Source organism: Rhodococcoides kyotonense (genome assembly GCF_001645385.1).
GTDB lineage: Bacteria > Actinomycetota > Actinomycetes > Mycobacteriales > Mycobacteriaceae > Rhodococcoides > Rhodococcoides kyotonensis_B.
The window spans coordinates 57672-115342 of the sequence record NZ_LVHI01000005.1 but is presented as its reverse complement, the minus strand read 5'-3'; the positions used below and the strand labels follow the sequence as shown (position 1 = coordinate 115342).

The following is a 57671-nucleotide window of genomic DNA, read 5'->3' as shown; positions in this document are numbered from 1 at the left end:
TCGTTGTCTGATAGGCCAATCGGTCGAGCGCCCGCGCGGTGGGCAACCGCGCGGCGAATCGGCGCATCCTGCTGTCGGCAGGGCCACTGTCGGACAGTCGAATTCGGATCAAGAACAACACGCTCGCGGCACCGGAAATGAGAAACACCCCACTACCGAGCGAGATGATCGACACGTGCACCGGCAGCCAGTACGACTGTAACGCCGGCACCACCGGCGCCGCATTCGCGTACAGCACGGTTCCGGCGACGAACAACAGAATCAGAGTAGGAACGAGAACGAACAGCCACAGCGTGCGCAGGTGCTTCGAGCGCAAGACGACGAGTCCGACCAGAACTCCGGCCGCGCATGTGACGGAAACGAATTCGTACATGTTCCCCCAGGGCGGCCGACCCGTGGCGACGCCGCGAAGCACGATCGATCCCACATGCAGAATCAATGCGATTATCACCAGTCCCAGACCCATACGCTCGAGTCGTTCGGACGCTGCTCTGCGCGGGGCGGCGACCACCAACCCCGGTGTCGACGATGACGCGGCGGTGACCAACTCCCTCGTCGCGGGCTCGGTTTCGCGAGTCACCGCCGTCCGGGTGGTCGCGAGCTGCGCGATGAACAGGATGGCAGCGAGGAGGTAGACCACGAACGCGGTCTCGAAGGAGACATCGCTCCAGCGGGCGAGAGTGTCATCGATGGGCATCGAGCGGCTCCGTTTCTCTGTCGGTGGTCGTATGTCGGTTGTCGGCCATCAGAATTCGCGCATGCAACATGTCGAATTCGGATCCCCAGCCGGCGTGGTCGGTCCGCGCGAGACCGCCCATCTCGACGGCAGATGTCCGCTCGCCCGCAGATCGGACGCGGAAGAAGACTCGGCGGCGCTTGATCACCAACGAGATCAGCAAGCCGGTCATCATCGTGACGGCGAAGACGAGCACCCAAGGCTGTGCGGGGTCGTATCCGACCTGAAGGTTCGCGAATTCCTTGGCGCCGTCGAATCGAACATTGGTGCCATCGCTGAGCGTTGTCGATTCACCGGGCCGCAAGTTGACGCGGTCTTGCTTGACCAGCCGGCCCTGATTGATCATCTCCTTGTTCAACGAGAAGATCGATTGAGGGAACCCGGTGTCCAGGCCTGTGTCGCCCTTGTAGATGTCGATCGCGACTGCAGGGTCGAACAGTTCGGGGAACCGTGACGAGAGCAGGGTTCCGTTGAACTGGGCGGTGGGCGCGAAGAGCCCTTCGATGGCGATCTGTCCCCGACGTCGTTCATCGGCCGTGGCATACGTGCCACCGGGTGGGTCGATGCGCAAGGCCCCGCTGCTGAGGAAGGTGGTGGCGTCGTCGGGCCGAAATTGCAGGGCCTCCGTGCGACTCTGCCCGTCGGGGAACGTGACCGTGAATTCGGGCGCGTATCCATGCCCGGTGAGGTAGACGCGTTCGCTGCCCAGTCGCAGGGGCTCGTTGACCTTGAGTTGGAAGTCTCTCCAGGTGTCGGTGGCGATGTCGTCGGCAGACTGATAAGAGATGTTCGAGGTGAACATCGATGCTTGTCCGTTGTCGAGGTAGTCGGCTGTGAAGTCCTTGACCCGGATGCAGAACGGCTCGAGACCGGTCCCGTCGGTGCTGTTTCCAGTTCGGAAGGAGTCGTACACCGCAGGAGAGGTGTTGCAGAAGCCCGGGCCGTTGTCGGCGATGACGATGACCGAACCTTCGTAACCGACGAGCTTTCCGGTGGCGATGGCCGCGAGGAGTCCGATGAGCGAGAAGTGAAAGAGCAGATTCCCCGCCTCCCGGGCGTACCCCTTCTCCGCGGACAGCGTGACGATTCCGTCGGGTTCGGACCGAACGGCCGTTCTCCAGCCTTTCAAGTGGGTCCGGATACCGGCGACGACGTCCGGTGGGCCGCCGGCAAGGTCGCCGGCCTGATACAGCGGAAGCCTGGCCAGATTTCGCGGAGCTCGAACTGGCTGTGCACGAAGTGATTTCGCGTGTTCGAACATCCGCGGTGTGAGGCACCCCATGAGCGAGACGAACAGTAGAACGTAGATGGCGGTGAACCAGAAGCTGCCGAACACGTCGAACAGTTCCACGGTGTCCATCAGCGGTCCGAGGACCGGCCGTGCGGCGATATAGGAGTCGACGGCTTGGGTGTTGAGGTTGCGCTGCGGCAGTAGGGCCCCCGGGATCGCGGCGAGCGCAAGCAGAAACAGCAGAACCAAGGCTGTGTGCATCGAGGTCAGTTGTCGCCAACGATTGCGAAGCAGAGCAACGACTGCGCGAGAGCGTCGCTGTCGGGGAGGGCCCGAGCCTTCGTCCACTGTCACACCTTTCGATCCGCATCTCAACTACTACGCTGCATAGTAGTTGAGAGGTGGATCGGAGCTGGAGTTGGTGTCCTTCGTAGCGAATAGCCGAGCGCAAGAAGAGCACTCGCGGTCGCGATCCACTGCGGGAGGTCCCCGGCGACAGTGGCGGGGGTGAGCCCCGTACCGAGTGTGATCGATGTGACCACTGCCGCCGAGGTGAACAGCTCCGTCTCGCCCGAGATCGACCCACGCGCGTCGATGACGGCGCTGACGCCGCTGGTGGCCGCGACGACGACGGGGCGGCCGTGTTCGACTGCACGCACCCGCGACATCGCGAGCTGTTGATAGGTCATGTTGGTGCGGCCGAACGTGGCGTTGTTGGTGGGCACCGCGATCAGGCTTGCTCCGGCGCGAACGGACTCGGTGAGCAGTGGATCGAAGGCGACCTCGTAGCAGGTCGCGACGGCGAGCCGGACACCGGCGAGGTCTACGACACCGTTGCCGTCACCGGGGATGAAGTTTCCCGCCTGGGCGGCGAACGGAGCGAGAGCAGTGACAAGGGGGCGTAGCGGCAGATACTCCCCGAACGGTACGAGCTGGCGTTTGTCGTGCTCCTGCCCGGGCCCGGTCTCCGGGTCCCATACGATGGACGTGTTCCGGGACGTGCCGTCGTCCTGCTGCAGTACCGCCCCGACGAGGATCGGAACCCCGATCGCCTGTGCTGCCTCATCGATCCGTTGCGCTGCATCGAGATTACGTAGCGGATCGATATCGGAGGAATTTTCCGGCCAGATGACCAGATCCGGTTGGTCCACCCGGCCGGAGCGAACCTCGGCGGCGAGCTCGATCGTGCGTTGTACGTGATTGTCGAGCACAGCCCGCCGTTGGCTGTTGAAATCGAGACCCGATCGGGGCACGTTACCTTGGATCGAGGCGACTGTGATCCGTTCTTGCGCAGCTGGAGCGAAGTACGGTGCCGCTACGGTCACCGCCGCGACGGCGACGGTCGATCCCAGGCACGCCACGCGTCGACCACGACCGGAGACGACGAACAAGGCCATCGCGCTGCCCGTCATGACGACGACGAAGGACAGACCAGGAGCACCGGCCAGTGAGGCGAGGGGAAGAAGGGGGCCATCTGCTTGACCGAATGCGATTCTTCCCCAGGGAAATCCGCCGAAGGGAATGCGAGATCGAATGGCCTCCATGGCAACCCATGCACATGCGATCCAGACGAATCCGAAACGCAAGCGGGACAACCGATCCACTGTTGCCCCGAAGATCGCCACGAACAGCGCCTGGATGGTGGCCAGTGCCAACCACGGCGCTGCGCCGACGTACTCCCCCACCCACGGGAGCAGAGGTAGGAACAGCGCTAGGCCCATGATCATGCCGTAGCACGCGCCCGCGCGGGCGGATTGTCCACGCACGGTCGCCACGAACATCGCGATTGCCACTGGCGCGAGAATCCACACTCCGATCGGCGGGAAACTGGCGTACAAACCCAACCCCGCCGAGGCGGCTGCGGCAAGCCGGATCCCGATACCGAATCCGCGCCTGGAACGTCCGCGACGAGGCTGCTCCGGATCGTGGTCACCGCACGGTGATGGTCCGATCGGTCCCGCATCGGGTGTAACCGTCATCAACGCTTCCTGACATCATCGTTCGCCGCGGAAGCCCCACCGTACATGAACTACTATGACGAATAGTATTTGACGTGTGATAGTGCCAGCGGCAACGGCAATGTCGACAACAGTCGAATCTCTCTGATGCACAACCGAAGCGAGGGCCGATGAAACACCACTCCGCCGCGCGGCTGCGCCTGTCGACCTCGGCGCTCGTCGCCATCTTGGTGGTGCTCTCCCTCGGTGCAGGCTCGTGGGCCCGGCGGAGCCTTCCCGGGACTCCGGCCGAACTGGGACCACTGCAACTGCGGCTGACGTTCAACAGCGGGGTGGCCTTCGGCTTGGGCAACGCCTTGCCGCTCTGGGTCGTTACTGCCGTGACCGGCTCGATCACGGCAGGGCTGGCGCTGTACGCCTGGCGCGCCGCCCGGGAGGCCGGACCGGTGACTATGATTGCGCTCGGTTCGATCCTGGCCGGTGCCGTGTCCAATGTGATCGACCGTCTCGTCAACGGAGCGGTCACCGACTACTTTCATACCGGCTGGTGGCCGACGTTCAACCTGCCCGATGTCTACATCACCTGCGGCGTCGCGGCCTTGATCGTGACATCGCTGCTCACACACCCTCAGACCGAGCTCGAGCCCCGTTCCGGCGAGTCGGCAGCCCCCGGCGTCGGCGAATGAACCGGTAGTCGTCGCCGGGAGCTACGACTACCAGTTCATCTCCCGGCAGCGGCCTTCCCCATCGGCGGGCTCCACTTGCAAGGTCGCGTGCTCGAGCCCATAGTCCTCGCCCAGAATTCGCTGCGCCGTAGCGAGCACACTCGGCGATTGCGCACCAGGGGTGATGGTCAGATGCGCCGATGCGACCTCCATTCCGGACGTCAGTGTCCAGATGTGCAGATCGTGCACCTCGTCGACACCGTCGACGCCGCTCAGCGACTTCTCCACTGCAGTGACATCGATGCCGGCAGGGGCATGTTGCAGAAGTATGCGCACCGCGTGGCGGCCCAGACTGAATGCACGAGGCAGGACGAACAACCCGATCGCGACGGCGATCACGGGGTCCGCGTACCGCCAGCCGAGCACGACGGTCACCAGACCACTGATCAGCACTCCGATCGAGCCGAGCATGTCGGCCATGACCTCGAGATAGGCACCCCGAACGTTGAGGCTTTCCTGCGCCCCGCTGCGCAGCAGCACGAACGCGATGACATTCATCGCAAGACCGAGCACCGCGACGATCATCACCGGCACACCAGGCACCTGGGGCGGGTCCGAAATACGCTGTGCGGCTTCGAAGAGAATCCAACCCGCCACACCGAACAGAAGCAGGGCGTTGAACAGTGCTGCGAACACCTCGGCTCGGTACAGGCCAAATGTGCGATCGGAACGCGTCGTTCTCCGTTGTGCGAGCTTGATCGCCACGATTGCCATCAAAATTCCGAACACATCGGTGAACACATGCGCGGAGTCCGACAGCAACGCCAACGAGGACGTGTACAAGCCCACCACGACTTGCGTCACGAGAGTGACCGCCCCCAGGCCGACTGCAATCCACAGTCGTCCTAGATGTCTGCCGGAGGCGCTCGCCGCCGAGTTCGCGTCGATACCGTGGCCGTGTCCATGTCCGTGCCCCATGATCGCCCCTTTCGGATCTGTTCGACGCAACATATTGTGATATGCGCATATATGCAACTAACCGTTTGGTTCATGCTTGCCGGACCGGCCCGGTCGTGTCAACTATGCTGCGTAGTATTTCCCGGTCGGTGAAGCAGGCGCACCCGCCTGCTTCACCGACCGACCACGAAAGGTCCTCTACATGTCCACCGATGCCCAGGAGCGCCGCGGTGCTGTGAATCGACGCACCGGAGCCCAGGTGATCCTGTTGTGCGCTGCCATCGCCGGCATCGTCGCGGCACTACTCGCGGCACTGTCGACCTCGCAGGCCCTGATTCTGTTGGGAATCCCCGATCCCGGGGCACTGACGACGTTCGGGATTCCGGCGCTCACGGCGCTCGGGGAAACATCGGCCGTCGTGGCAGTGGGATCCTTGCTGCTGGCGGCGTTTCTCGTTCCGCCGCAGAGATCGGGAGTGCTCGACATCGACGGCTACGTCGCCGTGCGCGCTGCAGCGAAAGCCTCCGCGGTGTGGGCGGTCTGCGCGGCGCTTCTCGTTCCGTTGACACTCTCGGATGCCTCCGGTCAGCCGGTCGGGGCGATCGCCGGCCAGCCGCTGCAGTTTCTGCGTGCCATCGGCGACGTCGATGTCGCGACCGCTTGGATGTTCACCTCCTTGATCGGGGCAGCAACCGCTGTCGGATGCGCGATAGCATTGCGGCACAACTGGACTCCAGCTCTGCTCACCATGGCGTTGTTCGCGCTGATGCCCCGAGCGGTGAGCGGCCATTCTTCGACCGGCGGTAATCACGACATCGCCACCAACTCGTTGATCCTGCACATTCTCGCGGCAGCTCTATGGGCGGGTGGACTACTCGCGCTACTGGTTCACGCTTTGCGCGGCGGAGGGCACCTCGCACTCGCCACTCGCCGCTACTCCACGATCGCACTGATCGCGTTCGTGACCATGGCCGCATCCGGAGTGATCAACGCCGCCGTCCGGGTGCCGCTGGACTCGCTGTGGGAGTCCACCTACGGAATCCTGGTACTCGCCAAGGTCGCCGCCCTGACCGTCGTCGGCGTCCTGGGGTGGCGTCAACGACGAAACACGGTCGGCGCACTCGCCCTCGACCCAGCCAACCGAAAGCCCCTCATCACCCTGTCCCTGATCGAGGCGCTCGTGTTGGTCACCACGATCGGCCTCGCTGTCGCTCTGGGGCGCACTCCCCCGCCCGCCCCTGAATCGACCGAACTACCCCAAGCCCATGAGGAAGCACTCGGCTTCGTGCTCGACGGCCCGCCCACCGCAGCACGCCTGGCTTTCGAATGGCGATTCGATCTACTGTTCGGCTCGGCAGCAATCCTGCTGGCAACGCTGTACCTGATCGCACTCCGTCGCCGCCGCGCAGCAGGGCTGACATGGCGACGACGATGGACCGCCAGTTGGCTCGCGGGGACCGCGGTGCTGTTGATCGCCACATCGTCCGGCGTCGGTCTCTACAGTCCGGCGATGTTCAGCGTGCACATGGCCGGATTGACCGCAGTGGCGATCGCGACACCGCTGCTACTGGTGATCGGGCGCCCGATCACGCTGGTGGCATCGATCCTGCCGACAGCATCACCCGGCGCTGCTCCCGGACTTCGACGATGGCTGTCAGCAGCGTTCCACAGTCGAACGACCGCGTTCTTGCTCAATCCATGGATCGGTGCAGCGATGCTACTGGGGAGCTTCTATCTGCTGTATTCGGGCGGAGTGTTCGATTTCGTCGCCGATTCGCATGTGGCACACGCGGCGATGAAAGCGTGGTTCCTGATCGTGGGCCTGTTGTTCTTCTGGGGCACCGTCGGGCTCGATCCCACGCCCCGGCCGATCTCCGGGCTGTCCAAGCTGTTGTCCAGCATCCTCGCCTTGGCAGGCTTCGCGTTCTTCCTGGTCTCGCTCATCGACATCGAGACAGCGCTGGGCGGCACCTTCTACAGCGGTCTACGACTGGACTGGAACTCCGATCTACTCGCCGATCAACGACTCGCGGGCAACCTTGCTTGGGGCATCGGCGAACTCCCTCTGTTGGCTGCCGCCGTCCTCGCGGCGGTGCGCTGGTCCGCAGCTGACGAGAACGCAGCACGGCGGCGAGACCAAGCCATCGACGACACCGGTGATGAGGAACTCGACGCCTACAACTCCATGCTGGACGACCTTTCGTCTCGACCGGGTAACGGCTGACTCGCGCACACCCTCCTCGGACGTCTCTCCACGACCGGGGAACATGGCGTCTGACCAGCGCCGATTCCCCATCGCGAGATCCTCGGCGAAAAACTATGCGGAATAGTAGTAGCCTGTCCGTTGACCGTCACCAATTCGTTATCTCCCGCAGGCTTTCAAGTCGCGTGAGCAACCGAGGACTCACCTTTTGGCCCGACACCGCAAACCCGACACCATCGACGACGAGCACTCGTTCGCCGTCCACCGGTCGACCGAACGAGCTGTGCCGGATAGGGGCAAGCTACCCAGTGCCCAGTTCCTCCCGTCGCGCTTCGTGGTCCCGGCATCCACTTCACTGTCGGTCCCAACGGTTCCAGCGCTCGACATCTCGCTCGAACGACGCACACCATGGCTCGACGAGCAGGATGGGGATCCGCCCGCTGCCGCGGAAGGCGTTCCGGAGCTGCACAAGGCGGCGTCAGTCGGACACCACCGCACCGAGGGGCACGGCCGAGTGCGCCGACTCGGTGCACATCGGCGCCGAGTCCCCAAGCCGGGAGGACGCGCCGTCGCGGCCTCTGTGGCAGTCGGTGCGTTTTTGTCCGCAGCTGCCAGTTCACAGGACGCACCGGCCGAGCATGTGGCGCTGAGTGCATCGAGCAGCGACCAGCCGTCCGCCGGCCTGGCCCAGGGCAGTGCCGCTGGGGTGGAACCGGCCCAGATCTTGCAGGTGCCCGATCTCGACGTCGGCAAGCTTGCCCGACGATTTACCGAGCAACTGGCCGAGGGCAGGGCGAGAGAGGTCGAGCGGGCCGCACGCGAGGCCGAGGCGCGCCGTCCCCTGACGTTGGTTCCGGTGTCGGGGACCCTGACCTCGAACTACGGCGCGCGGTGGGGCACGACGCATTACGGTCTCGACATCGCCAACACGATCGGAACTCCGATCGTGTCGGTGACCGACGGTGAGGTCATCGAATCGGGACCGGCGCAGGGGTTCGGGTTGTGGATCCGAGTCAAGCAAGACGACGGCACGATCGGCGTCTATGGCCACATCAACGAAACGCTGGTCACTGCCGGTCAACGAGTGAAAGCCGGCGACCTGATTGCTACGGTAGGAAACCGCGGTCAGTCGACCGGCCCACATCTGCACTACGAGGTGTGGCAACCCGACGGGGTCAAATCCGATCCGATGGCATGGCTATCCGCTCGCGGTGTGGATGTCACCTGATGACGACAAGGGAAAATGTGCGATGAAGAGGCTCGGCGACCTCGAAGCAGAAGTGATGAACGTGCTGTGGGAGTGCACGGAGCCGCAGTCGGTCCACGATCTGCTCGCGCACATGGCAGATCGACAGTTCGCGTACACAACCATCTTGACCGTGGTGACCCATCTCCACGAGAAGGGATGGGTCGAGCGCACCAAGGTCTCGCGCGCCTATATGTACTCACCCGCGCAGACACGTGCGGAAGCGACGTCACAGGCGCTGCGAGAAATTCTGGACACCAGCCACGACTCCGCCGCAGTGCTAATGCATTTCGCGAAGACGGTTACCGACGACGAGCTCCAAGCCCTACGCGGCAGCCTCCCGGACGCCGACCGATGATCGTCGCGCTGGCGCTCGTGCTCGCGGCCGTGCTGTCGGCCCTCACTGGACCACGGTGGCTCGCATCACTCACGCGGACCGTGTCGCCTGTACTTGCTCTGTCTGCGTGGATCGGGACCGTCGCGGGTGTGTTCTTTCTGCTCGGTTCGGCGGTGGTGGTGCTGATATGGCCCGACCATGCTCCCGCGGAAGGATTTGTCGAGCTCGCGGTTCGATGCCTGGGTTCACTGCAACATGCCGTTCAACCATGGGTGGGAGAAGCCGCCGCAGTCGCCGCCGCAGCAGTGTTCGTCGGTGCAACCGTGCGGTTGACGCGTCTGGCCCGACGACAGATCAGAACCCGATCGCAGGTACGCAACCAACACCTGGACGTCCTGGCGATAGTGGCTCGTCGACAAGCCGGTCCGGATCCGGTCATGTGGCTCGATCATCCCCTGCCCCTGGCCTACAGCATCGACGGACGACCCGGATATATCGTGGCCACCGCCGGCTTGGCCGAGCGTCTCGACTCCGAACAGCAACGGGCAGTCCTGCTGCATGAGCGCGCGCACCTGCGCGGCCGACACCACCGCATCGTCACGCTCTGTGAGATCTTGGCCGCAGCGTTCCCGCGGGTTCCCTTGTTCGCTGCTGCACCGGCGGCGGTCCGTATGCTCGTCGAACTCGCCGCAGACCGGGCTGCAGCCGACGGAACCAGCCCCGAGGCGGTGCGCGCGGCACTGTCGAGGGTCTGCGGATCCGACTCCGACTCCCCCCGGCCGGACTGGGCGTTGGGCGTTTTCAGCGAGTCGACCACCGAACGGCTGCGGCAACTCGACGGAAAGTCGGAACCCGGCACACGACGTCGCGCGGGTGCCATCACAGCGATCGCGATGCTTCCACTGCTCGCACCCACCGCCTTGGCCGTGATCTCCCTCAGTGCCGTATCCGCCCTGGCGTGCATCACGTTTCAGACCTGACCCTAAATACTATGCAGCATAGTATTTAGGTTATTCTGGCGAGCGCGTTCCTTTTCGTGTTCGACAGAAGGTGGTTTCCATGACGGCGCTGACATCTCCTCCCGCTGCGCCAGCGGTGCGGCCCTACCCTCCGCGTCGAGCACGTAAGGGCTCGTTCCTCTACACGATGATCACCACCACCGACCCGAAAGTCATCGGGGTGATGTATCTGGTGACCTCGTTCGGCTTCTTCCTCGTCGGCGGACTGATGGCCCTGATCATGCGGTCCGAACTCGCCGTTCCTGGTATGCAGTTCTTGTCCAACGAGCAGTACAACCAGCTGTTCACCATGCACGGGACGATCATGTTGCTCCTCTACGCAACGCCGATCGTCTTCGGATTCGGCAACTACATTCTGCCGCTGCAAATCGGTGCGCCGGACGTCGCCTTTCCGCGACTGAATGCCTTCAGTTACTGGCTCTACCTCAGTGGCGCTCTGGTCACCACCGCAGGGTTCATCACTCCCGGCGGCGCGGCGGACTTCGGCTGGACCGCCTACACGCCGCTCAGCAGCGCCATCTACTCCCCCGGTATCGGCGCGGACCTGTGGATCGTCGGCTTGCTCGTTGCCGGACTGGGCACCATCTTGGGTGGGGTCAACATGATCACCACGATCGTGTGTCTGCGTGCCCCGGGCATGACCATGTTCCGCATGCCGGTCTTCACCTGGAACATTCTGGTGACGTCCATCCTCATCCTGCTGGCATTCCCGCTGTTGACGGCGGCCCTGTTCGGGCTGCTCGCCGACCGCAAGCTCGGCACCCACATCTTTGATCCCGCGAACGGCGGGGCGCTGCTGTGGCAGCATCTGTTCTGGTTCTTCGGCCACCCCGAGGTCTACATCATCGCGCTCCCGTTCTTCGGTATCGTCTCGGAAATCTTCCCGGTCTTCAGCCGTAAACCGATCTTCGGCTACAAGGGCCTGATCTACGCCACCCTCGGTATCGCAGCACTGTCCATCGCGGTGTGGGCACACCACATGTATGCCACCGGAGCAGTGCTCCTACCCTTCTTCTCCTTCATGACGTTCTTGATCGCCGTTCCGACGGGAGTGAAAATCTTCAACTGGATCGGCACCATGTGGCGCGGACAGGTCACCCTCGAATCTCCGATGCTCTTCTCCATCGGCTTCCTCATCACCTTCGTCTTCGGCGGACTCTCCGGCGTGTTGCTGGCGAGCCCCCCGATCGACTTCAACGTCACCGACACCTACTTCGTCGTGGCCCATTTCCATTACGTCGTCTTCGGCACGGTCGTGTTCGCCACCTACGCAGGCATCTACTTCTGGTTCCCCAAGATGACCGGCCGGATGCTCGACGAACGCCTCGGCAAATGGCATTTCTGGCTCACCTTCCTCGGTTTCCACGCAACCTTCCTCGTCCAGCACTGGCTCGGCGCGCAAGGCATGCCTCGGCGCTACGCCGACTACATCCCCTCCGACGGCTTCACCACGTTGAACCAGATTTCCACAGTCGGATCGTTCATCCTCGGAGCTTCGACGCTGCCGTTCATCTGGAACGTGTTCAAGAGCTACCGCTACGGTGAGGTCGTCACCGTCGACGATCCGTGGGGCTTCGGTAACTCGTTGGAATGGGCGACGAGCTGTCCGCCGCCGCGGCACAACTTCACCGAGATCCCTCGCATTCGCTCCGAGCGACCTGCGTTCGAGCTGCACTACCCGCACATGGTGGAAAAAATACGGGCCGAGCAGCACGTTGGTGGCCCACACCCGGATTCGATCGCACCGTCGGAAGTGATCACTGAATCCATTGCAGGAAAAGATGATTCCGACCCGCCGAGCTCGCTCCGCTGACGCGGAACCGACTGCAGTCCAGCCCATCTCATACAGAAAGCATTCACGTGAAACGACTGTTCTTGATCGCTGTAATGATGTGCGGCGCAGCGCTTGTCGGCGCGTCCCCAGCGGCGGCGCATAGTGAGTTGGTCAGCTCGGATCCACCTGCCGACGTCACGCTCGAATTCGCGCCGATCGGTGTGGGATTGGTGTTCAACCAGAACATCAACGAATCCTTCGCAACCATCACCCTGGTCGGTCCGGACGAGCAGCAATGGTCGCAGGGCTCGACAACCGTCGACGGACCCGATGTCACCATTTCCGTCAAAGACGGACTTCCCAATGGCGACTACACCGTCGGGTATCGCGTGACGTCGGCCGACGGGCACCCCATCACCGGGTCGTACGGATTCTCGGTCGACGTCGCCGCGACCACCGCAGTCGATCAGAACGCCGCATCACCGGAATCGTCCGCTGCTGGAGCCGTGACCACGACGACACCGTCTTCAGTGCCTGCGTACGATCCGGCCGATCCCTCGGCCAGCGAGGGCGAGCGGCCACCGAAGCAGAACACGATGATGCTGCTGTCGATCGTCGCCATCGCCGTCCTGCTCCTCGGCGCCATCGCACTGGCATTGGTGTTCCGGGCGAAGAACAAGCAGTGATGCCCGGGCGATGAACCGTGCAGTAGTCGACACGCCGACAGCGCCGCCCACCCTCTCGGCACTGCTGAGCTGGGATATCCCGCCTCTTCCTGTTCTGCCGATCACCGGCATCGTCATGGCAGCGTTGTACTGCTGGGGACTGCACCGAGTCCGGAAGAAGAGCATCTACTGGTCACCGTGGCGCAGTGCCAGCTTCCTTCTCGGTTGCCTGTTTCTCGTACTGGTCACCGGACTACAGGTCGAGCGCTACGGCTACAGCATGTTCAGCGTCTTCATGTTCCAGCACCTGACATTGTCGATGACGATCCCACCGCTACTGGTCCTGGGCTCACCTGGGCGGATGCTGTTGCGCGCCACATCGCATCACGGGTGTGGACGCTGGATCCTGGTCGCAGCGCTGACCGGTTTGCGCAGTCGAGCCGGCAGGATCGCACTGCACCCAGGGGTGACGATCCCGCTGTTTCTGTTCAGCTACTACGGGCTGTATCTGTCCTCGATCTTCGACGGTCTGGCTGTGACCGTGATCGGTCACGTGTCGATGGAGGTCTTCTTCTTCGCCAGCGGGCTGCTGTTCATCATTCCGATCCTCGCAGTAGGACCCCTGCCGGTCCGCCAGACGAACCTGGGCCGCATGTTCGACCTCTTCGTCGAAATGCCGCTGCACGTCTTCTTCGGAGTCATATTGATGATGACCAGTACACCGATGTTGTCGACGTTCGCCTCCCCGCCGCCGGAATGGGGCGTGGACCCGGTCGACGATCAAAAACTCGCCGGAGCTCTCGCCTGGTCGTACGGAGAGCCGGTCGCACTGCTGGTCGTTCTAATCTTTTGCATCCGGTGGAATCGCGACGAGAAAGATCAGTCGGCTCTCGCGGATCGTCAGGCGGAAGAGGACGGCTACAGCGAACTCAATGCCTACAACGAGTTCTTGAAGACCATCGGCACCGATACCCGCCGGCACCGGTAACCACTATCGGCTGCCAGTGCCAGTGCTTCACCAAAGTACCCGCCACCCGCGCACTCATTGCGCGAGCCGACCAGCGCCGATCTGGGCGCCCCGGTCCCGGAGCCACGACTCCGGGTCGACCTTCTGCCCGCCGGGCGAGGTCGACTCGAAATGCAGGTGCGGTCCGGTCGAATTGCCTCGGTTGCCCACCTGCGCGATCTGCTGGCCCTTAACCACTCGCTGACCGACGGTCACCGAGTTGCCGTCGTTGTGCCCATACGTGGTGATCGACCCGTCGTCGTGTCGAATCCGAACCCACAGCCCGAATCCCTGCGCCGGACCGGCGCTGATCACCGTGCCGTCGGCCGCAGCGACGATAGGGGCGCCCAGGGAGTCGGCGATGTCGACACCGCCGTGCTGTGCGCCGGCACGCGTCCCGAAACTCGAAGTAACGATACCGCTGCTGGGCGCGGCGGCTGTCGCTGATCGCGTTGGTCCAGGTATGGGGGTTGCTTCGATGTCCGGGCGCGGGGCCGGTGCGTCGATCTCGGGCGGGGGCTGCGTAAGACGGGAATCGAGCGAATCCGGTTCGCCGGCAGCTGAATCGGATGTCGATGTCTCATCGGGGCCTTGCTCCGGCGCATGCGGCAGGGCGGGGTCCAGGAGGTCGACCTGTAGCGAGGACAGGACACGTAGCCCCAGCAATGGATCCATCCTGGTCAACGGAGTCAGACATGAGACTGTCTGCGCCGAACCGCCCGCTGCTCCCGTGGCAAGCACGTCGACGACACAACGTAACGTCTCCGCCAAAGGGTCTGAGGCGTCGTCGATGACTCCGCTGCTGCGGGCCGCTTCCACACTCGCCCACGCGAAGTTCGTCAACTCGGACAATGCGATCGGATCGGTGCCCACTTGGGCCGCGCGGTCGGCAAGGCGTATCAATCTTCCGACAGAATCGACAGCCGGTTGGTCCACCGTCGCCGCGTCGACGTTCGATGGTGTGGCGATGGCCGTCGGTGCGAGCGTGAACGCCGCCGCGACCACCATGGCGGCGATCGAGCTCGATCGCGTTCTGCGGGAGCATTTTCCGGCTACGGGCGTCGATGGCGATTCGGAGGGGGTCATGTCTGACCTTTCATGGCGGGAATGTGTATGTAGCACTGCGGTACTGCCTGCCTGTTTCTGAGTACCGGTTGACGCGGCCGGGCTTAGTTTTCTGAGAGCGGCGCGACCCTGTGCGAAGCCATCAGGGTGTCGATCTGATCGATCTCGGCAGTTTGCGTAGAGGCGATCGTCTGCGCGAAGGCAGCAACGACGGGTACCGACGCATTGTCGGCACCGAACCTCGCCATCGGGATCCCGCCCTGATGGTGGCGGCGCAGCAATTGGAGGTACGTTCCGTCGAATTCTTCTCCGTTCATACCCCCCAATGCCTGCAGCTCCGACGAGCTCGCCATTCCCGGCATCGACATCGACGCCCGCCCGTCCATCCCCATGGACATATCGTGGCCGGTCATCGACTCGTCCTCGGCCATCCACATCATCGGCGGAGCAGTCGGCACCGCCGATTTACCCCACATCGCCAACCAGCCCTGCATCGTGCCGACTTGGCTCTGCTGTGATGTCAGTACGTCGTACGCGAGGGTCCGCACAACCGGATCGGAGGAACGATCCAACGCCATAGCGGAGATTTCGATCGCCTGATTGTGATGCACCGACATGTCCTGCGCGAAGCCGACTTCGAGAGATTCTGGCGCAGGAGACTCGACGCCTGTGCCCGACGGAGACACCAGAACGCCGATCAGCACCCCCGCCAGCACTAGCGCGATGCCAACCAGAGCAACGAGAACCTGACGCCGCCCGGGTGCACGGGCCGTTTGCCGTGCAGAATCCGTATCGCCGGTGCTCATCGGCCACTTCCGTCCATCGCTGGCGTCTCATAAGAGACGGGATCGTCGAGCGGAACCGCATCGGGGCCGGGTGTGGTCGAGTCGAACTGCGGCGGATTCTCGGGATCGAACGCACCGGAGATGGTCGAGCAGCTCGCGCCGTTCTCCGGATGGGTCGATGGGTTCTGTCGCAGCGCCGCAATGAACTGAGTGATGCGCGGGTCGGACACGGAGTCGAGTTCGAGTGTGTGCCCCCGTGATTGAAGCGTGATCGGTGCCCGTAGGTCGGGGTAAGGAGACATGAACATGTACGGCTCACCCTCCACACGTGCGGTGAGTGCATCGATGTCGTCTGCCGATACACGGTTGGGGTCGTAGGTCACCCATACCGCGCCGTGTTCGAGTGCATGAACTGCGTTCTCGTTGCGTAGAGCTACCGGGTAGACGACGCCCGTACATGTCGCCCACGTCGAATCATGGGGGCCACCGAAGGGTGGACTTTGGTCGTAGGCGACGCGTTGGTTAGCCGCGACATGCCGCGCTGCTGCGTACTCGATCTCGACTACCCCTTCGATCCCCTGCGCAGGATCTGGATCCTCGGCGGTCGGCGCGAACCGCTGCGCCTGGTTGCGGTCGATGATGCGTGGGGTCAGATTGAATCCGATCAAGCCTATGAGCAGCACTATCACGAAAGTGGCGCCTACGATCGACCACGGCACTCGGCTACCTCCAGGAACCCCGCGGTGCGGCGCCCTAGCACCAGTACGGCCCCGGGTCGGCCTCGACTTACGCATCCACTCCTCCTTGTAAATACTATGAAGCATAGTATTTGCATTCGACAGTAGCTCATCCCCACGAGAGGTCGCCCCGAACCGATGCCGTTGTTCCGCAAACCCGCCACCGTCAAAGGGCTGTTGGTATTCCACGTCTTGGCCTACAACGGCGCTCGACTGCTGTTGGTGTGCGCCACCGCAGGCATCGTCCTGGCTATCAGGGCCGCAGCGGATCTGGCGATCCCCTTGCCCGCGGTGCTGTTCATCGCGCTCGCAGCCAGCCTTCCGTTCTCGGCGTTCGCGTTCAGAAAGCTCCGCCGTACCATCAACGCGGACATCGACGCCGTCGACCGCATGCGTGCAGAAGCACTGAAGAGTCCGGCCTCACGCCCGTCAGCGCGGTGCTCCTCCCGTCGAGGTAATCAATCGCACGTGAAGTGAAAGCGGGTGGGCCTGCCTTTTCTCCAACGATCTTGGTGGGGGTAGTTACCAAATGGTCGAGATGCGATGAAGACAAGCCCCGCCGATAAGTTGGTTATATGTCAGGGGCGGCTCGTCAGGACTTCCCGACGAACAGACTGCAAGCCACGTCAGAGTTCGGTGTCGTCGCCGAGCAGATCGAGGGTGCGCTGCAGGAGCGCTTCGATGCGGTCTTCGACGTCGTCGACGAGTTCGGGCACATCGGCCAGAGCGGCGTGCGCGCGGCGGCGGGCGTCGACGCCGGCTTTGTAGTATTCCGCGCCCAACGGTGCCGAGACCGCTTCCGGCGCAGTCGCACTCGGGACACTGTCGTCGTACTCGCGCGGCCTTGAGAGGCGACGCGGAGGGACATGCTGCGGCGGAATCCCGGTGCGGTGAGCATCGAGCACCGCCCCGATCGCGGCCGCAGTCATCGCTGTCGCAGGAAACGGCAGGTGGCCCCACCGGTCGATCGGCAGAGCGATCGGACCAGGCCGATCATGCAAGTCGCTCAAGTCGGGAAAAGTGTTGGCCTGCAGATGATCTACGAGCAAGGCCGTCGAGGGGTACCGATCCGAGAACTGCAGGACGATGCGCCAGCGTTCCCATATCTCAGACGGTGTACTCCCCGACGCTTCGTCGGCGTCGATACGGATCTGGTGGCTACCGCCGATCCACAAACCGTCGTCGTCGGCGCTGATATCGAACCGGTCGAGGTCCGCAATCGCTTTGTGCGAGAGTCCGACTCCGGACAGCATGAGCAGAACCGCATCTCGGCGCCCGAACAATGCTGCCGCCGACCCCTCTGTGGCGAGCGCGGTCGCCAAGGTCATGTAATGGCGGGCTCGGTGACGCGTCCTCTCGGCTCGTGCGGAGTCCAGAGCCAGGCGAAAAGAGGTGGTCCGCCCCGGCGGTGGATGACCGGTATCGAGGTGGCCTCGGTTGATCGCAGAGACACGTCAGATCTGCACCGAATCACTCGCCGGATTGTCGCCGAGAAACTCCGCAAGGGTCAAAGGCGATGCAGGCAACGCTGCAACCTCGGCGGCGACGCACCAGTCGGCGAACAGCAACCACTCGTACCGATATCGACTCGTCGACGTCGCAGTTGATCTCGGCTGCACGACTGCGACGCTACCGCCGCCCACCGACGTCAACCGTCACGCTCGTCGTCGGTACCGAACTTTCCCATCGCGACAGCCCAGTTCAACTCCGCCGCAGCCTGGACGATCGCCGCCGCTTCCAACGGGCTGCAGGTGCCGTCCTCGACCACCGCGACCACATCTTCCAGGCGCCGACACAGCGCCGCGATGTCCGCACCAGGGGAAGGCTTTGGCATCGGGTCGACAGATCGCAGCAAGGGCCCGGGTGTTGCGGAAGGTGATTCGATGACATCGACTGGCTCTGCGTCGTCGACCTGCTCTACCTCAGCGCTGTCCATCACTGTCGGGTCGCGGTAACCGATCTGGCGTTCGGCCACTTCGTCCTCGGTCTCGGGGCGGTAGTTGCGGGCATTGCCGCCCACGACTGTGCGTTGCCCTTTGCTCAATGCCACGAAGGTGGCGCGGCCGGCGTCTGGATCACCGCTGACACGAAACACCGCCGACGGCATCGACAGCTTGCGGACGATCATGCCGTCTTCGAGCCCGTTCGGGTTGCGGCGAGTCCATGCCACCTCGTCCCTCCGTTTCTCCGGTCGCTCGAGTCCAGAATCGCACACGAGGTGACACCGGAGTCGCATGAAATTGTCGACGTTGAGCCGCGACAGGCATCGTTCCCACGAATGAACACAGTGACCGCGTAAGCGACAGTCCACTTCGCAACGCGTTCGTTCACCTGCAACACAATATGCACCGTTGTTGTTGCCAAGCCTGCGAGCCGCGAACCGGATCCGACTACACCTCGGATGGTCGGCGCTACTGCGCGCCCAAAGCGCAGTTTCCGCACCGTCAACGAGTCCTTGACGAAAGTGTCCAGATTCGGTGAGTCCGCCGCAACTATCGGACTGCTTCCACCCAGGTGCACCGATTGTCGATCGAATAAGTCGGCGGCCCACATGGTTTGGTCGCAAACCCTGTCAGCTCCGAGTGATGTTCGTGTGGTGGTCGGCGGTGATCGCCCAGAGTTCGTGGTCGGTTCTGCGTCCCCCGGCGTTCATGTAGTTTTTCATCGTTCCTTCGTGTTGTAAACCGATCTTGGCAACCAGTCGCTTGGCGGGAGTGTTGGTGATACCGATGGGAGCGGAAACTCGTTGCAGGTGAAGGTCGGTGAAGCACACGTCGAGCATCAGTTCGGCTGCTGTGCTGCCGATTCCTGCGCGTCCGTGCGCGGAGTCGACCCAGATTCCGACTTCGGCGGTGCCGTTCCAGGTGTCGATCCATTCGAGGTTGCATTGCCCGGCGAAGTGACCGTCGACGTCGATCACCCTGGGCAGTGCTCGTCCGGCTGCGGTGTCCGCTCGACCTCGTAGGCACTCGTGGATCCACATGGCATCGGTGTGTCGTTCGTTCCATTCGGCATCGGTTGTGGCCCAATAGGGTTCGATCAAGGATCGATCTCGTAGGCGTATCTGCCGCCATGCCGCGGCGTCCGAGAAGCGAGCCGTTCTCAGCGTCACGAGGTGCCCGCCGGGGCTGGTAGCGGTCACTGTGCGGACTTGTTGTCTGTTGTGGCGCATCTTCAGTCGGTCGCGGATGCGTCCGACATAGAACCTGGCGACGGTTTCTGTAGTAGTTCTGTTCCGCATTGCGGAGACCTCCGGGGTCGGGTGATCGGCCCTCGTGACGGCGAACGCGGACGAGGGCGAGCGGGATCGAATCAAGGTCGTCACCGGCCGCGACACCGCGGTCCGCCCATGAGATGCACTCATCGCGACCTGCAATTGTCGGCTACCTCGGCCTGGCTGCACCGGCCCGGATCATGGCTGACCGGTGGGTCCACACGGTGCGGCAGAGAATGGAAACCTGGCGACTAGGAAACGTCCGCCGAGATGCAGGCGGAGGATTCCTGTCAGACTCGCAATATCGACAGTTGCTCCACTGTCAGCGTCGCCCAGGGCGGCGTATGCCCCGTTCGCCGACTCGATCGCGTCCGAACCGGATTGCGCCACAGGGCTGTCGCAGTGCCGGCGAAAACAACGCGTACTCCCGCCAGCGCCATTGCGACGGTCAGAACTGCGAGGAACGCATGCGTTCCGACGTGGTCGTGACAATCGCTAGCGCAATCAGCTTCAGGAGTGGCGGGGTGTTCTGCTGCCGAATTGTGCGAATGAGCGCCCGCCGCAGAATGCGCAGTGTTCGGTGGATGGCCGTGTGCGGAGTGCTCGAGGGGAACCGAACCCATGAGGAGGACGCCGAAGATCGCCGCGACGGCAACCACCCCTGAGATGCAGCGCGTCAACGCTCCCACCAGCGCACTCACCCCGACGACGATACCTGGCATCGCGAGTGGAATCTCCCGAGATCACCAGCACGCACCCGAGAGGCAGGTGTCACGAGTGTGCGGGTTCTCCGGTGACACTGTGGTCTGCGTAGTTGAGTCCTTCACGCACGAGGCGTGCGAGGTGGCCGTCGGCCAGGCTGTAGACGACGTTGCGGCCGTTCTTTCGCGTCTCCACCATGCCGATGAATCTCAGTTTCGCGAGATGTTGACTGACCGCGGTCCGGGAGGCGGCGGTCTTGGTGGTAAGTCGGTGACATCCGCAGATCCGTGGCTCAGGATCCACCGCAGATGCAGCCTGGTGGGATCGGACAGCATCCGGAAGGTCTCGCCCGCGGCGTCGAGCCGAGCACGGTCCGGCTGCTCGGGGTGATTGAAGCTCGCGGGCGTCGAGCCGGGGACTGCTGTCATCGTCGTCGATTCTGCTATGCCGTGCGCGGTGTCGCAGCGGAGGTGGAGATCTCCTCGTCGACGCGCGGCCATCCCGTAACTTGACGAGGCGAAATAGCGGAGACTAGTGTCGATGTCAGTGATTTGGCTTCGCGTTCTCCGAGGAACTTATGCAACGGCTCGAAGTACTGGTCGAGGATGTCTCGGCGCGCTTGCCAGCTTCCGTACGCGCCGTTGCGATTCCAGTACTTACGGAAGGTGTTGAAGTCTCGAAACGGTAGCTCGAGCGGTGCTGCCACGAGTTGTTTGAGCACCGATTGAAGGGTGCGAAGAACTTCGATCGATTCATCCTGAGCGATTTCCGCGCCGCTGGTTCCGTACCCCTCGAACTCGTCATGCGCGAACTGTGCCAACGCAACTGCAACTTCAATGTCGGGTCGTCCTGGCAGCGGTCCGCGAGTGATTGCTTCGAGGAGTGCAGTGTCTAGGACTTGCTGGGTGCTCTCGACATCGCCCCAAAGATCACTACCCGCAATCGTGCGTTCCGTCCAGAAGTCCCAGGATTTCGTGACCCACGATCCTATCTGCGGATTTGCTCTACAAACCAATCTGATTGACGGCGTTGCCGACGAGTGGGGCGTGTTCGCGTCGGTACACCTCGACGGAGTCGAGGCGGGTGTGGCCGGTCTGGCGGGCGATTGCGGTGCTGTCTGCGCCGTTGCGGGTGCCTTGGGTGACGAAGCCGGCGCGGAGCGAGTGTCCGCCGAGCTTGGTGAGCGCGGTGGGGTCGTAGCCGGCGTGTTCGGCGCGGCGCCGGATGGTCTTGTGGATCGCGGCCCCGGACAATGCAGTTGTGCCGAGGTTGCCGTTCTGGGCGATGGCCCGGAGCAGTGGTGCTCGGGCGGCGGTGCGGGGTACTCCCCCGCGGCAGACGTGTCCGGTGAACGGCTCTCGCTTCCGGAGTAACCGGATCACCGACGGCCGGCCACCGACACCGAACGCAGCGACGACCTGCACCCACCGCACGTACGCGCACGGTGGGCAGGTCTCGTGGGAGTCGGTGCACGGCAGAGCTTTCACCGCTCCCCTGCCCTCCTGGTCGGTCTTCGACTTCCGCAGTCGGACGTGGACGCCGTCGAGGCGATGAAGCGTGACGTCGCCACAGACGAGGTCGGAGAGTTCGCTGCGGCGGAAGGCACCGGCGAAGCCGAGCAGCAGGATCGCCGAGTCCCGGCGTTCGAGGACCTCGTCGGCCCAGCCGCGGCAGCGGTCTCGGGCCGTTGTGACAAGGATTTTGATGTCGTCGACTAGCAACGGATTCCGCGGGGTGCGGGGCCGGTCGCCGGCGGTGGCGTACTCACGGCGGATCCCCGACAACGTTGCGGTCACGAGTTCGTGCGCGGACGGAGACAAGTGCCCAGTGGTGCGGTGCTGGTGGTTGATCGCGGCGATCCAGGTGCCGAAGGTCGCGGCGGCGTGGGCCCGCTCCCCTGTCTCGGTGCGGGTGTCGGCGGCATCGACGAGATACGCCGCGACCGTGACCGGGTGTGCCGGCAACGAGGTATGTTCCTTCCTACTGCACCAGCCGGCGAAGCGTCGCCACCCGGCCGCATAGGTGCGGCGCGTTCCCTCCGACCGGGACGAGTCGACTGCTTTCGCAATCCGCGCGGCCACGGCCGGCGGGATTTCTGGTTCCACCGCCGTCGACACGGCCGCAGAAGTGCTCTCCGCAGGCATTCGGCCTGGTGGGAAGTCCATGCGGGCAGCCTAGCGTAGGTCTCCGACAGTTCTATGGAGCGAAAACTGTGCTGAACTGGCGTTTCGACGCAGCTGGTGCGGAAAATGCAATTTACGTCGTGTGCTTCCCCGAATTGGCGAAACTAAGATGGCTGAAACATAATGCAGCATCCTGGGTCAGGGTGCTGGATGTTGTAGTGAATTGGGCCACGGTGTGGTTGGCTAAACAGACTGTGACACAACGTGTTATGCCAGGGCTGGTGTTCCAGGGCCTCGTCGTCGGGTCTGCTGCCTAGGCTGCGACATCGCTCCCGGAAGCGGTGGGGGTTCTGCTTTCCCGGCGGGTTGACCCGTACTGACACGTCCTAATTTCGACATTGGCACTACGTGTGGCTGCAATCCGCATGGTGGCGTGCTGCCACTTCGCGATCTGACGGCTTATGGTGGACGGTGACACCCCGCGCATCTCTGCGATCGTTGCGTAGTTCCTTTCCTCGTTCGGATCCAGAAAAAGCTCAACGGACTTCCACACCTCAGGACTCAAGTTGCCACCCTCAAGATCGTCGTCGATCTTGGTAAGCGGGTCGGCAGGGGTGACATCGCCTTCGTCCGGTGTATCTTCAGTCGCGCCCGCCTCGATGTCGCTTTTGGTCAGGGGTGCGAGCTTGATCGGTCGACGTCTCGGTGCGCGAAGAATTATGGAGACGACTTCACTCATGACGATTACCATCAGCGGAGCTAGAGCAGCTATTCCGGCGGCGACCGCCGCGTGAAGCATGCCTGATCCAAGAAGGATTGTGTGATAGGCATTTCCAGCCATACTAGCCATGCCCGTAAGGATCAATACAGCTACAACGAAGCGTCGGCCGCGGACTGTCCGTGAATCCTGATGCTGGGACATCGCTACGCGGATTACCCCCGCCGCCAGGATTGGGCCGTCGAGCACAATCGGCGTCACCCAAGGATCCGCAATATGCTCACCCAGGAGTGCAAGATCATGCAATGTTGAGAAGGATTGTTTGAACGACAGGGCTCCGACCAGTGCGGCTATCGCAAGACCAAGAAACGTTGCACCTTCTACGACCCACGGATGGATCTCGAGCGGGCTCTCCTCGTCGGTGGTGTCAGCATTGGGCATAGGTTGTCAGATCCTTTCTGTCATCGTGCGATCTGTAGGTCTGAAGGGCGACCTAAAGCGCTTGTGTGGCCACTAGCTTGGGGAGCATCTGTTACTTCGTGAGTCGTGCAATTGCACTGCGTGAGAAGCGCGTTGATTTGGGCGGAGCTAGCGACAGCATCCAACTGCGGGGCCGTCGTTGCCAAGGTCAAATCGTACCTGAAAATGTCTGCCTACCTTGGTATTTAGAGTGTCTGCCACGAATTCCGATGCATGCGAGCCGCTTTCGGTGATGTGTTGCAGCATCGCGAAGTGTCGTCCTGTTCTGCGGTTCAAATCTCCCGCTGCGTCTGCGGCTTTGGAGCTCTGCTGTCCTTGGGAGATTCTGTTGGGCGCAAATAGGCAGGCCTGGGAGTGGCTCGGTGGGCAGAGTTTCGCGAAGCTGACATGCTCAACGATCTTTACCGCGGTAAAGACACGGGGCACCTTCCGGTGCCTCTCCCCCACTGCCGCCATGAAGTCGGCGCAACGCTGGGTTTTACCTATCATGCGCGCTTGCGGCCGCTGGTCGACCGGATTCGTCAAGGACCAACGAGGAGCCCGTTTGCGAGGTGGCAAGACCCACGATCTCCTTTCGTCACGGTGACGTATCTCGCGCAGCCCTATATTTGGCGCAGGGCAACTGATGAATTGCTCAAACCAGCACAAAACTGCACTCACTTCGGCGATGCGCCATGCTTCTATTTAACTGATTCCGATTTAGGCGGCTTCACTGCATTTGGAGCAGGCGCACCCTACGGCGATGTGACCAATCCAGATCGGAGTCGGGCGCTTAACATCAATCCCCCACCGGCGGCCCCTCGTACGTGTTTGAGAACGCGGTCTTTACCGCGGTAAAGACCGCGGAAACTAAGGCGGCGTAGATCGCGGTTTCAGTTCTTTGCGCGCGTGAGTGTGCTGCTATCCGGAGACATCCACTAAGAGGAACTTTGAGCCATACGTGCGCCACTCCTAGTTCGCGCATGATGGTCGATGCGATCGTCGGCCCACGCCAATGGTGAACGCGAAACTGTGGACCATAGGATGTGCTCTCGCGCTCTGGGACAGAGGTGATCCAATAGGTTGGCAACGCCGATGCTGGGCGTGACACTTCGGGCCCCACTGTATTCAAACGGGAAAGGCTGCCGCGCCCCCCTGGATTCGGTTTCTTTGGAATCGTAATGACCCAGGGTGGTGCCGTCGACCGCGTGGTGCTTACCCGCCTACACGACAGGCAAAGTCCTAGCTCTGGTCTTGGGTCGACCGTCTTGAGTTCGCTTTAAAGCGATGCGCGTTCTTCATCGTCGCCGAACTCCAGCCGGCCTGAGTGTGACGGCACATGGACTTGGGGTTCGCGTGTGGGTGCTGCGGCCGCGCCGTAGCAAAGTCTTTACCGCGGTAAAGACTTCGACCTCGGGGTTAGCGTCGGTACGCGGCGATGGCGAATAGCCGAATTGTGGACCCGAGATTCGGTACGAGCAGTGGCTTGGTCGGTCCTTGGCAGGCTTGCGGTTAGGCGGATCGAAGCTCCTCAACGCACGTCAATCCTGCCGCCTCCATGTACGGCTCGAATGTTTCACATTGCTTATTGGGCGACGTCGACGCGGCCGAGCTTGGTTCGCTCCGTCAGCTAGTTGCATCCTGGTAGACATCTTTACCGCGGTAAAGATTGGGCCGGTACTGGCGATGCTGAGTACAACATATACGTGCGCTCGAGTAACGGATCTTTACCGCGGTAAAGATTCGTGCCATTCTGGCGCCTTGAGAAGCACTGCGTATTCGCTCACGGAGCGACGTCATTCAGATGGCGCCCGGAGCTGGCCCGATTTGTACGCGTCGCAGTGCTGGACGAACAGCCGGTCTGTGGTGCGAGACCGGAGCGCTGCAATGCATATGCACGCTACCGCGTCGAGCCACCTGCTTGCCCGCAAGAGTATGGGGGGAGTGATCGCGGGGCCTCGGGCGCTCAATAGGTGTTGCAGGGCGGGGGAATGGTCAGGTTGGCCATCTTAAATGCCGTAACCGGCGAGAAGGCCAGGCTTCCCGTCTACGATTGGCGTGGCGCGTTCTTTACCGCGGTAAAGCAGGCCCGCAACGCGCTCCCGATGCCTGCGTACGACCTGGCAAGCTCTATGTGTTCCACACGCGGCGCGTCGTGCCTGAGATCCCAGACTTGTTCGCGATGTCGGGTATGTTTTTGAGTGCGCCTAGCAAGCTAGCTGCTTAGACGCACCTCGAACAATCTTTACCGCGGTAAAGATTTCGCCAGCATGACAACCACACCGAAGTAGCCGCGTACGCGGTGAAGTAAACGGAAGGTGGGCTCAATGCCCGTACATGTAGTACTCAGCCAGAAGGGTGGGGTGGGGAAGAGCACCCTCACCATGAACCTTGCAGCAGTCAAGAATGATGTGCTGACAAAAGCAAGAGCGAAGCAAATCGAGTCGCCTGTTCTCGCGGCATCCATCGATCCTCAGGGGTCCGCAGTTTGGTGGGCGGAGCGCGTCGAGGAACTTCCTTTTCGGGTTACTCAGATCGACGACCCGGACCATCTACGCCATTTGCCTCACCTAGATGGGATCAAGCATGTTTACGTCGACACGCCTGGATGGATCGGCGATCGCCCAGGCTCGGTTGACAACGGCGCTTCAGGGCAGGCGTTGGATGCGGTCTTGTCTGTGACTGATCTGGCTATCGTTCCAATAGTCCCTGAACCCTTAAGTTTCGATCCAACCGCGCGCACAATCTCGAAAGTTCTTGAGCCACGGGGGATTCCATTCAAAGTGGTTATCAACAATTGGGACCCGCGCGATGGCCGAGTAGACCTCGAACAGACTGAGGCGTTCGTCGAGGCGCAGGGTTGGCCGCTTGCCAACACTGTGGTGCGGCACTACAAAGTTCACAGCCGCGCTGCCGCGCAGGGCCAGGTCGTGACCGAGTATCCACCCAACCGTGCGTCTCTGCAGGCACGCGAAGACTTCCAGCGACTCTGCCTCGAACTGGAGGTGAGCAAGTAGTGGGTACTGCTCAGAAGTCGCGCGGCGGCCGCGTCGACTTTTCTACCTTGATCAACTCGGTAGGGGACCGGTCAACTGTTGATGCCTCGACACCGATTGACGGTCAGTTCCGAGAAAATGTTCCGCTTGCGGACCTAGCGCCGAACCCCCGGAATCCGAGATCGACCGTGGGGGATCTGTCTGATCTACGAACCATCGGTGACCGTCAGCTGCAACCCGGAACTGTCGTTACACGGGCCCGGTGGTTGGGTCTTTGGCCTGAAGACTCCGAAGCCATCGGAGACGCGAAATGGATTGTCGTCAACGGATGTCGACGTCTTGCGGCCAGCCGAGAATACGGCCGTAAAGGGATGGACGTTGTCGTCCGCGATGGTCTTGCAGCAAGCCGCGAATCCGTTCTGTGGGCGTCGATCGTCGAGAACATCGACAGGCGTGACTTCGACGTAGTCGAAGAAGCAGAGGCGGTCGAACTCTTAGTGACGGAACTTGGGAGCGCTACGCGGGCCGCCGAGAAACTCGGACGCTCTGAAGGATGGATTTCCCAGCGGCGGGCGCTTCTCAAGCTCACACCAGAGTTGAGGGAGAAGCTCCGCACTGGTGAACTTGCTGTACGGGATGCGCGACGGTTGGCGCAGATCCCAACCGCAGAACAAGTGGCGGCTTGGTCCGCCTTGCAAGACGATCCCGTAAGTGAGGGTCCGGAGGTGCGAAGGCCACGTCCTCCTGGCAAGAGGGATCGAGATGATTCCAAGTCCGCGGTCCGCGCGATCCACAAGATGAGGAGCGATCCCACCGCGATCGCTGCCGTGCTCAAGGAAGCGCTTGACGACGGACAGATTGAAAAGCTCCTCAAAGAGCTTCAAGGCCGCTAAGGCCGACCGAGCCATGCTTCGGAGGGCAGCCCGCTCCGTGGGCGCCCCTCCGAAGCATGGCAATCTCCGGCTGCAAACCGCGGCCCTCCTGCTGGCATGCGGGCCGGAACCCGTCCCATCGCATAGAGCGTCGCGTTTCGCACCCGGTGCGCTACCGGGGTGCCGGACATCGCTGATCTCCTGTTCGCCGACGCGATCGACAGCAGCGGCAGACCGCACCTGCTCGCCCGGCGGTGCGATGTGAGGATCCCAGCACTGCATCCATGGCGCGGTACCGGGCTTCGCAGCACTGTCGGACTGAACCCGACCTGGATGTACCCCGGACCCAACGCAAGTGGAGCGGCACTTCGACGGGGGACCTGGGGGAGAGGTTCCACATACATCCCGCCGCGAACACCTGCGAGAACTGCCTAGCACGCCTAAAACCCCAGCTCAGGCGTCACGAAACAGGGCCGCGCTACTGACACCGACTGGCGAACCTACTGACACTGTTCGGGAAAACACCAGTTCAGAGCCCTCACATTGTGGTGGAAACTTTCAGCGAATTGGAAACGTCGCGTTTCTTACCCTCTGTTGCCATCTGATCCAGTCACTTCCTATTTTGTGGATGTCGACTACGTAAATTGCATTTTCCGCAGCATCTGCGCCGAAACCCCAGTTCAGCACAGTTTTTGCTCTGCAGAGATGTCGGAGACTTGCGTTAAGGTGCCGATATGGACTTCCCACCAGCCCGCATGCCTGTGTCAGGCACTCCAGCGCCGGTAGCGACGGCGGTGGAGCCCGACATACCGCCGTCGGTGGCCGCGCGGATCGCTGGCGCCGTGGAGTCCTCGCGGTCGGAGGGCACCCGGCGCACCTACACGACGGCGTGGCGCCGTTTCGCCGGCTGGTGCGAACGCGACGGCCATGTCGCGTTGCCGGCGCATCCGGTCACCGTCGCCGCCTATCTCGTCGATGCCGCCGACAGTCGCACCGAGACAGGGGAGCGGGCCTACGCCGTCGCGACGTTCGGCACCTGGATCGCGGCGATCAACCACCAACATCGCACCACCGGACACCTGTCTCCGACGACGCACGAACTCGTGACCGCGACGCTGTCTGGAATCCGCCGCGAATACGCCACCGCGGGCGACCGACCCTCGAACCGCCGGGCACCGCTACTCGTCGACGACATCAAGATCCTCGTGCAGACGGCGCGAGACCGCTGCCGCGGCTGGGCCGACGATGTCCTCGAACGCCGCGACTCGGCGATCCTGTTACTTGGGTTCGCCGGCGCCTACCGACGCAGCGAACTCGCCGACCTGCAGTGTAGTGATGTCACGCTGCATCGCCTCGATGGCCTGCATATCCGGCAACGGAAGTCCAAGACCGATCAAGAGGGCAGGGGAGCGGTGAAAGCCCTGCCGTACACCGACTCGCACGAAACCTGCCCACCCTGCGCCTACGTCCGCTGGGTGCAGGTAGTCGCCGCCTACGACACCGGCGGGCGACCCTCCGTGATTCGGCTGCTCCGCACCCGCGAACCGTTCACCGGGCACGTCTGCCGCGGGGGAGTACCCCGCACCGCAGCCCGCTCACCGCTGCTGCGGGCCGTGGCAAAGAACGGCAACCTCGGCGCGACGCCACTCTCGGGGGCGTCGATTCACATGACGATCCGGCGTCGCGCCGAACACGCCGGCTACGACCCCACCATCATCGCCAAGCTCGGTGGACACTCGCTCCGCGCCGGGTTTGTCACCCAAGGAACCCGCAACGGCGCTGACGGATCAGCCATCGCGCGTCAGACTGGTCACGCCAGCTTGAACTCGGTGGAGGTTTACCGACGCGAGCATGCGCCGCTCACGGGGAACGCGGTCACCGATATAGGGCTGTAGCCAGTCAAGTGAGGACGGTTATGTCCGGTGCAACTTTCGACAGCGTGTGCACGACAAGGTCGATCCAGGCCCTCGACAGTGCAGTATCCGGTCTGTGGCGTCGGCTGAAGTGTTCGCCGAATGCGTCGGTCCAAACGCAAATGCCCGATTTACTTGTGGGCTATCGTCCCTCGCCTCCAGCAGGCGAGGGACGATGAGGAGCCTTGCCATATGCTGCGCAGCGCGTAAACCCTGCCGTTGCGGCAGGTACTGATGACAGACGTCGCCGAAGCATGCTTGACCGCAAGGCCGTCGACAACCCGTAGTGGCTGTCGGACGACCAGATCTCGATGTCAGCCAAGATCGCAGACTCCTGCATCCTCGGAAACGCCGACTTCCGGTGGTGGTGACGGTCGTCGACCCGTCTTAGACAGAAACCACGCGGCTGCGACGCTGTGAGACCGGTCGGGTCGCCGTGCATCTTGCCCGGCAGGACGTCCACCCCCACCGCCGCCGCACTTCGATTCGACCGATTGACACCCGACACAGTGCACCACGTGGCTTCACTACAGTTTCGGACGGCGTTTCCTCACGACAACGGGCCTAACCCGCATCTTTGATACACCCTTCGCATATGCTCCATTCATGGCGGAACAGAGTGCAGTAATAACGACACAGCGCACCCACCACGCGCAACAAATCGACTTAGAACCGACACGTCGACCCGTACAAACGGCACACGCTCCGTCGACCGACGCGCTCGAGACGACGGGCGTGTAGATGGAGCACCTGTCGGAAGTGGTAAAAATTCTCGACGCTGCTCTCATGCACAACACCGAGAAGGCGGCATCGTACGCCAACCTACTGGCCTCCAAACTGGACGAAGATCGTCAGCCAAGACAAGCGCGTGCAATTCGGTCAGTGCTTGCGAAGCTTCCCTCACCGGTGGTCGGAACATCCCAATACCGTCCTCGGCCGCCACAAGATTCTGAGAACGCGTTCTCAACCGTCGACTACACGCCGGTAGAGGAGCTCGATCAGACGCAGTTGGTCTTGCACCGGTACGTCGAGGACCGTCTCCTTGATTTTCTTGAGTCCGTCCGTCTTCATGACGATCTCCGGGCGCAGGGAGTCTCCACCTCTAACCGATTGTTGCTATACGGTCCGCCCGGAACGGGTAAAACCAGCTTGGCTAACCATATCGCTCATACATTAAAATTGCCGCTAGTAGTTAGTCGCAGCGATTCGCTGGTGTCGTCGCTCCTCGGCCAAACTAGCCGTAACATAAGAAACATATTTGAGTATGCCAGCGGGATGCCTTGCGTACTTTTTCTAGATGAGTTCGACGCCCTTGCAAAGGACAGAAAAGACTCGCGCGAGATAGGCGAGCTTCAAAGAGTTGTTATTGCGCTGCTTCAGAATATTGATTCACTTTCGCCGTCCACTGTCTTGATAGGGGCAACTAATCATCCCCAATTGCTAGATCCCGCTGTATGGCGACGGTTTGACCACACCCTCAAACTTGCCCTTCCCGGAGAGAGTGAACGCGTTCAAATATGGGGTAGCAACTTACAGCATCTCAATGTCCCCGATGCGTCACTGGAAGCGCTCGCAGAACTGTCAGAAGGTATGTCCGGTGCTGCTATCAAGACAAGCGCGAACGACATCAGACGTCTGGCGTTGCGAGATCCCCATATCGCCAACTCTTTGCCCAGAATGCTGCAGCGTGTTGCCAGGATTTTGTGGTTTGACACGTACGAGCGGTTCGACAGTCAGGCAGCCGAGATATCGGCGCTTCGTACTTGGGCGCCCAAGATTTTCACCGTACGCGCACTTCAAGATCTATTCGGGGTAAGCTCGCGCCAAGTTACTAAAGCGATTAAGGACTGACGCATGCCGGACTACCAGCCAGCTATCGTGCTGCCACCGCAACCTGGTGATTTCAAACCCAAACCCGGTGGCGGCAGCGTTGGCTCACCCCTAGTCAATGTCGACACCGATTTCCGAACCGGACTTGTAACGCAGCTGTCCTCCGTCAGCGCAATCATTCAATCGAATGAAACATCGTTGATGCAAGGTGCTCCACTAGCAATCCGACTGCGTGAACAAGCCTTGTCGAAATCAAATCGTCCGTACGCCCTACTTGAGCAGGCGAACCTGACGCCGGTAGCGGGTCAACAGCAAGGGGAAATGATCAGCCGAGCAACCCCCGAAAATACGCGTTTGTTATCGCAATTAATTTCTACCCGAACGTCGAAACGTGATACTTTCGCGATTTCAACGTTCGAAACATTTCGCGTTTGGGATACGCTTGCTGACGCGCTACCCGCGGAGTATCGAGAAGCACCCGAGCATTTATTGCAGGATGCGCGGGAGTCTAGACTGCCGCTGCGAATAGAACTCTACCCATGGCTTTCACCGCAGAGCCGTTGGGGCGGTCCAAGATCGCAGCAAACCCTCAGCGACTATCTTGAGTCGATCGGGCTTCCGATCATGGCACAGGCCGGATCGGCAAACCGTCGCAGCCTTTACTTGAGGGTCACTGATGACGCAACGACCGAAACGTTAGCCCGAATTCAGGGAATTCGTAGTGCCTCTTTGACACCTACGTACTCTGCAACTATTCCTATCGTGCAGCAGTCGTTTCGCCAAGTGTCTCGTTCGGTCGACGTGCGATTGCCAACACCTCAACAGTCTGGTCCGTTAGTAGGCGTTCTGGACAGTGGTGTCGCGCCGGGCATGCTAGATCCTTGGGTCCAGAGACGCTTCTCATACGACGTTGGACCCGATCTTAATACAACTCACGGTACTTTCGTCGCCGGGCTCGTGGTTGCGAGTCGCGCCCTCAATTCCAACTCGGTGCAGTTTCCCTCCGATCCGGCGCACGTATACGACGGTCAAGTGCTCTCACAGAACGGAAATAGTGAAGACGTCTTAATCGAACGAATAACCGAGGTGCTCGCTCAATCCGGACCTCAAGGTCCGCGTGTATGGAACTGTTCTTTCAATAGCTCGTCTCATATGGATCCCGTGCATTATGGCACTCTAAGCCAGGAGCTTGACCTGCTGTCGGCGAAGCATGGTGTGCTGTTCGTTCAGTCTGCAGGAAACTATGAAGCATTGAGGACTGTCTGGCCTCCGGATGGTTCTGCCGGGCCTGACGATGGTATTGCGAATCCCGGCGAAAGTGTTAATGGCCTCACAGTTGGCTCGCTATCTCATCTCGGTGGAGTGACTCCGGTTGGAGCGGTCGCATCGTATAGCCGACGCGGACCCGGCTTTGGCGGGCAGCAGAAGCCGGAGGTCGGGTTCTGGTCGGGCGACGTCGACGAAAGACTGGGCCTCAGCGGATACGGCATTCAGTCTATTGGTCCTGGCGACGTCGGATTGGAGTCGGTTGGAACTAGCTTCGCAACGCCTGTAGTCAGCGCGATCGCCGCAAACGTATGGGCCGACCTTGTCGACGGCGGAGCGGTCACAAACGTTACGCCAGAATTGGTAAAAGGACTTATTGTTCACAATGCTACTGTTCAGAACATGGAGATCGAAGACGATCATCGTGCCTATTATGGTGCAGGTGTACCTCACGGAGAAGCAGTATCCCTGTTTGATGATTCACACACTTTTACGACAATTCATGAAGTTGAACTTCGAACAGGCGTCAATTGGTTTAAACGTCCGTTTCCGATGCCCGAGTGTTTGTTCGATTCCAATCGTAAGCTTCGAGGCGCAGTTTCTCTCACCCTTGCGTATGCACCTGTGATTGATCCTGCATTCGGCGACGAGAGCGTTCGCACGTGTGTCGAGCCGTCGTTTGGTTTCTATGCTTTGAAGAACGGCGAGGAAAAATTCTTCGGGAAAATGGGCGGAAGCCACGATTGGGAACGTAATCTGGTCGAACGCGGGAAGTGGGCGCCCGTTAAGTCTTATAGAAAGGTTTGGCGCAACGGTATTGACGGGAAAGGGGAGTGGTCTCTAAAATTAGTGCTGACTGCCCGCGACAAGGCGATCGAACCGGTCACCCAGCGTGCATACGTTATTCTGACTGTAGAAGGTCTGGACCGGTCACAGCCTGTCTATCTAGATGGGCTTGAAGCGATCAACAACCTCCGTTATCCGAGTTCGCTTGCTGTCAATGCGTCGCAGTTGCGGGTGTCGACCTGACCTGCAGACCAGGTCCGCGCGCGGACGTGTTCTCAGAAGGGCGTCTGACCGTGTGTACCGCACCGTCAGGATTTCCTGACGGTGCGGTAACTGTGCATATCGCAGCACGCGAGCCTGAATCACGACCGGGATGTCCGGTGTCCGGCGCGATTGCCCCGCCGCTTCCCGGTCCGAGTCTCATTCGTTTGAATGACGTACCAGCAGCGTCCAGTCGTTCGGATGAATGACTGGGCCAAAGGCTGTCGCCGAGCATACGTCTCAAAGCTCAACGCACTGGAGGTACCGGTGAGCTCGGGTCAGCGTCCAACTATGAGTTTGCATCTGCGGATGCGTATTGGCTCGGACGGTGGGAGAGTAGTGCGGCAGATGGCCGTATTTCTTGCGATGGGGGACGGCATGCCGGCAGTCAGCGACGCCCCATCTCCGGATAGGCGGCGCGGGCATGCCGAGGCAACCCGGACGTCCATTTTCGACGCTGCGGCACGCGAGTTCGCTCGACATGGCTACGTAGCCGCTTCGATCAACGCCATCCTCGCCGAGTGCGGTTACACGAAGGGCGGGTTCTACTTTCACTTCGCCTCGAAAGTCGACCTCGCCCATGCTGTGGTCGATGCTGCCACCGCACGGTACGCGGCAATCGCGGAGCAGTGGCAGAGTGCTCCGGGGGATCCGCTCGACGTCCTCGCCGAGCTGGTCGATGCCCTTGCCGCCGCTTTCGTATCCGATCGCATGCTGCGGGCAGAGGTACACCTGTCGATCACACCAGACCTGCACTGCCAGGGCGCAGACACTGGCGGTCGAGCCTGGGAGGCTGCGGCGCTCGACCTTGTGGAGCGAGCACAGACCCTGGGCCACCTCGACCGTGGCGTCGACGCCTGTGCGATGGTGCGGGCTCTGGCGACCATGCTGGCTGGCTACCGCTACTTGGCCGAACCTGATGTCGACCTCGGTACTCTTCGTGACCGGTTCTCGGAAAGTGTTCGAGTGGTCGTCTCGGCGAAAAGTGCAACAAACACCGACTGGCGGCGCCCCGACTGCGTCGACGCGGCCTTAGAGGTCGTCGAGTGCGACGAATCCGTCCTGTAGGGCTCGGGCAACCAGTGCTGCTTTGGTCGGTGCGGGACGCCCGACCTTGGCGTACTTGTCGCGGATACGAACGAGGTGGGTATTGATCGTTCCCAGTGCGATGTGCAGCCGTGCTGCGGCACCGACTTTGGAGTCGCAGTCGAACCATGCCTTCAACACGTCGATCTCACGCTGACTCAACCCGGCCTTGGCGTACATCGGGAAAGTTGCAGACGTCGAGACAGAACTGTGCACGTTGCCGGTGCGGGCGCGCGGGCGCTCCGAGGTCAGGCCGGGGATGACCTGGCCGGCGGGCATCGGGCGCTGCACGTGCCCGATTGCCTGTAGCGGTGCGGAAGGTTCGGGGAGCGGGCGAGGGGTGGTGAGCACGATGTCGTCTCCTGTACATCCAACCTGAGTAGTCGCAGAAGGGAACGCGGCGATCGCACCTGACTGCCGAACAGTGAGTTCGGCAAGGGCGGCGGCGAGGGCTGAGACTCGACAGCGACTGAGAGGGGGTGGTCACGAACGTCGTCGAGGTCGACGGCTGTCGTGGGCCGACTCCTCGGTGCCGAGAGCTGTTGTGCAGCAGTACGGCACACGAGGGTTATGCGCGGGGTGAGGCAATCTGACCATGGCCCCGAATCAGCTGCAACACAAACGAATTCGACTTAAAGCCATACAGTGGTCACCTACCTACAGTTGCTTGTAGTTCGAACTACACCAGGCATCTTGTACAGCCCGGTTGGTATAGTTCGGCGTTCGTACCTGGATGTGTGACCTTGGTGAGGGTGGTGTTCCTGTGACGGCCAGATCGACCCCGCGCGACGAACTGTTGCAGGCCGGATCTCGGTTGCTAGGCCGCGTGGACACGACGGAAGTCGCGCGGACACTGTCGATCTCGTCCGTCGTCGAGGAGGCAGGACTGTCACACCAGACGTTCCACAACACCTACCCGGGCAACTCGCGGGGCGGGGGAACGGGCGGGAAGGAAGCCTTCGTGGCGGACCTGCTTGCCAATTTGACCGTGCAGTACACCGGGATCAGCGCATCTTCGGCTCCTTCGGAACGATCCGGCGAATCGGCAGCGCCGGCGGCAACGCTGTTCGGCGATCTGACGTCCGGACTACTACGCCGCCGCCTTCTCGCGGCTTTGCTGGCGAGCGACCACGAGGGGGCGCGTAAGGCAGTCGTTCCAGAGTTCGAACGCCTCGATGCCGATTTCCGCTCGCTGGTGGGTGATGCGGTGCAGTCTCGCGGCGGATCGGTCCGCCAACCGTTGTCGCTGTCGAGTTTGTCGACGATTCTGAGCGCTTTGATCGACGGTCTGGCGCTCCGTGAGATGCTCACTCCCGGCTCGATTTCCGCGAGTGATGTTCAGGCTGCGACCGATTCGATTCTCCGGTGGGCCATCGACCCGATTCATTCAGATCGCACCAGCCCGTCGTCCGAGCCGGTCGACTCCGGTGACGGCTTGGATCCACTGCGCCCGGACCTCGAAGCAGACGTCATCGCCGCCACCGAGACGCTGTTCGTCGACAATGGCTACTTTCTGGTCACTCTCGCCGACATCGCGGCTTCCGCGCGAATCCGGGTGGAGGATCTGCGCCGGTTGTTCCCGAGCAAGATCGACATCATCGTCGCAGCGTTGACACCGGAGTTCGAACGGGTCCAACGGCTGCGCCGCGCGGATGAGAAACTCGACGTCGAGCCGGCGCTGGCGCTGCAGCGCACACTGATCGCCCTGGGGGAGTTCGTGATCGGGAACCGGGCGATGAGCTCGGGGATGCTGTTGGCGCTGACGTTCGAGCAATTTCAACAGCCGAGCACCGTCACCACTGTGATGGAGAACCTCTATCTGCCCTCGGCGGTCGTTCCGATTCTCGACCGTGGACGCGCGGACGGGGTGTTCGGGGGCGATGCCCCGGTCATCGAGGTGGCCATCATGCTCACCAACAACGTTCTCTTCCGCTGCCTCACGCGCCCGCACGAATCCGCAGGCGATGTCGTCGACGGTGTGCTGCGTGTACTGCTGCCCGGCGTCACGGTGCGTCCGCAGTGAGAGCACCTCAGTCGCAGCGACAGTCGAACCACATGCCGTGACCGAGATCGACACCGCCGATGTGTCGCTGTGGGACAAGCTGGAAAGCCGTTCCCAGCGTCTGCTCGACGATATCGCGTCCACGAGAATCGACGGCCACGACGACGTGGAGTGGTATGTCCGCCGCGATATCGAAGCAGACCTGCTCGAACGAGTCCTGCGCTCCGGGTCCGAACCGCAGATCCTCGTCGGTGAGGCGGGCCACGGCAAGTCGACGTTGCTGTGGTCACTGCACCGGGCCTTGAGCGAGTGTGCACGATCACCGCTGCTGGTCTCGGCCGCATGGCTGCAACGAGATGCCAGCGGCGGCGCCGACTTCTCGAACACCGACATCGTCTCGGCGATCCGGTCTCGGCCTGGGGCGATGCTGCTGCTCGATACCGCGGATCTGCTGCTGCACGATCGCTCCGCCCGGGATCAGGTCGTCGACCTGATCGACGAGCTTGCCCGCGCCGGGGTGCCCATCGTCCTGACGACCAGACCGCAGGAAGCCCGCAGTCTGCCCGCCGCCCTCGGACGTAAGGTCGTTCTCGGCCCGTATGCCCCGCACACCGAACTACCCGCCGCACTCGAGGCGCTGATCGGTGAATTCACTGCCGATCGGGGCGGTCTTCCCGAACGCCCTGTCGAGGCGATTCAGTCCGCTCGCGCCCGCGGCACGCTCGTCGACGAGGTCTGTACCAGTCCGTTGCTGCTGCGGTTGTTGTTCTCTCTGTCGGCACCGGAGTTTCCGCATCTCGAGCTCGATGTCACCGAACTGTACGAGCTGTTCTGGGAGCGGCGGATCGTCACCGATCACCGGCTCGGCAAGTACATCTATCGGGGCGATGCCGACGACCTCTCCGATACCGCCGGGTTCCTGGGAATCGCGATGCTGGCACTGGGGACTCCCGAACCACCGCTCGACGCCCTCGTTCGCCGAGCGGCCCACGTTGCAGCGGCGAGTGATCAGCCCATCGCCGAACGCGAGTTGCGAACGCACGTTCACACCCTGGTACGGCGCGGAGTTCTGATCGCCACAGGCGACCGTGTGCGTTTTCTGCATCAAACGTTCTTCGAGTATGCGGCAGCTCGAGGTCTTGCGGCCCGCGGGGCCGACGACGAACTGCATCGCGTGATCGAACGACTCGCCGCGACGCCGGATGATCTGTTTCTCGGCGCTGTTGCCGAACAGTTGTTGATCGTGATGGGGTCGGATCCGTTGGCACAGCCCGCTGTTCGCGACAGTTGCCGAACCTTGCTCGAATCACCCCACCCGAGTGTGGTGTCGATCGGCATGACCACATGGGCGCACCACCCAGACCTGTTCGACCTGTCCGTCAGCGTTCTCGAGGCCATGCCGCCGGACCAGCTGCACAGATTTCTGCGCACCGTACCGCGCGTGCACAGTCATACCGATTCTGTCGCACGACATCTCGCGCTGATGTGGGAAGCACATCCACGATTGCACACCTCGATCGTCACCACGGCCGCGCAGCTCGCCGGCCGGGCACCGACTGCGATGGCCGCACTGGTTCGCGCTACCGAGATGTACAGCGAACTCGTACGCACCGAGCTGAAATTTCTCCAGTCGAATCACGAACCGCGCACGCTCCTCGAACTTCTGGCACCGACGACGCCGGACCTCGCCCGCGCGGGCTTCACCATCGCTATCGACGGCCTCGCAGCCGACACGCCGGAACGAGCAGGCTCGGACGACACGCGAGCAAGCGAACGGCGTCGTCAGGGCAAACACACCATCGCCCGCTACCTACAGTCAATCGCCGAACACTGGGCATGGTTGCACGGCAGCGACTTCCTGAACGAGCTTCGGCTGCGAACCACGTCCATGCAGGCAGCATCGAACGACAGCGATGCAGTCGATGTACGCGACGCTCTCGCCAGCGTGGTTGCGGCCGACCTTAAACGCCGGTTGACGACAGACTGGAGGGCGCTGCAGTGGATCGAGTGGGTCGTGCAGGTGTGCTCAGCCCTGGACGCCGCCGGCGGTGACCAGGATCCTGTGGTCGGTGCCGATCTGATCGCCCTCGGCATGATGCTGCGCACCTTTCGGTCCCCGGCAGACGATCCGACCATCGAGGCCACGTTGGACCGGCTGTTCGCCTTGTCCAGCCCAGCAGCCCCCCGACAGCTCGCGCGTGGATGCCTCAAATACGTCCTGACCGAGGAATGCCCGGCGCGAGAGGCGGTCATCGGCCGACTGTCGGCGATGATCGACACCCACCTACCCGCCGAACACCAGAACTTCACCCTTGGCGAGCACCTGTGGGCCGCCGTCGCCCGCTCGGTGTTGATGGACGCAGCGATCCCCGCCCCGATCGTCTACCGATCGCTGACGGCCGCAGCCGCCACGTATCGCAGTAACGACTCGCTCTGGCGCGCAGCCGATCACCTCGTCGCGTTGGCGCCGGCCGCGCTTGTCTGCGGTGACAGCGCTGCGCAGGCGGCCGTCGACGCCCTCGCGCAGGTGAAGCCGTACGATGATGCCGGCATACAAGCGGCGAACCTATTTCTCGTGCACGCACGAAACCGTGCCGCGCACCACCCGCAGGTGCTCGTTCCCGCGGGCCTGCCCATCGCCCACCGCATCAACAGAACCGGCTTCGTCAAAGACCTGCTGCTGCGCGGCGAAACCCATCACGTGCTCATCACCCACACCCCGCGTCTCGAGTACTGGATCGAAGAGCTGGTCACCGGCGGCGACCGGCAGCAGCAACAAGGTTCGGCGCTGCTGCGCCTGTTGGTCGGCGACGAAATCCTCACGCCATCTGTCGATACGCTCGTCGATCGGCTCGAACGTCTGACCGATCCCAAGGCCAAGGCTGATCTCCTCCTCGCCATCGGCGTACGCGCACAGCAGACCGACACCATCGACCGCGCCATCGCTCTGCTCTCGACGTACGTCAGCGTCGTCGCCGACCCAGTCCCCGCGATCGCCCCACACCCTGACACCCACCGCAGCGCGACCATCGCCGAAGCAGCTCGCACCGCACTCCTGGAATTGCTTACCCACGAACCGAATCCACCGGTCGACACCTGGCCCACGGTGTATGGGTTGACGTTCGCGCCACGCCTGCTCGGCACACAGCAGGTCGATGTGGCAGGGTTCTGGCATCTGGCACGCTTCATCAGATTCGAGGCAGAGCGAGGACGCGTCGACGACGCGCTCGAACACCTTCATCGAACATGTCTCCGTGTCGCTGACCTGTCCAAGAAACTCGCCCACAACGCATCGAACAGGATGAAAGGTGCCGTCTCGGCCGTTCTTCGCCGAGCCCAGGAATATCACTACGACACTCTTGCGGGACTGGTCGACATCGCGCCGTCTCAGACTTCTACGCAACTGATCCACGGGCTGTTGGACAACGCGCTCTTCGCCCACCGCGCCCAAGAGCTAGGTCACCGCCTTCGCGTCAGACCGCGTGTGATCGGCACCGGTACATTCCCCGAAATCCTCGACCCGGTCGGTGACACCACCGCGCCACCCCGGCGAACAGTGACCGAGTCCGACCGCAGCGTGCCCGAGGGGCAGTCCCGCTCCGTCCTCGGTGATGGAGGGCTCGAAACTCCCGACGCCGCAGCGAGAGTCGGTGCGGCCTTTCAACGCTTCGTCGACCGTCGACGAGAGTTCATGCAGGCAACGAACACCGCATTCGACAGGCTCGAGCAACACTTCCCCGACATGAACCGAACTGTGAGGGCTGAGCGGTTCGGCGTATCGAGAACCACATTCGAAAAACTCATTGCCTCGAAGTACTGGCGGCCGCCCAACGAGGAATTATGCCGACGGATCGACGCCGTCGGCTCCGACATCGGCTGCGATTTCGGGCTCGTATCTTCTCTGCGCAGCTACGAGACAGCGGAACAGGACTTCGAGGACGCCAGCAAACCGCGGCTCATCTGACCAGGTCACAGCACCGAAAGTCAGGCTGGGTCGATGTTTGCCTGTTCGCGAACACGAGAACACAGCTGCGCTCGAGATGTGGTGAACGAGTCCACATCCGATGTCCCGCCGCCGTCGCACAGGCGAGGTGGGACACGCCCTCGAAAGGCTCCGCCATGACCACGGCAGACCCACACAAGCCCGCCCACCACGCACTACAGCTCGTCCGCTCCATCGCCTTGTCCGTGCCCGCGTACCGCCGTTTGCTCGACGACAACGGCATCGATCTCAGCGTCATCGCTACCATGGATGACCTGGTCGCGCTGCCCACGACGTCCAAGGACACCTACCGCCGCACCAACACCCTGGCCGAGCTTCACAGCGGCCGCCCCGAAGACGTCGAAACCATCTCCAGTAGCGCCGGATCATCCGGTGTACCGACGTTCTGGCCGCGCGGGCAGAGCAGCACCGATCACGGCGCATCGATGTTCGGCACCGTTCTGCGCGACTGCGCCGACACCCAGCACCGGCCGACCCTGGCCGTGGTGACGTTCCCGTCGGGCCCCTACGTCGGTGGATCGTTCATGTACTCGATGCTGCTCGAACTTCGCCGGCGCGGCCACAAGATCTCCATCGCCACACCGGGAATGGACATCGAGGCGATCATCGCGGTGATCGCCGAAGCCGCACCCCTATATCGGCAGATCGTCCTGTTCGCCTACCCGCCGATCGCGCGCGACCTGCTCGACGCCCACGGCGATCTACTCGCACAGCACAATGCCGTGATCGTCGTCGGCGGCGAGCCGGTCAGCGAAGCCTGGCGATCACTGGTGCACTCCATGCTCGACGACGCCGGCGGTGACCGGGTTCGAGTGGTGTACGGGGCGACCGACGTCGGATTCGTCGGGTACGAAACCGCGGCCACGATCGCCATCCGCTCAGCCGCAGCACGTGATTCGACATTGAATCGCGTGATGTTCGGTGACGACTACACTGGTGAGGGACTCGTGCAACAACCCGCCTTCGTGCAATACGAGCCCGATTACACCTACATCGAGGTCGACGACGAAGGTTGCCTTCTGTTCACCGTCGGAGGTGTGTTGCCGCTGGTGCGCTACCGCGTCAACGACCGCGGCCTGGCCCTGTCCGGCGTCGACATCCGCGACCGACTCGAACAAGCCGGATACCGAACTCTCGCAGCAGATATCGACCCGCACGGTTTCTATCTGCTGGTTCATGGTCGGACCGACGTCTCGGCGATCTACAGTGCAGTCAACATCTATCCCGACTACTTCCGGCCGGCCGTCGAACACATCTCGCTCGCCACGCGGCTGACCGGACGATTCATCGCCCGCTGCGACACCGATGCCGATCAACGACAGACCCTCGTTCTCGACGTCGAGCTTCGCGCCCACCAGCATCCGGACGACGAAACAGCCGAGCACGTTCGGCAACTCTCGATCGCCAGCTTGCGGCAACTGAGCGCCGAATACCGCGTCGTACACGATCGCCGAGGCAAAGCCGCCGAACCTGTCGTAAGGCTTCAGCCCTTCGGCGGCGACGGCTTCGTGACCGGCGGCAAACAGAAATCGATCGGCTGAGCAGCGGCAACCGGCAAACTACAGAGGTACCTCACGTGCACCGCACTCCACCGGAGTGCGGTGCACGTGCACGTCATGGGGGGCTTGAACGGCCCCGATACCCGTCAGCTAGGCCACATGCTGTTGGCGTCTCGGCGTCGGTTGTTCTTGTCTCGGGAACGTCGTGCCGCGTGAGTGTCGGGTGCTCCCGGGCTGCGTCAGACAGGAAGTCCGTCGATGCTCATCTCATGCGGGCGACTCGGTAGACGGAGTGGGCTGAGCTGAACACCGTGGCGGCGTCGACGGTCCACCAATGCTCGAGACAGAAATACACTGCTCAGGCGGCGCGACGCCGGTCTCGGCGCCGACGCAGAGCACGGGCCGCGTCGACAACGCACATGATCAACAGTGCGGCGGCCGCCGCGATCAGGACCACGATCGCGGCGATGATCAGCGGAATGAGTACCGAGTACATGTGCTCTAGCTGTGCGGCTTTCGTTCGGCGTTCGCGGTGTCCACGTCGTAGTCGTCGGCGAATACCAGCCTGCCGTCGTCGAGCGCGATCGCCCATCGATGCGGAGGCGCCCACGTGCGTCCGAGATCCGCGTCCGCGATCTGGGATGCCCCGAAGTCGTCGACGACGGTGCCACGAGCTACTTCTCCGCCCGGCCGCCGAACTTCGACTTTGTCACCAACGGAATGCTCAGCTGTAGTGACATCTGACGAATCGGTCATCACTGCATTAGAGCAGAACAGGATTGCGGCACGTCTATCGCGTACCGAAATCCTCCCTGCTGGCCATTAGGTGACCTGGTATCGATGTCGCGCTCGAATCGTGGCCCCGGTGTGAGTGAGGATCGTTCTCGCCTCCCCTGTCGTAGACGGGACGGTGCTGTGGTGCGAAACAAAAGATCCCGGTGAATCCCTGCCTGTAGTGATGACGCGCAACAAAGTTCAAGAACCGATTGACCAAGCAGTTCAGTTTCGCGTTGAAATACATACTGCACGATTGTTTTGGAGTGCAATGGCAGCTTCGGGAATGTTCCTCATTGGCTCGGTCTGGCGTTGGCAGCTCTCACACCACACCCCTCGGAGTTCGCCTTGATCACCCACACATCGCCGCCCAGGCCGGGCTCGTTTCCATCCGATCCCGGCCCGCGTCCCAATAGACGACGCGGGGACCTGCCGCGAGGTGTGGGCCCTCGACGCCTCGGTGGTGTCGCCGGCGGTGGGCTACACCAGCGTTCGACCGCGGTCACCGGCGGGTCGTGGTCGTTGGTTGTAGCGACACCGTCCGGGACCCCGGATTTGTGGTCACGCTATATCGAGGGGGCGTGGGAGTCCTATACGCGGCACGGCGTCACGGCCGCGCTCGATCTCGACGACGTGGCCACGGGCGCGAGGACCACCCTGTTCTATGCGGTGCTCGACCAGGCCGGCCGGATGCTCGGTGGAGTGCGGGCACAAGGGCCCTACGGATCGGTCGAGCAGTCGCATGTGCTCACCGAATGGGCACACTCCGATGGACTCGCGGCGGTCACCGCGCACCTGCATCGCCGGTTGCCGCACGGAATGGTGGAGATGAAGACCGCGTGGGTCGATGCCGGTGCGACGGGTCGCACCGTATCCACGGTGCTTGCCCGCACTGCGTTGCCGACACTGGAACTGACCGGGGCGCGGTATCTGTTTGCCAGCGCCGCTGATCACGTGCTGCGGTTATGGGGGTGCTCCGGGGGACAGATCGCGACCGACATTCCGCCGGCCGCATACCCGAGCGAGAACTATCGGACCGCTCTGATGTGGTGGGACAGAACCACTCTGGCCGAGGTGGCCGATCCGGTGATCTGGGCGGACATGGTCACCGAGTCTGCTGCATTGTGCGGCTACGATCGCCGAGCCCACGCCGCCGCGGCCGCCTGACGTGCGGCGTAGAGGTGTGTCTCTCCAGAGTGCACGTGCGGCAACGGGTTCGGGCCTCGCCCCTCACTCCAGCGTGAGTGTTCCGCCGTGGCAGGCGCGGTCACGGCCGGTGTTCTTCGCCTCGTACAGCGCGATGTCGGCGGCGTGCACGACCTCGTCGATGTCGTGCGAGACGCGCCTGCCGTTGCCGTCGCCGTTGCTGTTGCCCGGTCTGGCGGAGGTAGGACGGTGTAGGTCGAGGGTGATCGAGCCGATGCTGACGGTGACCGTGCAGTCCGACCGGATACGGTGCAGTACACGCTCGGCGAGGTCGATCTCGGACTCGTGTGGGGCGAGGATCAGAAACTCTTCACCGCCGATTCTCGCGACGACCGCGGCAGGTTCCCCGATGGCGTCGACGGCTCGGGTGAGTGCGCGTGCGACCGAGGTGAGTGCACGGTCCCCGGCGGCGTGCCCGTCAGTGTCGTTGACGGTTTTGAACAAGTCGATGTCGACCACCAGCGCTGACACCGCACGCCCACGTTCAGTTGCGGTGTCGAGGAGGGTTTCGGCGCGGGCGAGCAAGCCTCGTCGGTTCTGCAGACCGGTCAGCGGGTCGGTACTCGCGAGCACGTGCAGCTTGTCGTTGACCGCGGCCAGAGCGCAGCGAAGGCTGGTGATCAGCACGACGGGCACCAACACTGCGGTGACGGCCGCACCGATCGCAATCGCGGTCACAGCCCATCCAGACGAGCTGAGGCTCGTCACCGACAGCGCCGTTGCCATCGCCATTGATATCGCAGTCAACGCCGCAGTGACCCGCGGCGGGGATTCGGAGGCTGCAATTGCGGGCACGATCGCCAACATCGCCGTCACAGCGCGTGTTCCGGCTGGGTCGGCGATCAAATGAGCGCTGATCGCGACCCCGGCCATGCCCCCGAACCCCAGAGCGGCGAACTGCACCTCGCTCAGCCGGCCCACCTGGGCGGCGAATGCAACGGTGACCGCGGTGAACGACAGCACCGCCATCAGCAGCGGCAACGCGTTCGGCTTCAAGAATGTCGGGGAGATCAGTGCGATCACCAATAGTGGTACCGCACCGCTGGCGCTGATGATGACCATCGCGGTTCGGGTGTCGAACCGCGTGCGCCAGGTACTCGCACGTGCACGCATCGACGGCCCCGCGCCGGGACCGTCCGGGGACGGCAGGCTGCGTTGGTGCACGGTCATCGTCGCACGCCTCGAATCATCACCGGATCGCCCGAACCTTGTCTTTCCGCGGTCCGCGGTACGGCTGCTGTGGGCTGCGGCGGTGCGAGCTCATAGCTGTTCATTCGGTGCAGATCTCGGGAAGGTGTGGGTCGAGCGTGCAACGTCACAGCCGAACATGTGATCCGGTGTGCCGCACGCCTACCAGAGCGTAACGTTCTGATCGGTTGCTCAGCGTGCACATCAGCTGCAACGTCGACGCCGCGTCGACGTGCTGTGTCGGCGATGCACCACCACTCGTGACGTCGTCGCCGTCGTTGTCGAGTCGAGTCACGCTGCGGTGGTGTGTGCACCCCGTCGACGAGGGGGACAGGAGTCGGTCCGCTCCGAGGGCGGTGAGCATTTTCGTCACCGGGCGAGTGGGAGCGAACAGACGAAGCCGGCCGGCACAGGATTCTGCAGCGTCGACGAGAACGGACGCGGCACCGGAATACAGGAAGGTGACGCCAGAGCAGTCGACGTCGATCACACCGTCGCCCGAGACGACACCAGCCAGGACATCGGTCAGCGCGCTGCACGCCTGCATGTCGAATTCCCCGACCAGACGCAATACGGCGTAGTCGGCCGAATATCTTTCGACGTCGATATCGAAGCGCGGGCCGTCCTCGCTCGCGGCCACACAGTTGGGGAACGTCGGAGCAGTATGAACAGTCAAAGGAGCGGCCTTTCATCGCGTCGATTCCGTACGTGGTGAACGGGGATGTTTCGACAGAAAACTATGTCAACCGCAGATCTCGCATCCGCTCACAGTGTGCAACGTTTTCGACACGCAGATATCACGTTCCAGTCACGGGGTCTCGGGGTGGATGGACGATGCAGCACTCCGTGCAGCACTACACCTGCATACGCACCGATACGGTCTTCACCGGGGAGGGGATCGAGTCCGGCGACGCTGACGCACGCCGCCGCGGCGTGCCGGGGTGCACCGGTTCGCTTTCCACGCTGGAAAGGGTCGCCGCCGCCGGTGTCTCGGGCTTCACGCCAGGCGTGTGCGCGATACCGGGGACTCGACTTCGAGAGGGCATGCGCGATCAGCCACCCGGTGTCGGTGGCGCGAGCTCTGTTTCTCGGTGTGGATGCTCGATTGTGGTTCACCGTGTCGAGTCGGTGTGCTGACGTATGATTTTCGTGCTCGATCACGCCCGCGTGCATAGGCGGTGTCGAGTACGTCCAGATGCGCGGCGTTCATCTCCCGAGAACACGACAGTCGGCTCGATTCGAGCCGTTTTCGTACTCGAGAGTTTTCGGACGTCCGAGGGAAGGACAGCGTGGCCGCACATGGCATCGACATCGCACAACGCTCGCTCAGGACCTGACGATCCGACGCCGGGTGATACGGGGTGGGCCGCCGCGATGGCCGAATTCGCGCGGGAGCTGCGTACACGTCGGATGTCGGTGACCGACACCATCACCGACGTCCTCGAGCGGTCGGTGAAATTGCTCGACGACGCCGACTGCGGATGCGTGACCACGCTGCGGCGCGGTGTCCGTAGCGTCGTCGCCTGCACCGATCCGGTAGCCGAGGAACTGTGTCGGTTGCAGTACGAGTCCGGGGAAGGGCCGATCGACGACGAACTGTGGCACGCGGACACCGTCGTGTCGGCCGACTTGGAAACCGAAACGCGGTGGCCTAGCTTCGCCGCCGTTGCCGTCGATTCGGGGATCTGGTCACTCGCAGCGTTTCGGCTCTACACCGGTCAAGGCGATCTCGGTGCGCTGGTGCTCTACAGCCGCACCGCACACGCCTTCGATTCCGACGCGGTGATCGTGGGGCAGGCAATTGCGGCCCACGCTGCGATCGCCATGCTCGCTGCAGGCGAACGCGAGCAGTACGAGACCGCACTGGCCAGCCGAGACATCATCGGCCAAGCCAAAGGAATGCTGATGGAACGCTACGACCTCGACGCAGTCGCCGCGTTCGATCTACTGATCGCACTCTCGCAGTCGGAGAACATTCCACTGCGCGCGGTCGCGCAGTCGCTCGTCGACGCCGAACACCCGATCAACTCGGTCATCGATAGCCCGAAGCCGTAGCACCGCCCACCGTCGCGGCATCGCTCATCGAGGGCAAACGAATAGCCAGCGCATACTGTGCGCCACCCCTGTCGACCACCCACGGGCCGGGGATCTACTTTCGGTCGGTGCTGTCGGCTGCCGGATTGAACCGACAGCACCTGGCCACGAGCTACTCCCGGGAACAGTTCGAGGCTATGGAGAGCTGTGCCCACATACCGCCCCGCCCAACCCTCTCGCATCCCGCGCCTGCGGACACGCGAGAGATACATCGGCCAAGACACAACGCCCCTGTCGAGTCCTGGATTGGGAAAACTTTTAGGTCGTAATCGAACTGCGTCGACTCAGAGATCTACCGCGCAGTCCGGGACTGGATCGGTCGAGGGTGTCCTACAGGTGGGTCGTCGCGGGTGCGAAGAACCGCATTCGGCAGGTGTCGTGAGACGGCCACGATAGGCGGCGCTCGCAGTGACGTCCCTTGGGCCGAAAGCCTCTCGCTCGGTCTCGGATTGGGACAGTCTCGATCTGTCGGGTGTCGTTGTGTCGGTGGTCGTTTGACGCTGTGGCGGTGGGATGGCCCGAAGACAAGCGCGTCTGGCGAGACCGCAGCTGGGTAGTCAGCGTCGGCGGTTCGCCTGCAGCACAGGGAAAACGTCCCGCAGTGGCACGGCGGTCTCCGGCGGCACGAGGCGTGCTCGTAGGGCGCGGACACCGGGACGGTGACGTAGGGTCGTCGGTAGGTACGTAGTGATGGGTGCACTCGAGCAACGGGTGGCTGTGTCACTGCCGGTTCCCGGGTACAGCGTCGACGCGGGTGATGGACTCGCGTGGCGCAGCTGCCGGGGGTCGCCCTCCCTACGTGGCCGTCGTGTGCGTGAATGTCGCTCCCTGCGTCGGGGACGGGGGACTACCTGTGAAAGGTGCTCTTCGTGACGACACGACCCGACGAGATGCCGACCCACCAGTTGCTCGCGCATGTGATGGCCGAAGCATCGCGTTCGTTCTTCGCCCCTCGAAGCGTCGATGACACCCTCGCGCGTGTGACGGCCAGCGTCGTCGGCCTGATTTCCGGCGCGGACAGTGCCGACATCCTCATGATCGTGGGCAAGCGGACGTTCAGCTCACACGCCCCGACCAGCGATCTACCGGTGCGGTTGGACGAGCTGCAGGAACAGCTGCGGGGGGCGTGTCTGGATGCCGCACGCCACCGACCCGCGGTGGTGGTCAGTGGCGATCTCGCAGCCGACGCCCGGTGGCCGCGATTCGGACCGGCGGCCGCACAAGCGGGGATCAACAGCACCCTTTCCTACACGCTCTACACCGGCGATGACGCGCTCGGTGCGTTGAACATCTTCGCGCGGGAGTTGGATGCGTTCACCGACGACGATGTCGAGATCGGGCTCGCCCTCGCCACCCACGCGGCGATCGCGCTCTACACCGCCAGCAAGAACGAAAAATTCGAGTACGCGTTGGCGTCGCGGGATCTGATCGGGCAGGCCAAGGGAAAGCTCATGGAGCGTCACGGCATCGACGCGGTGCAGGCGTTCGAGCTGCTGTCGAGGTGGTCGCAGGACAGCAACGTCCCGATCACCGTCCTCGCCGAACAGATCGCCGCTGCAGGCCCGCAACCGCGGCACCGTTGATCGTCATCGGAACACAGTGTCGGAGAACAGAACTCGAATTGTCTCTCGACGGTGACCGCACTCGTCGAATGGGTCGACGTCGGCGCCGTCACTGCCGACGCAGCAGGCGTGACCGCCTCGATCGACGATGACCCTCGGCGCCGGAATGCCCCGGCCTCGGATCACCGCCCAGTACTCGCCGTCATCTGGCCCACCACGTCGGCGACACGGCGATTAGCGACGGAAGCGTTCTTCGGAGGTCGCGCCACCGCCTTCCTGCTTGCCGAAGCCGATGCACACAACGAACTAGCCTGACAAGGCGTCGAGTATAGGGTCAGCTCGGCGCCACGTCATACACGACTATGCACTGTGCCGGGCTGCGCACGGCTTCGCGTGGGCTTCGCACGCGAACTGGGGAATTGCGCACGGCCAGGGCTGGTTACGCGTAACACTTCGCGCGAATTACGCGCTTACGCAATATGTTTCGTAAAGTCTTGTTTTGCGCTTGAATGTTCGCAGGCGCTAACCTTCATCGAACAGTGGATCTCTTCCACCGCCTGGGCCGCGCGGACCCTGAGCGGTGGTAGGGCCCAGAGTGAGTGGAGCGTGGATGAACGAGACGTCGGTGTTGCCCGAGGGGTACGACGACTTCGTCGAACAACTCAAGTCTCACGTCCGCGCAGCTCGCACGCGTGCGACACGGGTAGTCAACACTGAATTGCTGTTGCTCTACTGGGATATCGGTCGGGCCATCCTCGATCGACAGGCCGGCGAGACATGGGGTGCGAAAGTCATCGACAGGGTGGCCGCGGACCTTCGGTCCGAGTTCCCCGCGATGCGTGGGTTCTCGCGCAGCAATCTGCACAACATGCGGCGTATCGCCGACACCTGGCCTCGATCGGCAATCGTCCAACAAGCTGTTGGACAATTGCCCTGGGGTCACGTGGTGGCGCTGATCGACCGCGTCGACGACCAGCCGGCACGGGATTGGTACGCCGCAGCGGCAGCCGAACGTGGGTGGTCACGCAACGTTCTGATCCACCAGATAGACAGTCAGCTCGACCGCCGCGTCGGATCGGCGCCGTCGAACTTCGCCGCACAACTACCCGCCGGCGAATCCGAGCTCGTCCAGCAGTTGGTACGGGATCCGTACGTTTTCGACTTCCTCGACCTCACCGATCGGGTAGCCGAACGCGAGCTCGAACACGCTCTGGTGGCGAGGATGGAGCGTGTCCTTCTCGAACTAGGCCACGGGTTCGCCTTCGTCGGCCGGCAGTACCACTTCGAAGTCGATGGCGACGACTTCTACATCGACCTGCTGTTCTTCAACTGGATGCAGTCCCGGTTCGTTGTCGTCGAGCTCAAGGTCGGGCGGTTCCAACCGGAATATCTCGGCAAACTCGGATTTTATGTCTCTTGGGTCGATGACCATCTGCGCGAGCACACACGTCACGCATTCACAATAGGAATCTTGCTGTGCGCTGACCGCAACGACAGCGTTGTTCGATACTCACTCGCTGGTGCCACAGCTCCATTGGCGGTCGCCGGCTACACCTACGACACACTCCCTGAGAACGTGCGCGAGCTGGTTCCCACGGACGGTGAACTCACCACCGCCTTGGACTACGCAGAGCTTTCCGACGTCGAACACACACGTCGCACGCCAGAACACGAATGAACGCGGCCGCGCTGACACGGCGACAGACCGGCCAGCGCATACGGTTCGATGACCTATACGAGACGTGCCATCGCAAGTGGGATGCGTTCGTATCGAGGACAGCCCGCATCCCGCACCACGTTTCGAGCAACGTGAAATGCCGGATTCGGCGACGTAGCAGATCCGTGCGCGGCTGCGCAGCCGAAGGTCCGGGCCCGGCGCTCGCGAACCACAACGGCCCCTTGCGATTTCCCCCAAACTGCGGGAACACGCATGCATCGTCAGGATGCGTTGACGGTGCCGCAACTGTGCATTGCCGCTGGGTGCGCGCCGTGTGCGTAGTGTTTCGTGTGTGCGTACGGTGACACTCGTCGATTCGGCCATGCCCATCCTGTACCTCCAGGGGGGGGCGCCGGGATACTCGTCGAACTGGATCTGACATCGCCCAATTCCGGGCGCCTGGCGTACTTCGGGAATGACTGTGCGGGGATCTACACCGGCGCCACCTACGGAGTCACGGAGGTCGTCACCGAGGGTCTCGACGGCGCACCCGACGACGATCTGGACGACTGGAAGACCGTCGAGGAAGCGACGATCGAGACCACCTCACAGCTTCGACTTCTTCCGCATCCAGCCACACACGTCCAGACTCTCGAAGCACTGGCTGCAACCGCGATCACGATGCCCGACACCGCACCGGGGGCAGGTATGGGGTGCGTGTGTCGGCCCGCGGACGGGACGTGCACCGTTCCGATGTGACCGTGCGCCTGCAGATCTGGCCGACGTCCGACGCCGGCGGCTTGCGGGTGCTCAAGACCGGTGACGACTTCGATCCACGATCACTGACGTCGGTCACGCCACGCCGCCACGAACGAGACGAAACCCCGGCCGCACGACCGGCCAACTCCTTGGGGAACGTTGCGGTCAGCTACCACACGTTCCTGATCTCAGGACGTGATACCGATCCGACCGAGACCTACAGCAGTGGTTCGGTAGTCGAAGCCGGCAACGACCTCATCTCGGTGCGCACCGGTATCGCCTCGGGTCCGGTGTCGGTGACCGTCGAGCGATTCGACGGCGACCCCATTCTGGAGTCAGGGGTGCCGCCGATCGACGAATCACAGTGAGAGAGCATCGAAGAGGTAACCATCCTCTGCAAGACGCAGATGTGGTTCATCACTCTCGACGGCGAGGTGTTCGATCGGTTCGGGTCGTTCGAGGGCTCGCGCATCGGGACGCGGACCTTCCGGATCGCCGTGCGAGGTAGAGCATCCATTTGGGACATGATCGTCGACGAGCCCACCGAGCACTACCTGGTCCAAACGTGGGACAGCCGCGGCGGTCCGTCGATGATCACACGCACAAAATGGACCGACGGGGTCTGGGACGAATAACCACGGTCCACGCCTCGCACCCGACGATCGTTGTGCCCACCAAGCGCACAGAAGCATTCACTGCAGGCCGGAACTGCTCGAACTGCAGAAGTCGAAATTCGTCAAGATCTCTTGACGGTGCGGAAATGGCGCTTACCGACGGTACTCTCTGCCGGGCCACGGCCGCTTCGGCTGCCTAGGGTGGGTCCAAACGCCATTCGGCACAGCGAAGGCGTGTCAAATGAACGTGGCGGACAGCGCGACCGAGAAGGGGTGCGAGTGGCGATGAGTTCGTCGGCAACGGTGGCCCGTTGGGTCGATAGCGGCGGCACGTGGCGGGTCGTATCGAACACCGGTCACAGCCGCGCTGTGCACTTGCGCCGGCGACGAGACATGCTGCTTTGAGAAGTGATCGCGAACAGACAGCGATGACCGGCCGCTGTCACCACGTTGACCGTTGATGAGGTCGAGTGAGCGGCCGACGCTGCGGGTCCTCGAATGTGTCGGCCTCGCCCGGTAGCGTGAGCGCGTGGCACCGACACGGCCGGCGACGCAATACCGCTACGACTGGGCATTGTTCGTCGACTGGTGCGCCGCAGCCGAATTGACCTCACTTCCAGCAACTCCGATGACCGTGGCCGAATTTTTAGACGAAAACCCGGCTGGTGATGCGGTGCAGAGACGGCGGGTGTCGGCGATCAACCGCCAGCACCTCGACGCCGACCACTTCCCGCCGGGCAGCGTGACGTCGATCCGTCTCGCTCTCGATGGTGTGCGGAGCGGTCGTATCGGCCGCCTCGCCACACGCCTACGCGCGATCGCGGCCGTACTGCCCACCACTGGCACGGCGGAAGCGTTGTTCGGACGCCGGGATGCGGTCCTGCTGCTGCTCGCGGGTGCCGGCTTGTCCTTCCGGGCGATCGCCGAGCTCGACCACACGGACGTCTCAGTCGACGGGCCGGATGTGTGGATCGGTGGCCGTCATCTCATCCGAATCCCGGCCAATACGGCGGACAGCGAATCTGCCGCTCGAATCTGGAATCGTTGGTGGGAGGTTCTGCACTTCTCCGACCGCTACCCCTCCACGTCGCTGCTCGCAAAACAATTGCAGCGCAGCCGTTTTCCTGACATGGGGGAGTGGCCCCGACGGCCGGGCCCGGTCGCAGTCCCGATCGATCAGTGGGGACACATGCCGTTTCCACCCACACCGATGACACCAGACGCGATCGCCGCGGTCGTCCACGCTTACCTCACCGACATCCCACCAAGGCGCAAAGCCCGCAGACCCAGCCGCCACATCGACGACGAGAACAACCAGGACTTCACTGAAACGTCGACGACCGAACCGGTTTCGGTCGATTTGGATCCGGGATATTACGAACGCGGCGTACAGGCACGCAGCCTGGCTCATACCGCCATGACGGATGTCCCGGGTCTTGTCGACGATATTGAAGACCGGATCGAGCACCTTCTGCAGCGCACCCTCGACCTACTGGACGAAATCGGCGCCGGCGAGCTGTAATTTATTGCATGACTGCGATTTCCGGTGCCACGACCCGAAACACGGAGGTTTCCGACAGCGGATAATACTAGCGCCTGTCCATATGATCTGGCCCATCTGTGCAGCGCTCGTCGCCCAGCAACATCGTCGGCCCGGGGACCCTAACTCAGCGCTTTCGAGAATTCCCAAGGTGCTGCAGATTGGGCAGAAACGGCACTGTCAAGCGCCTCGATCTTGCCGTGAAGGCGATAGGTGTGCGCTCCTGCACCGTCGCGGCGGGTTCGGAATAGCGGCTGGGCGCGATAAGCAGGCGTCCTAGTGTATTCGACGTCAGTGAGTTTATCGGAGACGTCCCATAGCCGTTGTTGTGCTTCGAGGTCGTAGGAGGCTTGGGTGGAGGTGACGACGGTGGGGTAGCCGCGTTGTCCGAGGAAGTCTTTCGGGTCCGTAGAACTGGCCGCCATAGGACGCCGGGGGCGGTCGCGGCTCGCAGGCTGGGAGGGCGGCGCGGTCGGCAAGCTGAGCGAGGAGGGGGGCGGTGAGGTTCGTAGCACCTGCCTAGCGTCGAGAACCTACGCAAATCGCGCCGCAGATCCAAGACCGTCAACTGACCGAAATGCACCAGCCCCGAGTAATCGAAGACCCTGAAAGACATTTCGGTTCCAGAGCTTCTCGACTCTTACTACAGGCTCAGAGCGTCGTGGCGAGTCGCGTTCGAATCGCTGTGACACTTGCGATGCGTCATTCCATAAGATCTCCCTGCTAATCGGAGCTTGAACCCAACCCACAAGGCAACTGAACTCGCGGGGCAGCTCGAATTTTTCGACAGTCCGCCGCGAAGCCAGGGGGTCTCGCATGACAGGTCAGGGGATTGCATCGCGCTCAAACCACGAGATCCACCGGGATTTAAACTCGACGTCTCGTACAACGTCTGCGGAGGTCGGAGGCTCTGCGCCGCGGACGCCGCTGATCCTGTCGCTCTTGGGCCCGTCTCTATCGACGAGAATGTCCGAGAGTTCGCCGAGGCCGCGCTAATCGACTCAGCTCACGGTGGCTACATGCCCATGCCCAACCCCGTAGACGCTCCTGGCCTATCAATACTGATTTCAGGAACGACTATCGCGCGCCCCAGAATATCGCCCCTTGCAAGTTGGTCGTAGGCAGCGGACGCCTGATCGAGGGTGTAGGTCTGCACAGTTACCGCCAACTTCCCTGCGTGAGCAAGGTCCACGACTTCCCACAGTTCCGAGCGGCTTCCCCAGAACGAGCTGCGAACGGACGTCTCGAACGGAAGCCGTCGATACCCCACAGGCAAGGTGCCTCGCCCCACGCCGACCACGTTGATGTCGGAAAAGGTGCCGGCGATACGACCGGCGAGTTCGACCGTCGCCTCGGACCCAACGAAGTCGAAGACCGCATCGACACCGCGGCCGCGGGACAAGTGGAGTATTTCCGCCGCAGCGCCGGGTCCTGCGGTGACAGTGTGGTCAGCTCCGACTGACCGGGCGAGTGCGAGTTTGTCCGAAGTGACATCGACTGCGACGACTGTCGCGGCCCCCACCGCCCGAATTATCTGGATTGCCAAATGGCCCAGTCCGCCTGCGCCGATGACGACCGATATCGTTCCAGGGCCGAGCCTGTCGATCGAAGTCTTTACCGAGTGGTAGGACGTCAGACCTGCGTCGGTCAGCGCGACGGCTTGAATTGGGTCGAGATCACCGAGAGGGATGAGGTGACGCTCATGATCAACCAGCAGATACTCGGCGAGAGCACCGTCTACGGCTATGCCTGGAGGTCGGACGCCAGTGCTGTCGGTGCAGTAGTTCTCCTGCCCTGCAGCGCAATTGCGGCACACCCCGCATCCCCACGGCCCATACACCAGCACGTTAGTACCGGTCTTGAAGTGATTCGCCCCGGCGCCGGCCGCGACCACGATGCCTGCGGCCTCATGTCCGAGCGTCAAGGGCAGTGCGCCGTAGCGGTAGTGTTCCTCCGCGACCGACATGATGTGCAGGTCGGAGTGGCAGATGCCCGCAGCAGTTATTCGTATCAGCACCTGGCCAGGCCCCGGTTCGGGACGGGGTACGTCGACGACCTGTGGTGGTGCACCGAAACTTCGGTATTGCAACGCTCTCAAGATGAACCTCGCTGTCGATAGGCGGAGCCAGAACGCCTCCGTGCCGGGGGAAGCGACGCATCGCGATTCGGGTGCGTAAAGTGCTCGGACAAGACGAAAGACCGAGCAGCCCAGCCCAGCTCGGTTCTTCGCCTTGTCCATTTCATGGAGCAACCGCTTCAGTAGCGGTAGACCCGCCTTATTCGAGTTTGAATCCGACCTTCAGTGTCACCTGGTAGTGGGCGACACGACCTTCCTCGATGTGACCTCGCGTCTCTATCACCTCGAACCAGTCCAGATTCGTCAAGGTAGCGTTCGCGCGGGCGATTGCGTTCTTGATCGCGTCCTCGACAGTGTCCGTGGACGTGCCCACAAGCTCGGTGATGCGATATATGTTGTCACTCATATTTGTCAGCTTCCTCGTGTCGATTGAGGCGATCCCGGAACAAGCCCCTCTGCCAAACTTTCCAAGTTCTGCGGGTTGGCGCGTCAGACGTCCACCTCGTGGTTGTAGATTGCCAATTTCGGAGCAGCGGAGAGGTGTTCGCCGAGATCGGTTATGGCGCCCGGGCCGGCTCGAAAAGCCCGGTATGCCGCATCGTGCTCGGCGGACGCCCAGCGTTCGAAACAAACCCACCTGTTGGCGGTGTCGGGGTCTTCGAAAACGTCGATTCCTAGGCAACCTTCGAAGGCGCGCGTTTCGGCCAGGACTCGACGCAGGATTGTCTGCGCGGCCACAGCGTTCTCGGGCCTTATGTCCAGTTCGAGGACAGCGGTGACAGTCATGAGGACTCCTCGGTAGAGTGCGTTGCACCCGCGTGCTTACGGATGTATTCGCCAATTCGAGTAGTCGATTCCACAGCCTCAGGTAGGAAGGAGAAAATCGGCCAGATGTGTGGCATATCTTGACCGATTTCGAACTCGGCGGGCGTTCCGACGGACCGGAACTTGTCGACAAGACGGACCGCGTCATCGTGCAGTCCTTCATCGGTACCCACCAGAACGAAGAACGGAGGGAGCCCGGATACGTCACCATGTAGCGGCGAAGCAATGGGATGACGGGCGTCGACTTCACCGCGATACAGGCCGCCCATGTTCTCGACGAGGACAGCGGCAGGCAGGGGATCGAGGTGCGCACGGGTAGTCAACGATTCACCCTCGCCGGCGAGATCGACCAGGGGCGACATCGCGATCACGGCATCCGGCGGCTGTGAACCAGAATCTCGCAACGCGATCGCGGCTGACACCACCAGTCCACCGCCAGCCGAGTCACCGACCAGCACAACATGTTCGACGCCTTCCTGACCGCGTGCGAAATGGTACGCGGCGATGACGTCGTCCAAGGGGGCGGGGAACGGGTGCTCCGGCGCCAGGCGGTAGTCGACGACGAGGGAACGACAGTCGCCTGCTTCGGAGATGCGGTATCCGAAGGTGCGGTAGCCGTACGCGGACCCCATGACGAATCCGCCACCGTGAATGACGACTGCAACAGTCCTCGACGACGCGCCCGGTGCGGATACCCAATAGGCGTTGACCCCGCCTGCGTCCACATTCTCGACCGTCGCGTCGGATGGTAATTCGAAATTCGCGCACACCTCGTCGTAGATTACTCGATAGTCGTCGATGGTCGCGTCAGGCTTCGACACGAGGTATGCCAAAAGGTCTTTGGCTCTCGCCGTTTCGATGCTTGGCATTGTTGCCCTCTTCCTCAGAGCTTACGAAGCTCGGGTAGTACTTCGGTCGAGAAAAGCTCAAAGCTTTCCTGTGCCTGCTTGCCTGTGAGGCCGCCGTACTGGAACACCATGATTGGCTCGTACTCGCCTACGATCTCTTTGCGCTCTTTATGCTTTTGGATGATTTCTTCGGGTGTTCCCCAAATCTGGGCATTGACGTAAATGTCGACGACCGTATCCAGTTCCATGGTGTCGATCGCTTCTTTCGCGACAGCGTAGGACGCATAGCCGGAAGTCGACTCGAAATGCTTGCCGCCGAACTCGTAGTGCTCGACGCACGTGAGGTAGTAGTTGGCGACGACCTCATTGGCTACTCGTCGGGCCTCGTCGGAATCCCGATGCACGTATGTCAG

Annotated in this window: 51 protein-coding genes and 1 pseudogene (2 of these 52 cut by a window edge); 27 read left to right on the top strand and 25 right to left on the bottom strand. The window is 62.5% G+C overall.

Annotation, left to right across the window (positions count from 1 at the left end; genetic code table 11):
- The 3 genes from ccsB to lnt form a co-directional block, all read right to left on the bottom strand.
- Positions 1 to 697: the 5' portion of a c-type cytochrome biogenesis protein CcsB gene (gene ccsB, locus A3K89_RS04735; RefSeq protein WP_068422563.1), read on the bottom strand. It extends 275 nt beyond the left edge of the window; only the first 697 of its 972 coding nucleotides appear in the window; the start codon lies at positions 695 to 697; its stop codon lies beyond the left edge, outside the window.
- The gene (locus tag A3K89_RS04730; RefSeq protein WP_084423589.1) at positions 684 to 2228 is read right to left on the bottom strand and encodes a cytochrome c biogenesis protein ResB; all 1545 of its coding nucleotides are present in this window, start codon (positions 2226 to 2228) and stop codon (positions 684 to 686) included. Before A3K89_RS04730 ends, ccsB begins: the two co-directional genes overlap by 14 nt.
- A gap of 110 nt (positions 2229 to 2338) precedes the next feature.
- The gene (gene lnt / locus A3K89_RS04725) at positions 2339 to 3946 is read right to left on the bottom strand and encodes an apolipoprotein N-acyltransferase (RefSeq protein ID WP_084423579.1); all 1608 of its coding nucleotides are present in this window, start codon (positions 3944 to 3946) and stop codon (positions 2339 to 2341) included.
- 149 nt (positions 3947 to 4095) lie between these two features.
- On the opposite strand from lnt, the gene lspA reads away from it, so the two are divergent.
- Complete coding sequence (gene lspA / locus A3K89_RS04720) at positions 4096 to 4611, top strand: signal peptidase II (RefSeq protein ID WP_068422557.1); 516 nt, start codon at positions 4096 to 4098, stop codon at positions 4609 to 4611.
- A 27-nt stretch (positions 4612 to 4638) separates the two neighbouring features.
- Here the strand turns inward: lspA and A3K89_RS04715 are convergent, their stop codons facing one another.
- Positions 4639 to 5568, bottom strand: a complete 930-nt coding sequence (locus A3K89_RS04715; RefSeq protein ID WP_068422554.1) for a cation diffusion facilitator family transporter — start codon at positions 5566 to 5568, stop codon at positions 4639 to 4641.
- 181 nt (positions 5569 to 5749) lie between these two features.
- Here A3K89_RS04715 and A3K89_RS04710 point away from each other — a divergent pair, with 181 nt between their 5' ends.
- From A3K89_RS04710 to A3K89_RS04680, 7 genes are all read left to right on the top strand, one after another.
- Entirely contained in the window at positions 5750 to 7771 is a 2022-nt protein-coding gene (locus A3K89_RS04710) for a cytochrome c oxidase assembly protein (RefSeq protein WP_068422552.1), read from the top strand.
- Positions 7772 to 7958: 187 nt separating this feature from the next.
- The gene (locus tag A3K89_RS04705; protein ID WP_254303420.1) at positions 7959 to 8978 is read left to right on the top strand and encodes a M23 family metallopeptidase; all 1020 of its coding nucleotides are present in this window, start codon (positions 7959 to 7961) and stop codon (positions 8976 to 8978) included.
- Between the two features lie 22 nt (positions 8979 to 9000).
- The gene (locus A3K89_RS04700) at positions 9001 to 9354 is read left to right on the top strand and encodes a BlaI/MecI/CopY family transcriptional regulator (protein ID WP_068422549.1); all 354 of its coding nucleotides are present in this window, start codon (positions 9001 to 9003) and stop codon (positions 9352 to 9354) included.
- Positions 9351 to 10313, top strand: coding sequence for a M56 family metallopeptidase (locus tag A3K89_RS04695; protein WP_068422546.1), 963 nt, complete (start codon positions 9351 to 9353; stop codon positions 10311 to 10313). The genes A3K89_RS04700 and A3K89_RS04695 overlap by 4 nt, the downstream gene beginning before the upstream one ends.
- Positions 10314 to 10392: 79 nt before the next feature.
- Positions 10393 to 12165, top strand: coding sequence for an aa3-type cytochrome oxidase subunit I (gene ctaD / locus A3K89_RS04690; protein ID WP_068422543.1), 1773 nt, complete (start codon positions 10393 to 10395; stop codon positions 12163 to 12165).
- A 47-nt stretch (positions 12166 to 12212) separates the two neighbouring features.
- Positions 12213 to 12812: a copper resistance CopC family protein gene (locus A3K89_RS04685; protein ID WP_068422540.1), complete on the top strand. Its 600-nt coding sequence runs from the start codon at positions 12213 to 12215 to the stop codon at positions 12810 to 12812.
- Positions 12813 to 12822: 10 nt separating this feature from the next.
- Entirely contained in the window at positions 12823 to 13779 is a 957-nt protein-coding gene (locus A3K89_RS04680) for a cytochrome c oxidase assembly protein (protein ID WP_068422537.1), read from the top strand.
- Between the two features lie 54 nt (positions 13780 to 13833).
- Here A3K89_RS04680 and A3K89_RS26240 read toward each other — a convergent pair whose 3' ends face one another.
- From A3K89_RS26240 to A3K89_RS04665, 3 genes are all read right to left on the bottom strand, one after another.
- A complete protein-coding gene (locus tag A3K89_RS26240; protein WP_068422534.1) occupies positions 13834 to 14883 on the bottom strand; it encodes a M23 family metallopeptidase in 1050 nt (349 codons plus the stop codon).
- A gap of 83 nt (positions 14884 to 14966) precedes the next feature.
- Positions 14967 to 15668, bottom strand: a complete 702-nt coding sequence (locus A3K89_RS04670; RefSeq protein WP_068422531.1) for a DUF305 domain-containing protein — start codon at positions 15666 to 15668, stop codon at positions 14967 to 14969.
- Positions 15665 to 16441: a DUF3105 domain-containing protein gene (locus A3K89_RS04665; RefSeq protein ID WP_068422657.1), complete on the bottom strand. Its 777-nt coding sequence runs from the start codon at positions 16439 to 16441 to the stop codon at positions 15665 to 15667. The genes A3K89_RS04670 and A3K89_RS04665 overlap by 4 nt, the downstream gene beginning before the upstream one ends.
- A gap of 81 nt (positions 16442 to 16522) precedes the next feature.
- On the opposite strand from A3K89_RS04665, the gene A3K89_RS04660 reads away from it, so the two are divergent.
- Entirely contained in the window at positions 16523 to 16861 is a 339-nt protein-coding gene (locus A3K89_RS04660) for a DUF4229 domain-containing protein (protein ID WP_068422528.1), read from the top strand.
- Between the two features lie 149 nt (positions 16862 to 17010).
- Here A3K89_RS04660 and A3K89_RS04655 read toward each other — a convergent pair whose 3' ends face one another.
- The 8 genes and pseudogenes from A3K89_RS04655 to A3K89_RS04625 all read right to left on the bottom strand — a co-directional run bounded on the left by A3K89_RS04655 (position 17011) and on the right by A3K89_RS04625 (position 23582).
- Entirely contained in the window at positions 17011 to 17712 is a 702-nt protein-coding gene (locus A3K89_RS04655) for a hypothetical protein (RefSeq protein ID WP_254303419.1), read from the bottom strand.
- 126 nt (positions 17713 to 17838) lie between these two features.
- Complete coding sequence (locus A3K89_RS26235; protein ID WP_254303418.1) at positions 17839 to 18003, bottom strand: hypothetical protein; 165 nt, start codon at positions 18001 to 18003, stop codon at positions 17839 to 17841.
- A gap of 29 nt (positions 18004 to 18032) precedes the next feature.
- Positions 18033 to 18512: a hypothetical protein gene (locus A3K89_RS04650; RefSeq protein ID WP_157105232.1), complete on the bottom strand. Its 480-nt coding sequence runs from the start codon at positions 18510 to 18512 to the stop codon at positions 18033 to 18035.
- Between the two features lie 444 nt (positions 18513 to 18956).
- A complete protein-coding gene (locus A3K89_RS04645) occupies positions 18957 to 19526 on the bottom strand; it encodes a GNAT family N-acetyltransferase (protein ID WP_254303417.1) in 570 nt (189 codons plus the stop codon).
- An 843-nt stretch (positions 19527 to 20369) separates the two neighbouring features.
- Positions 20370 to 20728: pseudogene (locus A3K89_RS04640) on the bottom strand (ArsR/SmtB family transcription factor).
- Positions 20729 to 20742: 14 nt separating this feature from the next.
- Positions 20743 to 21021, bottom strand: a complete 279-nt coding sequence (locus A3K89_RS04635) for a hypothetical protein (protein WP_157105231.1) — start codon at positions 21019 to 21021, stop codon at positions 20743 to 20745.
- Positions 21022 to 21304: 283 nt separating this feature from the next.
- On the bottom strand, positions 21305 to 22465 hold the full coding sequence (locus tag A3K89_RS04630) for a tyrosine-type recombinase/integrase (protein ID WP_068422510.1): 1161 nt from the start codon (positions 22463 to 22465) through the stop codon (positions 21305 to 21307).
- A gap of 271 nt (positions 22466 to 22736) precedes the next feature.
- Positions 22737 to 23582 (bottom strand): DUF2637 domain-containing protein, encoded by an 846-nt coding sequence (locus tag A3K89_RS04625; RefSeq protein WP_068422507.1) that lies wholly within the window; start codon positions 23580 to 23582, stop codon positions 22737 to 22739.
- A gap of 2345 nt (positions 23583 to 25927) precedes the next feature.
- Between A3K89_RS04625 and A3K89_RS04620 the strand changes: the two genes are divergently transcribed.
- From A3K89_RS04620 to A3K89_RS04595, 6 genes are all read left to right on the top strand, one after another.
- A complete protein-coding gene (locus A3K89_RS04620; RefSeq protein ID WP_068422653.1) occupies positions 25928 to 26617 on the top strand; it encodes a ParA family protein in 690 nt (229 codons plus the stop codon).
- A 350-nt stretch (positions 26618 to 26967) separates the two neighbouring features.
- On the top strand, positions 26968 to 27489 hold the full coding sequence (locus A3K89_RS26655; RefSeq protein ID WP_367946695.1) for a ParB/RepB/Spo0J family partition protein: 522 nt from the start codon (positions 26968 to 26970) through the stop codon (positions 27487 to 27489).
- Positions 27490 to 28202: 713 nt separating this feature from the next.
- Complete coding sequence (locus A3K89_RS04610) at positions 28203 to 29363, top strand: tyrosine-type recombinase/integrase (protein WP_068422501.1); 1161 nt, start codon at positions 28203 to 28205, stop codon at positions 29361 to 29363.
- A gap of 759 nt (positions 29364 to 30122) precedes the next feature.
- Entirely contained in the window at positions 30123 to 31232 is a 1110-nt protein-coding gene (locus A3K89_RS25280; protein WP_084423577.1) for an AAA family ATPase, read from the top strand.
- A gap of 3 nt (positions 31233 to 31235) precedes the next feature.
- A complete protein-coding gene (locus tag A3K89_RS25275) occupies positions 31236 to 33506 on the top strand; it encodes a S8 family peptidase (RefSeq protein WP_084423576.1) in 2271 nt (756 codons plus the stop codon).
- Positions 33507 to 33695: 189 nt separating this feature from the next.
- A complete protein-coding gene (locus A3K89_RS04595) occupies positions 33696 to 34592 on the top strand; it encodes a TetR family transcriptional regulator (protein WP_084423575.1) in 897 nt (298 codons plus the stop codon).
- Here A3K89_RS04595 and A3K89_RS26230 read toward each other — a convergent pair.
- Positions 34557 to 34961: a LuxR family transcriptional regulator gene (locus A3K89_RS26230; RefSeq protein ID WP_254303416.1), complete on the bottom strand. Its 405-nt coding sequence runs from the start codon at positions 34959 to 34961 to the stop codon at positions 34557 to 34559. The two genes, A3K89_RS04595 and A3K89_RS26230, sit on opposite strands and share 36 nt — an antisense overlap.
- Before the next feature lie 412 nt (positions 34962 to 35373).
- Here A3K89_RS26230 and A3K89_RS04585 point away from each other — a divergent pair, with 412 nt between their 5' ends.
- The 3 genes from A3K89_RS04585 (at position 35374) to A3K89_RS04575 (ending at position 42156) form a co-directional block, all read left to right on the top strand.
- Positions 35374 to 36633 carry a TetR/AcrR family transcriptional regulator gene (locus A3K89_RS04585; protein WP_157105230.1) on the top strand — a complete coding sequence of 420 codons (1260 nt, stop codon included), beginning with the start codon at positions 35374 to 35376 and terminating at the stop codon, positions 36631 to 36633.
- Between the two features lie 37 nt (positions 36634 to 36670).
- Positions 36671 to 40576: a hypothetical protein gene (locus tag A3K89_RS04580; protein ID WP_068422487.1), complete on the top strand. Its 3906-nt coding sequence runs from the start codon at positions 36671 to 36673 to the stop codon at positions 40574 to 40576.
- 155 nt (positions 40577 to 40731) lie between these two features.
- Positions 40732 to 42156, top strand: a complete 1425-nt coding sequence (locus A3K89_RS04575; RefSeq protein ID WP_068422485.1) for a phenylacetate--CoA ligase family protein — start codon at positions 40732 to 40734, stop codon at positions 42154 to 42156.
- Between the two features lie 316 nt (positions 42157 to 42472).
- Here the strand turns inward: A3K89_RS04575 and A3K89_RS25670 are convergent, their stop codons facing one another.
- Positions 42473 to 42610, bottom strand: a complete 138-nt coding sequence (locus A3K89_RS25670) for a hypothetical protein (RefSeq protein WP_157105229.1) — start codon at positions 42608 to 42610, stop codon at positions 42473 to 42475.
- Positions 42611 to 42615: 5 nt separating this feature from the next.
- Entirely contained in the window at positions 42616 to 42870 is a 255-nt protein-coding gene (locus A3K89_RS04570; protein WP_068422647.1) for a hypothetical protein, read from the bottom strand.
- A 573-nt stretch (positions 42871 to 43443) separates the two neighbouring features.
- Between A3K89_RS04570 and A3K89_RS04565 the strand changes: the two genes are divergently transcribed.
- Positions 43444 to 44055 (top strand): hypothetical protein, encoded by a 612-nt coding sequence (locus A3K89_RS04565; RefSeq protein WP_254303415.1) that lies wholly within the window; start codon positions 43444 to 43446, stop codon positions 44053 to 44055.
- A 63-nt stretch (positions 44056 to 44118) separates the two neighbouring features.
- Here A3K89_RS04565 and A3K89_RS04560 read toward each other — a convergent pair whose 3' ends face one another.
- Positions 44119 to 45264 (bottom strand): GGDEF domain-containing protein, encoded by a 1146-nt coding sequence (locus A3K89_RS04560; RefSeq protein ID WP_254303414.1) that lies wholly within the window; start codon positions 45262 to 45264, stop codon positions 44119 to 44121.
- 145 nt (positions 45265 to 45409) lie between these two features.
- Positions 45410 to 45958, bottom strand: coding sequence for an STAS domain-containing protein (locus A3K89_RS04550; protein WP_254303413.1), 549 nt, complete (start codon positions 45956 to 45958; stop codon positions 45410 to 45412).
- A gap of 623 nt (positions 45959 to 46581) precedes the next feature.
- Here A3K89_RS04550 and A3K89_RS04545 point away from each other — a divergent pair.
- From A3K89_RS04545 to A3K89_RS04510, 8 genes are all read left to right on the top strand, one after another.
- Positions 46582 to 47337, top strand: a complete 756-nt coding sequence (locus A3K89_RS04545; protein WP_174551362.1) for an ANTAR domain-containing protein — start codon at positions 46582 to 46584, stop codon at positions 47335 to 47337.
- 908 nt (positions 47338 to 48245) lie between these two features.
- Complete coding sequence (locus tag A3K89_RS04540; RefSeq protein ID WP_254303412.1) at positions 48246 to 48959, top strand: GAF and ANTAR domain-containing protein; 714 nt, start codon at positions 48246 to 48248, stop codon at positions 48957 to 48959.
- A gap of 51 nt (positions 48960 to 49010) precedes the next feature.
- Complete coding sequence (locus A3K89_RS04535; protein WP_068422474.1) at positions 49011 to 49253, top strand: hypothetical protein; 243 nt, start codon at positions 49011 to 49013, stop codon at positions 49251 to 49253.
- A 295-nt stretch (positions 49254 to 49548) separates the two neighbouring features.
- Positions 49549 to 50616 carry a PDDEXK nuclease domain-containing protein gene (locus A3K89_RS04530; RefSeq protein ID WP_068422471.1) on the top strand — a complete coding sequence of 356 codons (1068 nt, stop codon included), beginning with the start codon at positions 49549 to 49551 and terminating at the stop codon, positions 50614 to 50616.
- A 327-nt stretch (positions 50617 to 50943) separates the two neighbouring features.
- The gene (locus A3K89_RS04525; RefSeq protein ID WP_068422468.1) at positions 50944 to 51354 is read left to right on the top strand and encodes a hypothetical protein; all 411 of its coding nucleotides are present in this window, start codon (positions 50944 to 50946) and stop codon (positions 51352 to 51354) included.
- A complete protein-coding gene (locus A3K89_RS04520; protein ID WP_068422465.1) occupies positions 51351 to 51722 on the top strand; it encodes a hypothetical protein in 372 nt (123 codons plus the stop codon). Before A3K89_RS04525 ends, A3K89_RS04520 begins: the two co-directional genes overlap by 4 nt.
- A gap of 39 nt (positions 51723 to 51761) precedes the next feature.
- On the top strand, positions 51762 to 51989 hold the full coding sequence (locus A3K89_RS04515; protein ID WP_068422463.1) for a hypothetical protein: 228 nt from the start codon (positions 51762 to 51764) through the stop codon (positions 51987 to 51989).
- A 508-nt stretch (positions 51990 to 52497) separates the two neighbouring features.
- A complete protein-coding gene (locus tag A3K89_RS04510) occupies positions 52498 to 53490 on the top strand; it encodes a hypothetical protein (RefSeq protein ID WP_068422460.1) in 993 nt (330 codons plus the stop codon).
- Between the two features lie 1033 nt (positions 53491 to 54523).
- Here the strand turns inward: A3K89_RS04510 and A3K89_RS04505 are convergent.
- The 5 genes from A3K89_RS04505 to A3K89_RS04485 all read right to left on the bottom strand — a co-directional run.
- A complete protein-coding gene (locus A3K89_RS04505; protein WP_068422639.1) occupies positions 54524 to 55606 on the bottom strand; it encodes an NAD(P)-dependent alcohol dehydrogenase in 1083 nt (360 codons plus the stop codon).
- A gap of 178 nt (positions 55607 to 55784) precedes the next feature.
- Positions 55785 to 55991, bottom strand: a complete 207-nt coding sequence (locus A3K89_RS04500; protein ID WP_068422456.1) for a dodecin — start codon at positions 55989 to 55991, stop codon at positions 55785 to 55787.
- A gap of 83 nt (positions 55992 to 56074) precedes the next feature.
- Positions 56075 to 56371, bottom strand: coding sequence for a putative quinol monooxygenase (locus tag A3K89_RS04495; protein ID WP_068422453.1), 297 nt, complete (start codon positions 56369 to 56371; stop codon positions 56075 to 56077).
- Positions 56368 to 57279, bottom strand: coding sequence for an alpha/beta hydrolase (locus A3K89_RS04490; RefSeq protein ID WP_084423574.1), 912 nt, complete (start codon positions 57277 to 57279; stop codon positions 56368 to 56370). Before A3K89_RS04490 ends, A3K89_RS04495 begins: the two co-directional genes overlap by 4 nt.
- Positions 57280 to 57293: 14 nt before the next feature.
- Positions 57294 to 57671, bottom strand: the 3' end of a protein-coding gene (locus A3K89_RS04485) for an LLM class flavin-dependent oxidoreductase (protein ID WP_167674231.1). Its footprint extends 849 nt past the window's final position; 378 of the gene's 1227 nt are visible here — the last part of the coding sequence; its start codon lies beyond the right edge, outside the window — the gene reads right to left on this strand; its stop codon occupies positions 57294 to 57296.

What these genes read in the sequence shown, in the direction of transcription:
- A3K89_RS04630 (WP_068422510.1), bottom strand. Translation starts at nt 22,465, where the DNA reads ATGGACTTCCCACCAGGCCGAATGCCTGCGGAGAGCACTTCTGCGGCC.
- A3K89_RS04625 (WP_068422507.1), bottom strand. Translation starts at nt 23,582, where the DNA reads ATGCCCAATGCTGACACCACCGACGAGGAGAGCCCGCTCGAGATCCAT.
- A3K89_RS04700 (WP_068422549.1), top strand. Translation starts at nt 9,001, where the DNA reads ATGAAGAGGCTCGGCGACCTCGAAGCAGAAGTGATGAACGTGCTGTGG.
- A3K89_RS04490 (WP_084423574.1), bottom strand. Translation starts at nt 57,279, where the DNA reads ATGCCAAGCATCGAAACGGCGAGAGCCAAAGACCTTTTGGCATACCTC.
- A3K89_RS04670 (WP_068422531.1), bottom strand. Translation starts at nt 15,668, where the DNA reads ATGAGCACCGGCGATACGGATTCTGCACGGCAAACGGCCCGTGCACCC.
- A3K89_RS25670 (WP_157105229.1), bottom strand. Translation starts at nt 42,610, where the DNA reads ATGTACTCGGTACTCATTCCGCTGATCATCGCCGCGATCGTGGTCCTG.
- A3K89_RS04545 (WP_174551362.1), top strand. Translation starts at nt 46,582, where the DNA reads ATGGCATCGACATCGCACAACGCTCGCTCAGGACCTGACGATCCGACG.
- A3K89_RS04620 (WP_068422653.1), top strand. Translation starts at nt 25,928, where the DNA reads ATGCCCGTACATGTAGTACTCAGCCAGAAGGGTGGGGTGGGGAAGAGC.
- lspA (WP_068422557.1), top strand. Translation starts at nt 4,096, where the DNA reads ATGAAACACCACTCCGCCGCGCGGCTGCGCCTGTCGACCTCGGCGCTC.
- A3K89_RS04595 (WP_084423575.1), top strand. Translation starts at nt 33,696, where the DNA reads ATGACGTACCAGCAGCGTCCAGTCGTTCGGATGAATGACTGGGCCAAA.
- A3K89_RS26240 (WP_068422534.1), bottom strand. Translation starts at nt 14,883, where the DNA reads ATGACCCCCTCCGAATCGCCATCGACGCCCGTAGCCGGAAAATGCTCC.
- ctaD (WP_068422543.1), top strand. Translation starts at nt 10,393, where the DNA reads ATGACGGCGCTGACATCTCCTCCCGCTGCGCCAGCGGTGCGGCCCTAC.
- A3K89_RS04665 (WP_068422657.1), bottom strand. Translation starts at nt 16,441, where the DNA reads ATGCGTAAGTCGAGGCCGACCCGGGGCCGTACTGGTGCTAGGGCGCCG.
- A3K89_RS04715 (WP_068422554.1), bottom strand. Translation starts at nt 5,568, where the DNA reads ATGGGGCACGGACATGGACACGGCCACGGTATCGACGCGAACTCGGCG.
- lnt (WP_084423579.1), bottom strand. Translation starts at nt 3,946, where the DNA reads ATGACGGTTACACCCGATGCGGGACCGATCGGACCATCACCGTGCGGT.
- A3K89_RS04650 (WP_157105232.1), bottom strand. Translation starts at nt 18,512, where the DNA reads ATGATCGTCCGCAAGCTGTCGATGCCGTCGGCGGTGTTTCGTGTCAGC.
- A3K89_RS04570 (WP_068422647.1), bottom strand. Translation starts at nt 42,870, where the DNA reads ATGACCGATTCGTCAGATGTCACTACAGCTGAGCATTCCGTTGGTGAC.
- A3K89_RS04655 (WP_254303419.1), bottom strand. Translation starts at nt 17,712, where the DNA reads ATGACCTTGGCGACCGCGCTCGCCACAGAGGGGTCGGCGGCAGCATTG.
- A3K89_RS04575 (WP_068422485.1), top strand. Translation starts at nt 40,732, where the DNA reads ATGACCACGGCAGACCCACACAAGCCCGCCCACCACGCACTACAGCTC.
- A3K89_RS04610 (WP_068422501.1), top strand. Translation starts at nt 28,203, where the DNA reads ATGGACTTCCCACCAGCCCGCATGCCTGTGTCAGGCACTCCAGCGCCG.
- A3K89_RS04530 (WP_068422471.1), top strand. Translation starts at nt 49,549, where the DNA reads ATGAACGAGACGTCGGTGTTGCCCGAGGGGTACGACGACTTCGTCGAA.
- A3K89_RS26655 (WP_367946695.1), top strand. Translation starts at nt 26,968, where the DNA reads ATGGACGTTGTCGTCCGCGATGGTCTTGCAGCAAGCCGCGAATCCGTT.
- A3K89_RS04660 (WP_068422528.1), top strand. Translation starts at nt 16,523, where the DNA reads ATGCCGTTGTTCCGCAAACCCGCCACCGTCAAAGGGCTGTTGGTATTC.
- A3K89_RS04495 (WP_068422453.1), bottom strand. Translation starts at nt 56,371, where the DNA reads ATGACTGTCACCGCTGTCCTCGAACTGGACATAAGGCCCGAGAACGCT.
- A3K89_RS04695 (WP_068422546.1), top strand. Translation starts at nt 9,351, where the DNA reads ATGATCGTCGCGCTGGCGCTCGTGCTCGCGGCCGTGCTGTCGGCCCTC.
- A3K89_RS04730 (WP_084423589.1), bottom strand. Translation starts at nt 2,228, where the DNA reads ATGCACACAGCCTTGGTTCTGCTGTTTCTGCTTGCGCTCGCCGCGATC.
- A3K89_RS04560 (WP_254303414.1), bottom strand. Translation starts at nt 45,264, where the DNA reads ATGACCGTGCACCAACGCAGCCTGCCGTCCCCGGACGGTCCCGGCGCG.
- A3K89_RS25275 (WP_084423576.1), top strand. Translation starts at nt 31,236, where the DNA reads ATGCCGGACTACCAGCCAGCTATCGTGCTGCCACCGCAACCTGGTGAT.
- A3K89_RS04515 (WP_068422463.1), top strand. Translation starts at nt 51,762, where the DNA reads ATGTGGTTCATCACTCTCGACGGCGAGGTGTTCGATCGGTTCGGGTCG.
- A3K89_RS04680 (WP_068422537.1), top strand. Translation starts at nt 12,823, where the DNA reads ATGAACCGTGCAGTAGTCGACACGCCGACAGCGCCGCCCACCCTCTCG.
- A3K89_RS04710 (WP_068422552.1), top strand. Translation starts at nt 5,750, where the DNA reads ATGTCCACCGATGCCCAGGAGCGCCGCGGTGCTGTGAATCGACGCACC.
- A3K89_RS04500 (WP_068422456.1), bottom strand. Translation starts at nt 55,991, where the DNA reads ATGAGTGACAACATATATCGCATCACCGAGCTTGTGGGCACGTCCACG.
- A3K89_RS25280 (WP_084423577.1), top strand. Translation starts at nt 30,123, where the DNA reads ATGGAGCACCTGTCGGAAGTGGTAAAAATTCTCGACGCTGCTCTCATG.